General features: G+C 68.9%; 53 protein-coding genes (1 of these 53 running past the window's edge). 20 read left to right on the top strand and 33 right to left on the bottom strand.

Going from position 1 to position 56,657, the window contains the following annotated elements:
- From nirB to ABZW96_RS31945, 10 genes are all read left to right on the top strand, one after another.
- Positions 1–2,155, top strand: the 3' portion of a protein-coding gene (gene nirB / locus ABZW96_RS31990; RefSeq protein ID WP_355079809.1) for a nitrite reductase large subunit NirB. Its footprint begins 371 nt before the window's first position; only the last 2,155 of its 2,526 coding nucleotides appear in the window; the start codon falls outside the window, past its left edge; it ends in the stop codon at positions 2,153–2,155.
- Between the two features lie 64 nt (positions 2,156–2,219).
- Entirely contained in the window at positions 2,220–2,621 is a 402-nt protein-coding gene (gene nirD / locus ABZW96_RS31985; RefSeq protein WP_355079807.1) for a nitrite reductase small subunit NirD, read from the top strand.
- A gap of 5 nt (positions 2,622–2,626) precedes the next feature.
- Complete coding sequence (locus tag ABZW96_RS31980; RefSeq protein WP_355079805.1) at positions 2,627–3,868, top strand: uroporphyrinogen-III synthase; 1,242 nt, start codon at positions 2,627–2,629, stop codon at positions 3,866–3,868.
- Positions 3,865–4,614, top strand: coding sequence for a sirohydrochlorin chelatase (locus tag ABZW96_RS31975; protein WP_355079804.1), 750 nt, complete (start codon positions 3,865–3,867; stop codon positions 4,612–4,614). The genes ABZW96_RS31980 and ABZW96_RS31975 overlap by 4 nt, the downstream gene beginning before the upstream one ends.
- Before the next feature lie 673 nt (positions 4,615–5,287).
- Complete coding sequence (locus ABZW96_RS31970) at positions 5,288–5,785, top strand: pyridoxamine 5'-phosphate oxidase family protein (protein ID WP_355079802.1); 498 nt, start codon at positions 5,288–5,290, stop codon at positions 5,783–5,785.
- A gap of 45 nt (positions 5,786–5,830) precedes the next feature.
- Positions 5,831–6,238 (top strand): YciI family protein, encoded by a 408-nt coding sequence (locus ABZW96_RS31965; RefSeq protein ID WP_355079800.1) that lies wholly within the window; start codon positions 5,831–5,833, stop codon positions 6,236–6,238.
- Complete coding sequence (locus ABZW96_RS31960) at positions 6,235–7,380, top strand: DUF6596 domain-containing protein (protein ID WP_355079798.1); 1,146 nt, start codon at positions 6,235–6,237, stop codon at positions 7,378–7,380. The genes ABZW96_RS31965 and ABZW96_RS31960 overlap by 4 nt, the downstream gene beginning before the upstream one ends.
- Before the next feature lie 198 nt (positions 7,381–7,578).
- On the top strand, positions 7,579–9,771 hold the full coding sequence (locus ABZW96_RS31955) for an MMPL family transporter (RefSeq protein WP_355079847.1): 2,193 nt from the start codon (positions 7,579–7,581) through the stop codon (positions 9,769–9,771).
- Between the two features lie 16 nt (positions 9,772–9,787).
- Positions 9,788–10,057: a metal-sensitive transcriptional regulator gene (locus ABZW96_RS31950; RefSeq protein ID WP_355079796.1), complete on the top strand. Its 270-nt coding sequence runs from the start codon at positions 9,788–9,790 to the stop codon at positions 10,055–10,057.
- A gap of 42 nt (positions 10,058–10,099) precedes the next feature.
- Complete coding sequence (locus ABZW96_RS31945) at positions 10,100–10,336, top strand: DUF2892 domain-containing protein (RefSeq protein ID WP_355079795.1); 237 nt, start codon at positions 10,100–10,102, stop codon at positions 10,334–10,336.
- Between the two features lie 127 nt (positions 10,337–10,463).
- Here ABZW96_RS31945 and ABZW96_RS31940 read toward each other — a convergent pair whose 3' ends face one another.
- Positions 10,464–11,240, bottom strand: a complete 777-nt coding sequence (locus tag ABZW96_RS31940) for an SDR family oxidoreductase (RefSeq protein ID WP_355079793.1) — start codon at positions 11,238–11,240, stop codon at positions 10,464–10,466.
- A gap of 298 nt (positions 11,241–11,538) precedes the next feature.
- Here ABZW96_RS31940 and ABZW96_RS31935 point away from each other — a divergent pair, with 298 nt between their 5' ends.
- Positions 11,539–14,418, top strand: coding sequence for a hypothetical protein (locus ABZW96_RS31935; protein WP_355079791.1), 2,880 nt, complete (start codon positions 11,539–11,541; stop codon positions 14,416–14,418).
- Between the two features lie 50 nt (positions 14,419–14,468).
- Here the strand turns inward: ABZW96_RS31935 and ABZW96_RS31930 are convergent, their stop codons facing one another.
- Positions 14,469–15,470 carry a helix-turn-helix domain-containing protein gene (locus ABZW96_RS31930; RefSeq protein ID WP_355079790.1) on the bottom strand — a complete coding sequence of 334 codons (1,002 nt, stop codon included), beginning with the start codon at positions 15,468–15,470 and terminating at the stop codon, positions 14,469–14,471.
- Between the two features lie 141 nt (positions 15,471–15,611).
- Between ABZW96_RS31930 and ABZW96_RS31925 the strand changes: the two genes are divergently transcribed.
- On the top strand, positions 15,612–16,529 hold the full coding sequence (locus ABZW96_RS31925) for an NAD-dependent epimerase/dehydratase family protein (RefSeq protein WP_355079789.1): 918 nt from the start codon (positions 15,612–15,614) through the stop codon (positions 16,527–16,529).
- Positions 16,530–16,617: 88 nt separating this feature from the next.
- Here the strand turns inward: ABZW96_RS31925 and ABZW96_RS31920 are convergent, their stop codons facing one another.
- Both ABZW96_RS31920 and ABZW96_RS31915 read right to left on the bottom strand, forming a co-directional pair.
- Positions 16,618–17,235, bottom strand: coding sequence for a chloramphenicol phosphotransferase (locus ABZW96_RS31920; protein ID WP_355079787.1), 618 nt, complete (start codon positions 17,233–17,235; stop codon positions 16,618–16,620).
- A gap of 37 nt (positions 17,236–17,272) precedes the next feature.
- Positions 17,273–19,498 carry a hypothetical protein gene (locus ABZW96_RS31915; RefSeq protein WP_355079785.1) on the bottom strand — a complete coding sequence of 742 codons (2,226 nt, stop codon included), beginning with the start codon at positions 19,496–19,498 and terminating at the stop codon, positions 17,273–17,275.
- 456 nt (positions 19,499–19,954) lie between these two features.
- Between ABZW96_RS31915 and ABZW96_RS31910 the strand changes: the two genes are divergently transcribed.
- Entirely contained in the window at positions 19,955–20,287 is a 333-nt protein-coding gene (locus tag ABZW96_RS31910) for a TfoX/Sxy family protein (RefSeq protein WP_355079783.1), read from the top strand.
- A gap of 6 nt (positions 20,288–20,293) precedes the next feature.
- Here the strand turns inward: ABZW96_RS31910 and ABZW96_RS31905 are convergent, their stop codons facing one another.
- Both ABZW96_RS31905 and ABZW96_RS31900 read right to left on the bottom strand, forming a co-directional pair.
- A complete protein-coding gene (locus tag ABZW96_RS31905) occupies positions 20,294–21,997 on the bottom strand; it encodes a metallophosphoesterase (protein ID WP_355079781.1) in 1,704 nt (567 codons plus the stop codon).
- A 226-nt stretch (positions 21,998–22,223) separates the two neighbouring features.
- Positions 22,224–22,919, bottom strand: coding sequence for a TetR family transcriptional regulator (locus ABZW96_RS31900; protein ID WP_355079780.1), 696 nt, complete (start codon positions 22,917–22,919; stop codon positions 22,224–22,226).
- Between the two features lie 100 nt (positions 22,920–23,019).
- Here ABZW96_RS31900 and ABZW96_RS31895 point away from each other — a divergent pair, with 100 nt between their 5' ends.
- On the top strand, positions 23,020–23,466 hold the full coding sequence (locus tag ABZW96_RS31895) for a cupin domain-containing protein (protein WP_355079778.1): 447 nt from the start codon (positions 23,020–23,022) through the stop codon (positions 23,464–23,466).
- 139 nt (positions 23,467–23,605) lie between these two features.
- On the opposite strand, the gene ABZW96_RS31890 is transcribed toward ABZW96_RS31895, so the two are convergent.
- The 4 genes from ABZW96_RS31890 to ABZW96_RS31875 all read right to left on the bottom strand — a co-directional run bounded on the left by ABZW96_RS31890 (position 23,606) and on the right by ABZW96_RS31875 (position 25,872).
- Positions 23,606–24,004 (bottom strand): hypothetical protein, encoded by a 399-nt coding sequence (locus ABZW96_RS31890; protein ID WP_355079776.1) that lies wholly within the window; start codon positions 24,002–24,004, stop codon positions 23,606–23,608.
- A gap of 424 nt (positions 24,005–24,428) precedes the next feature.
- Positions 24,429–25,151 carry a TVP38/TMEM64 family protein gene (locus tag ABZW96_RS31885; protein ID WP_355079774.1) on the bottom strand — a complete coding sequence of 241 codons (723 nt, stop codon included), beginning with the start codon at positions 25,149–25,151 and terminating at the stop codon, positions 24,429–24,431.
- Between the two features lie 272 nt (positions 25,152–25,423).
- On the bottom strand, positions 25,424–25,633 hold the full coding sequence (locus tag ABZW96_RS31880) for a hypothetical protein (protein WP_355079772.1): 210 nt from the start codon (positions 25,631–25,633) through the stop codon (positions 25,424–25,426).
- Positions 25,630–25,872, bottom strand: a complete 243-nt coding sequence (locus ABZW96_RS31875; RefSeq protein ID WP_355079770.1) for a hypothetical protein — start codon at positions 25,870–25,872, stop codon at positions 25,630–25,632. Before ABZW96_RS31875 ends, ABZW96_RS31880 begins: the two co-directional genes overlap by 4 nt.
- Before the next feature lie 749 nt (positions 25,873–26,621).
- On the opposite strand from ABZW96_RS31875, the gene ABZW96_RS31870 reads away from it, so the two are divergent.
- From ABZW96_RS31870 to ABZW96_RS31860, 3 genes are all read left to right on the top strand, one after another.
- Positions 26,622–27,506: a helix-turn-helix transcriptional regulator gene (locus tag ABZW96_RS31870; RefSeq protein WP_355079768.1), complete on the top strand. Its 885-nt coding sequence runs from the start codon at positions 26,622–26,624 to the stop codon at positions 27,504–27,506.
- Positions 27,503–27,721 (top strand): DUF397 domain-containing protein, encoded by a 219-nt coding sequence (locus ABZW96_RS31865; RefSeq protein WP_355079766.1) that lies wholly within the window; start codon positions 27,503–27,505, stop codon positions 27,719–27,721. The genes ABZW96_RS31870 and ABZW96_RS31865 overlap by 4 nt, the downstream gene beginning before the upstream one ends.
- A gap of 63 nt (positions 27,722–27,784) precedes the next feature.
- On the top strand, positions 27,785–27,991 hold the full coding sequence (locus tag ABZW96_RS31860; protein ID WP_355079764.1) for a DUF397 domain-containing protein: 207 nt from the start codon (positions 27,785–27,787) through the stop codon (positions 27,989–27,991).
- A gap of 110 nt (positions 27,992–28,101) precedes the next feature.
- Here ABZW96_RS31860 and ABZW96_RS31855 read toward each other — a convergent pair whose 3' ends face one another.
- From ABZW96_RS31855 to ABZW96_RS31810, 10 genes are read right to left on the bottom strand one after another with little or no spacing between them, the layout of a single operon-like run.
- Entirely contained in the window at positions 28,102–28,401 is a 300-nt protein-coding gene (locus tag ABZW96_RS31855) for a gas vesicle protein K (protein WP_355079762.1), read from the bottom strand.
- On the bottom strand, positions 28,394–28,609 hold the full coding sequence (locus ABZW96_RS31850; RefSeq protein ID WP_355079760.1) for a gas vesicle protein: 216 nt from the start codon (positions 28,607–28,609) through the stop codon (positions 28,394–28,396). Before ABZW96_RS31850 ends, ABZW96_RS31855 begins: the two co-directional genes overlap by 8 nt.
- Positions 28,606–29,391 carry a GvpL/GvpF family gas vesicle protein gene (locus tag ABZW96_RS31845; RefSeq protein ID WP_355079758.1) on the bottom strand — a complete coding sequence of 262 codons (786 nt, stop codon included), beginning with the start codon at positions 29,389–29,391 and terminating at the stop codon, positions 28,606–28,608. Before ABZW96_RS31845 ends, ABZW96_RS31850 begins: the two co-directional genes overlap by 4 nt.
- Positions 29,388–29,774, bottom strand: a complete 387-nt coding sequence (gene gvpJ, locus ABZW96_RS31840) for a gas vesicle protein GvpJ (protein ID WP_355079756.1) — start codon at positions 29,772–29,774, stop codon at positions 29,388–29,390. The genes ABZW96_RS31845 and gvpJ (ABZW96_RS31840) overlap by 4 nt, the downstream gene beginning before the upstream one ends.
- The gene (gvpO, locus tag ABZW96_RS31835; protein ID WP_355079754.1) at positions 29,771–30,091 is read right to left on the bottom strand and encodes a gas vesicle protein GvpO; all 321 of its coding nucleotides are present in this window, start codon (positions 30,089–30,091) and stop codon (positions 29,771–29,773) included. Before gvpO ends, gvpJ (ABZW96_RS31840) begins: the two co-directional genes overlap by 4 nt.
- 20 nt (positions 30,092–30,111) lie before the next feature.
- Positions 30,112–30,345, bottom strand: a complete 234-nt coding sequence (locus tag ABZW96_RS31830; protein ID WP_355079752.1) for a gas vesicle protein GvpG — start codon at positions 30,343–30,345, stop codon at positions 30,112–30,114.
- Between the two features lie 3 nt (positions 30,346–30,348).
- Positions 30,349–31,110 carry a GvpL/GvpF family gas vesicle protein gene (locus ABZW96_RS31825; RefSeq protein ID WP_355079750.1) on the bottom strand — a complete coding sequence of 254 codons (762 nt, stop codon included), beginning with the start codon at positions 31,108–31,110 and terminating at the stop codon, positions 30,349–30,351.
- Positions 31,110–31,517, bottom strand: coding sequence for a gas vesicle protein GvpJ (gvpJ, locus tag ABZW96_RS31820; RefSeq protein ID WP_355079748.1), 408 nt, complete (start codon positions 31,515–31,517; stop codon positions 31,110–31,112). The genes ABZW96_RS31825 and gvpJ (ABZW96_RS31820) overlap by 1 nt, the downstream gene beginning before the upstream one ends.
- Positions 31,514–32,716: an SRPBCC family protein gene (locus ABZW96_RS31815; protein WP_355079744.1), complete on the bottom strand. Its 1,203-nt coding sequence runs from the start codon at positions 32,714–32,716 to the stop codon at positions 31,514–31,516. Before ABZW96_RS31815 ends, gvpJ (ABZW96_RS31820) begins: the two co-directional genes overlap by 4 nt.
- 6 nt (positions 32,717–32,722) lie before the next feature.
- Positions 32,723–33,490 carry a hypothetical protein gene (locus ABZW96_RS31810; RefSeq protein ID WP_355079743.1) on the bottom strand — a complete coding sequence of 256 codons (768 nt, stop codon included), beginning with the start codon at positions 33,488–33,490 and terminating at the stop codon, positions 32,723–32,725.
- A gap of 310 nt (positions 33,491–33,800) precedes the next feature.
- Between ABZW96_RS31810 and ABZW96_RS31805 the strand changes: the two genes are divergently transcribed.
- Positions 33,801–34,256: a VOC family protein gene (locus tag ABZW96_RS31805; protein ID WP_355079742.1), complete on the top strand. Its 456-nt coding sequence runs from the start codon at positions 33,801–33,803 to the stop codon at positions 34,254–34,256.
- Positions 34,257–34,327: 71 nt separating this feature from the next.
- On the opposite strand, the gene narI is transcribed toward ABZW96_RS31805, so the two are convergent.
- From narI to ABZW96_RS31740, 13 genes are all read right to left on the bottom strand, one after another.
- The gene (narI, locus tag ABZW96_RS31800; protein ID WP_355079740.1) at positions 34,328–35,086 is read right to left on the bottom strand and encodes a respiratory nitrate reductase subunit gamma; all 759 of its coding nucleotides are present in this window, start codon (positions 35,084–35,086) and stop codon (positions 34,328–34,330) included.
- Positions 35,083–35,763 carry a nitrate reductase molybdenum cofactor assembly chaperone gene (gene narJ, locus ABZW96_RS31795; RefSeq protein ID WP_355079738.1) on the bottom strand — a complete coding sequence of 227 codons (681 nt, stop codon included), beginning with the start codon at positions 35,761–35,763 and terminating at the stop codon, positions 35,083–35,085. Before narJ ends, narI begins: the two co-directional genes overlap by 4 nt.
- Positions 35,760–37,520, bottom strand: coding sequence for a nitrate reductase subunit beta (gene narH / locus ABZW96_RS31790; RefSeq protein WP_355079845.1), 1,761 nt, complete (start codon positions 37,518–37,520; stop codon positions 35,760–35,762). Before narH ends, narJ begins: the two co-directional genes overlap by 4 nt.
- 65 nt (positions 37,521–37,585) lie before the next feature.
- Positions 37,586–41,296, bottom strand: coding sequence for a nitrate reductase subunit alpha (locus ABZW96_RS31785; RefSeq protein ID WP_355079736.1), 3,711 nt, complete (start codon positions 41,294–41,296; stop codon positions 37,586–37,588).
- A gap of 684 nt (positions 41,297–41,980) precedes the next feature.
- The gene (gene mtnC / locus ABZW96_RS31780) at positions 41,981–42,673 is read right to left on the bottom strand and encodes an acireductone synthase (protein ID WP_355079734.1); all 693 of its coding nucleotides are present in this window, start codon (positions 42,671–42,673) and stop codon (positions 41,981–41,983) included.
- Entirely contained in the window at positions 42,670–43,245 is a 576-nt protein-coding gene (locus ABZW96_RS31775; RefSeq protein WP_355079732.1) for a cupin, read from the bottom strand. Before ABZW96_RS31775 ends, mtnC begins: the two co-directional genes overlap by 4 nt.
- Positions 43,242–44,888, bottom strand: a complete 1,647-nt coding sequence (gene mtnA / locus ABZW96_RS31770) for an S-methyl-5-thioribose-1-phosphate isomerase (RefSeq protein ID WP_355079730.1) — start codon at positions 44,886–44,888, stop codon at positions 43,242–43,244. Before mtnA ends, ABZW96_RS31775 begins: the two co-directional genes overlap by 4 nt.
- Before the next feature lie 76 nt (positions 44,889–44,964).
- The gene (locus ABZW96_RS31765) at positions 44,965–45,306 is read right to left on the bottom strand and encodes a DUF1330 domain-containing protein (RefSeq protein ID WP_355079728.1); all 342 of its coding nucleotides are present in this window, start codon (positions 45,304–45,306) and stop codon (positions 44,965–44,967) included.
- 168 nt (positions 45,307–45,474) lie between these two features.
- Positions 45,475–45,645, bottom strand: a complete 171-nt coding sequence (locus ABZW96_RS31760) for a hypothetical protein (protein WP_355079726.1) — start codon at positions 45,643–45,645, stop codon at positions 45,475–45,477.
- 473 nt (positions 45,646–46,118) lie between these two features.
- Complete coding sequence (locus ABZW96_RS31755) at positions 46,119–47,858, bottom strand: NTP transferase domain-containing protein (RefSeq protein ID WP_355079724.1); 1,740 nt, start codon at positions 47,856–47,858, stop codon at positions 46,119–46,121.
- An 82-nt stretch (positions 47,859–47,940) separates the two neighbouring features.
- A complete protein-coding gene (locus ABZW96_RS31750; RefSeq protein WP_355079722.1) occupies positions 47,941–48,696 on the bottom strand; it encodes a VOC family protein in 756 nt (251 codons plus the stop codon).
- Positions 48,697–48,750: 54 nt separating this feature from the next.
- On the bottom strand, positions 48,751–49,062 hold the full coding sequence (locus ABZW96_RS31745) for an MGMT family protein (protein WP_355079720.1): 312 nt from the start codon (positions 49,060–49,062) through the stop codon (positions 48,751–48,753).
- A 4-nt stretch (positions 49,063–49,066) separates the two neighbouring features.
- A complete protein-coding gene (locus tag ABZW96_RS31740; protein WP_355079718.1) occupies positions 49,067–49,843 on the bottom strand; it encodes an alpha/beta fold hydrolase in 777 nt (258 codons plus the stop codon).
- Here ABZW96_RS31740 and ABZW96_RS31735 point away from each other — a divergent pair.
- Both ABZW96_RS31735 and ABZW96_RS31730 read left to right on the top strand, forming a co-directional pair.
- A complete protein-coding gene (locus ABZW96_RS31735; RefSeq protein WP_355079716.1) occupies positions 49,733–53,347 on the top strand; it encodes an ATP-dependent DNA helicase in 3,615 nt (1,204 codons plus the stop codon). The genes ABZW96_RS31740 and ABZW96_RS31735 overlap by 111 nt on opposite strands.
- 43 nt (positions 53,348–53,390) lie before the next feature.
- Positions 53,391–56,657 (top strand): UvrD-helicase domain-containing protein (locus tag ABZW96_RS31730; RefSeq protein ID WP_355079714.1); only part of this gene is annotated, 3,267 nt, incomplete at its 3' end.

Here is a 56,657-nt window from a genome sequence, read left to right as displayed (position 1 = left end):
CCACGACAGCCCGGAATGCTTCGTCTATCGCACCCTCGACGACCTGGACGGTATCCGCGCGGCCGCCGAAGCCGCCGGTTCCGGCGCGGTGGGCGTGGTGGTCGGCGGCGGCTTGCTCGGTCTGGAGGCCGCGAACGCGCTGCGCCTGCTCGGGCTCACCCCGCACGTGGTGGAGTACAACACCCGGCTGATGCCCGCTCAGGTCGACGAGGGCGGCGGCGCCATCCTGGAGCGCCTGGTCACCGACCTCGGCTTGTACGTGCACACCGGTGTGGGCACCTCCTCGATCGAGGCGGCCGACAAGGGAGTGAAGGTCACCCTGTCCGACGAGACGGTGATCGATGCCGGGTTGGTCGTGTTCTCCGCCGGCGTCCGCCCGCGCGACCAGATCGCCCGGGACGCGGGCCTGGAGGTCGGTCCCCGCGGCGGCATCGTCACCGACCTGGGCCTGCAGACCTCCGACCCGAACATCTGGGCCATCGGCGAATGCGCCGCGGTGGAGGGCGTGTGCTACGGCCTCGTCGCGCCGGGGTACACCACCGCGGAGATCGTGGCCGACCGCCTGTTGGGCGGCGCGGGCGAGTTCCCCGGTGCGGACATGTCGACCAAGCTCAAGCTGCTCGGTGTCGACGTGGCCAGTTTCGGTGACGCGCACGGCGTCACCGAGGGCGCGCTGTCGGTGGTGCTGCACGACGCGGCCAAGGGCACCTACGCCAAGCTGGTCGTCTCCGATGACGCGAAGACCCTGCTCGGCGGCATCCTGGTCGGCGACGCCACCGCCTATTCGGCGCTGCGTCCGCTGGTCGGCCGCCCGCTGCCCGCCGAACCGGCCGCGCTGATCTCGCCCGCGGGCGCCGAACTCGGGGCCGACGCACTGCCCGACGACGCGCAGATCTGCTCCTGCAACAACGTGTCGAAGGGCGCGATCTGCGGGGCGATCGCGGAAGGCGCCTGCGACATCCCCGGGATCAAGAGCTGCACCAGCGCCGGAACCTCTTGCGGCGGTTGCGTTCCCATGCTCAAGAAGCTGCTCGAGCAGTCCGGCGTGGAGATGTCCAAGGCGCTGTGTGAGCACTTCGAGCAGTCGCGTGCGGAGTTGTTCCAGATCGTCCAGGTCACCGGCATCCGCACCTTCTCCGGCCTGATCACCAAGTACGGCAAGGGAACCGGCTGCGACATCTGCAAGCCGACCGTGGCGTCCATCCTCGCCTCCACCTCGAGCGACCACATCCTCGACGGCGAGCAGGCCGGGCTGCAGGACACCAACGACCACTTCCTGGCCAACCTGCAGAAGAACGGCACCTACTCGGTGGTGCCAAGGATGCCCGGCGGTGAGGTCACCGCCGAGCAGCTGATCACCATCGGCGAGGTGGCCAAGGAATTCGGCCTGTACGTGAAGGTCACCGGCGGTCAGCGCATCGACCTGTTCGGCGCGCGCGTCGAGCAGTTGCCGCTGATCTGGAAGCGGCTGGTGGACGCGGGCATGGAATCCGGTCACGCGTACGGCAAGTCGCTGCGCACGGTAAAGAGCTGCGTCGGCTCCACCTGGTGCCGCTACGGTCAGCAGGACTCGGTCGGCATGGCCGTGCTGCTGGAGAAGCGTTACCGCGGGCTGCGTTCGCCGCACAAGCTGAAGCTGGCGGTCTCCGGTTGCGCCCGCGAATGCGCCGAGGCGCGCGGCAAGGACGTCGGCGTGATCGCCACGGAGAACGGCTGGAACCTCTACGTCGGCGGCAACGGCGGTCTCACCCCGAAGCACGCCGTCCTGCTGGCCGGTGAACTCGACGACGAGACGCTGATCAAGTACATCGACCGGTACCTGATGTTCTACATCCGCACCGCTGATCGTTTGCAGCGCACCGCTCCGTGGCAGGAGGCGCTGGAAGGCGGCATCGATTACCTCAAGCAGGTCATCTGCGAGGACAGCCTCGGCATCGCCGAGGATTTGGAGGCGGCGATGGCTCAGCACGTCGCCGGCTACCGCGACGAATGGGCCGCGGTGTTGGAAGACGAAGAGAAGCTGTCTCGCTTCGTGTCGTTCGTCAACGCCCCGGAGGAAGCCGATCCGACGATTTCCTTCGACGAATCCGGGGAGCGGAAAGTTCCCGTCCTGCTCGGACTGCCGGAAGTTCCGGTCGCCACGCAGGGGAAATGACCGCTTAACCGCATGGAAACAGAACGTCGGTACCAATGAGTAAGGCGTTTGGAGGATGACACCGATGACCGTGATCGATACCCCCGGCATCGCCGCAGCTACCACCACTGGGTGGACGCAGGCCTGCCGTCTCGACTACCTGATTCCCGGCCGCGGCGTTGCGGTGTTGCTCAAAGGTGGCCGACAGGCCGCCCTTTTCCTGCTGGAGAACGGCATGCTGTATGCCGTCGGCAATATCGATCCGATCGGCCGGGCGGCGGTCATGTCGCGCGGGATCGTCGGCGACCGCGGCGGGGCGCCCGTCGTGGCCTCGCCGCTGCTGAAGCAGGCCTTCTCCCTGGTCGACGGGCGTTGCCTGGACGACGAATCGGCGATGCTGCCGGTGTACGCGGTGCGCGTGGACGACGGCATCGTCTCGATTTCCAACGAGCCGGTGGCCACCGCGCTCGCGTCCTCGGATGGATGAACCCAATGACAACAGTTGACGCGGGCGCGAGCCTGGCCGGATTCACGGTGGGCATCACGGCGGCCCGTCGGGCGGAGGAATTCGCCACACTGCTGGAACGCCGGGGCGCGAACATCGTTTCCGCACCGGCAATCCGCATCATCCCGCTCGCCGACGACAACGAGCTGGAGCGGGTGACCCGGCAGTTGGTCGCCGATCCACCGCAGATCACCGTGGCCACCACGGGAATCGGCTTCCGTGGGTGGATGGAGGCCGCCGAGGGTTGGGGTCTCGCCGAGGACCTGCGCGCGACGCTGGGGACCACTCGGATGCTCGCCCGCGGCCCGAAGGCCAAGGGCGCTATCCGCGCCGCGGAACTGCGCGAAGAGTGGTCGCCGGCCTCCGAGTCGTCCGCCGAAGTGCTCGATCACCTGCTCGCCGAGGGCGTGGAAGGTGTTCGGATCGCCGTGCAGTTGCACGGGGCCACCACCGAGTGGGAGCCGGTGCCCGACTTCTGCGAGGTATTGCGTTGCGCGGGAGCGGATGTCGTTCCGGTGCCGGTGTACCGCTGGGTGCCGCCGGACGATCAGGGGCCGATGGACCACCTGATCGAGGCCATCGTCACTTCGGGCATGGACTGCGTCACCTTCACCAGCGCCCCCGCCGTGGCGTCGATGTTGATGCGCGCCAAGGAGACCGGGCTGCTGGAAGGGCTGCTGTACGCGCTGCGCGGCCGGGTGCTGCCCGCCTGCGTCGGCCCCATCACGGCCGCGCCGCTGGAGGAACTCGGGGTGCCCACCTCGATGCCGGGCCGAGCCAGGCTGGGGGCGCTGGCCCGCCACGTCGCCGAGGAACTGCCCAGGCGGGCCAACCGGATTCACGCCGCAGGCCACATCATCAGCGTGCGCGGCGCGTGCGTAGTGGTCGACGGTGAGGTGCGTCAGCTGGCGCCCGCGCCGATGGCACTGATGCGCTCGCTGGCCCGCCAGCCCGGCCGGGTCGTCTCGCGCGAGGACCTGCTGGCCGCGCTGCCCGGCGGCGGGGACGACACGCACGCGGTGGAGACCGCTATCGCCCGGCTGCGCGCCGGACTCGGCACGCCGAAAGCGATCCAGACCGTGGTCAAACGTGGGTATCGGCTCGCGCTGGACCCGGCGGAATGTATCGACAACAACCCACGGCCCACCGCGACAGGAGGACCACAGGTGCCCGGTGTCGGAATTCCGACCCGGGCACCTCGGTACATCCAGACTGCGGGGAGCTGGTGACCGCGCCCGCCCTGGTGCTCGTGGCCCACGGGACCCGCAGCACCAAGGGCGTGCAGATGATCGCGGCGCTCGCCGAGGCCGTGACGAAGGAGCTCGGTGCCGGGATTTCGGGGCCCGGCACCGAGACGCCCTGGGTGCGTACGGCATTCGTGGACGTCCTCGGTCCTTCGCCTTCGGAAGTGCTGCGCGATCTGGTGACCCCGGCCGGGGAATCCGTACCCGCCGTGGTGGTTCCGGCGTTCCTGGCCTCGGGTTATCACGTCTACCAGGACGTGCCGCGCGAGGTCGCCGAGAGCGACCATCCCGCGGTGACGGTCACGCCCGCCATGGGACCGGATCCGGCGCTCGCGCGGATCATGGCGATGCGTCTGCGTGCCGCGGGTTGGCGTGAGGGTGACGCGGTGGTCTTCGCCGCCGCGGGCTCCTCGGACGCCCGGGCCCGCCAGGATGTCCGGCGCGCGGCCGCGCTGCTGGCCGAACACCTCGGCGTTCCGGTCCGTATCGGCTACGTCGCGACCGGTGCGCCGCGGGTGCCGGAGGTCGTCGCGGAACTGCGCGCGGCGGGGACGGACCGGGTGTTCGTCGCCTCCTATCTGCTCGCGCACGGCCTGTTCCAGCAGCGTCTGCAAGAGGCGGGCGCGGACGGCGTCGCGGAACCCATCGGCGTGCACCCGGCGGTGGTCCGCTTGATCGCCGAGCGCTATCGGGTCGCAGCCGGCGAGTTGGTGCGGGCGCGGGTTCGCTGAGCATCGGCCGTCCACCGCGGAATCGGTGGCGCGAGGACGCGAGCTGGCGCGATCTATGCCGTTCGATCGATTCGAGTACCGGTAGTTGCCGCGCCGAAAAAGCAATGTTCGGCCTATCTCCTGGTAGCGGGCGATTCGTTGGGTCGGGCCAGCTGGAGTTCGCGGAACTGGACGTTTCCTGCTGGCGCGGGCGGTTCGCCGACGTTTCTGTTCCGGCTGGCGTGTGAGTATCCGAGCGTGGCGCGGGTGATCCGGCCGAGACCGGAGACGGTGGTGCGCCAGGTCGCACACCCATGCCCAGGAGGAACCCGTGACCGTCGGCGCACAAGGTCACGCCGAAGCAATGCGGCGAGCTGAACGCGCTGCCAACCGTTCCTCGCCACGATGGGCCGCCGCGTGAACCGGCAGTTGCCGCTACTCTCCTCCACCGATCCGCAGATCCGGGACGAGTGGATCGGCAGCCTGTTCCGCGGCGAGCGCATAGGGTGGGCCGCGGCCGCGGGCGGCGATCGCGCAGGTCAAGCCTAGTTGCGCGGTGGCGTGGCCATCGAGCCCAGAAAATCTCGAGAAATTGGTCCGCCTCGGATGTCGAGAACGTCCGGTCGGCTCCGTCCCAGGGATACGAGCGGCTACGGACATGTCGCTCGACCACCCCGACGTAGGAGCGATCACCATGCGAGCGACCGAGATCACCGAGATCCTGAACCGTCCGATCAGCCAGGAGCTGCTGGCCCGCGACCTGACCCGGCTGGCCTATGTCGCCACGGATGGCACACCGCGCAGCATCCCGATCGGCTTCACCTGGAACGGCTCGGAGATCGTGCTGTGCACCACGAAGAACGCCCCCAAGTTGTTCGCACTGCGCAAGAACCCGATGGTTGCCCTGACCATCGACACCGAGGTCCACCCGCCCAAGCTGCTGCTCATCCGCGGGCGCGCTGAGCTCGACGTCGTCGACGGCATCCCGGACGAGTATCTCCAGATGAACGGCAGCTACGAGATGACACCCGAGCAGCGCGTCGAGTGGGAGGCCGAGGTCCGCTCGCTCTACGACGGCATGGTCCGGATCGTCGTCACCCCGACTTGGGCGAAACTCATCGACTTCGAAACAACCCTGCCCAGCCCGGTAGAGGAGTTGATTCGGCAACGGGCCGAACGTCAGCATGCCTGAGAGCGACGCGGCAAGAATGGGCCCTACCGATCCAAGGAGAAGATGATGGCCAAGTATCTGCTGCTCAAGCACTACCGAGGCGCACCGGCATCGGTCAACGACGTGCGGATGGACCAGTGGACCCCGGAAGAACTCGCGGCCCACGTCCAGTACATGCAGGACTTCGCCGCGCGGCTCGAGGCCACCGGCGAGTTCGTCGACAGTCAAGCGCTCTCCCCGCAGGGCACGTTCGTCCGCTCGGACGGCGAGGGCCGCCCGCCGGTCACCGATGGACCGTTCGCCGAGACGAAGGACCTGATCGCCGGCTGGATGGTGATCGACGTCGAGACCTACGAGCGCGCCATCGAGCTGGCCGCGGAGCTGTCCGCGGCACCCGGTGCGGGCGGGAAGCCGGTCCAGGAGTGGCTCGAGGTGCGGCCGTTCCTCACCGCGCTGCCCACGGTCACCGAGTGAACGAGTCGCTGCTGCGGGAACTCGTGCCCGCGGTGATCGGTGTCCTCGTCCGGCGCGGAGCCGACTTCGCGTCGGCCGAGGACGCCGTGCAGGAGGCGCTGATCCGCGCGCTGCGAAGCTGGCCCGACGATCCACCGCGCGATGCGAAAGCCTGGCTCGTCGCGGCCGCCTGGCACAAGTTCCTCGATGTCGCCCGGACCGAAACGTCGCGGCGCGGGCGGGAACTCGCCGTGGAGGTCGAGCCGCCGACCGGTCCGGTGCCGGGCACGGACGACTCACTGTGGCTCTACTTCCTGTGCGCGCACCCGTCGCTGTCGCCCGGCTCGGCCGTCGCGTTGACGCTGCGCGCGGTCGGCGGCCTGACGACGCGGCAGATCGCGACGGCCTACCTGGTGCCCGAAGCGACCATGGCACAACGGATCAGCCGGGCCAAGCGGCGTCTCGCTGGGCTGCCGCTCGATCGACCCGGCGACCTGGCGACGGTGCTGCGCGTCCTCTACCTCGTCTTCAACGAGGGTTACGGCGGGGACGTCGATCTGGCAGCCGAAGCGATCCGCCTCACCCGTCAGCTGGCAGGCTCCACCGACGAGCCCGAGGTCGCGGGCCTGTTGGCGCTCATGCTGCTGCACCATGCCCGCCGCGCGTCTCGCCTCGGCCCTGGCGGTCGCCTGGTGCCGCTCGGTGCACAGGACCGATCACGTTGGGACACCGGCCTGATCGCCGAAGGAGTGACGATTCTGCAAGCCGCGCTGGCTCGCGACCGCTTGGGCGAATACCAAGCGCAGGCCGCGATCGCCGCCCTGCACGCGGATGCGCCGAGCGCCGCCGAGACGGACTGGGTGCAGATCGTGGAGTGGTACGACGAACTACTGCACCTCACGGGTAGCCCGGTGGTGCGACTCAACCGCGCGGTCGCCGTCGGCGAGGCCGACGGACCGCAAGCCGGCTTGGCAGAGCTGAGCGAGGTGGATTCCGATCTGCCCCGGTACACCGCCGTTCGCGCCTATCTCCTCGAACGCGCCGGCGACCTCGAGCAGGCCGCCGAGCTGTACGCCGAGGCATCCCGAGCAGCCACCAGCGCGCCGGAACGCGACCACCTCACCCGTGAGGCGGCGCGGGTGAGGCAGTCACTGCGTTCGTGAGCACGGGTTGCTCACCCACACGGAGTCTGCTCCCCTCGCTGCTGTCATCGGGAGTCTCCGAACCTGTGGGGTATGCCACTACACCTCATATACCCCCATGGGTATAGTCGGTTATGCCCCCAGGGGTATGCCAGAGCAGGTTGAGTGCTGCGATTCGTACAGCAGGGAAAGGGAGCGCCGATGCGGCCGACGACATTCATGGGGCAGGACCGGGTCGACGCCGGCAAGTCGGTGCGGCCCGGCGGCCTGCTGGCGCGATGGGGCGCGATGATGGCAGGGCGGGCCCGGATCGTGTTCGCGGTGTGGCTGTTGTCGCTGGTGGCGCTCGGGGCGGCGGCGCCCGGCGTGTTCACCTCGTTGGCCGGAGCCGGATGGCAGGCCGATGGCTCGGAGTCGGTGCGGGTCCGTGAGCTGGCCCAGCAACACTTCGGCGGGAATTCGTCGGCGGCGGTGCAGGTAGTGGTGCATTCCGACACCGAGACCGTCGCCGATCCGACGATGCGGCAGACATTGGGCCGGATCTCGGCGATCTTCGCGGACGATTCCCGCTTCGGCGCCGTCGTCCCGCCGCAGCCGGGCATGACGATCAGCCCGGACGGCCACACCGGCATCCTGATCGCGGGTGCGAACGCCTCCACCGACGACATGGTCAAGGCCGTCGACGAGCACAAGGCGGCGCTGACCGCGCTGTCCGGGGACGGAGTCGAGGTCTATCCCACCGGTGCGTCGGCGTTGTGGAGCGATTTCAACAAGGCCAACCACGAGGCGATGCTCGAGGCCGAGCTGTTCTCCTGGCCGGTCACGCTGGCGATCATGGTGCTGGCCTTCGGCTCGCTGGTCGCTGCCGGGCTTCCGCTGCTGCTGACGGTGGCCGGGCTGGTCGCCTCGGCCGGTGGTCTGGTGCTGCTCAACCACCTCACGCCGATCTCGGTGTGGGCGATGAACTTCGCCATGATGTTCGCTCTCGCGTTGGGCATCGACTACGCGCTGTTCTTGGTCGCCCGCTTCCGTGACGCGCTCACCAAGTCCGCCGATTCCCGTTCGGCGGTGGCCGAGACCATGGCCACCGCGGGCAAGGCTGTCGTGCTCTCCGGGTTGACCGTGCTGGTCAGCCTGTCGGCGGTGCTGCTGGTTCCGGCGCCCGCGGTGCGCACCATGGCCGTGGGAATCATGCTCGCGGTGGTGTTCGTGCTCGCCGCCACGCTGACGTTGCTGCCTGCGGCGCTGGGCGCGCTGGGTGGCCGGATCAACGCCGCGGCACTGCCGTACGCGACCCGTCAGCAGCATCGCTCGCCGCGGTTCGCCCGCTGGGGGCAGCTGCTGCACGATCACCCGTGGCCGTTCGCGCTCGCGGGGCTCGGTGTGCTGGCGGCGCTGGCGTTGCCTGCCACCGGATTGCAGGTCGCGATGCCCTCGATCCAGGTCGTGCCCGCCGACGCGCCCGTGCGCCAGGGCTACGAACTGGTCCAGCGTCAACTCGGCGAGGGCGCGCCGGGCGCATTGCAGATCGTCGTCCCCGAGGCCGAAGCCGCCCGCACCGCCGAGTCGGCAGCCACGACCGACGGCATCGCTACAGTCACGCCGCCCGCGCCCGCCGCGGATGATTCCGGCCTGGTCATGATGCAGGCGCTGCCCGCCGTGGATCCTTCCGACGACCGGCTGGGCGGCATCCTCGACAACCTGCGTGAGCGACTGCCTGTCGATGCCCTCGTCGGCGGCGCACCGGCGGAAAACCTCGACTTGCAACAGGCGCTCGACGACAATCTGCCGATCGTCGTCGGGGTGATCCTCGTCCTGGGCTTCGTCCTGCTGTTGGTGGCGTTGCAAGCGCCGCTCATCGCCGCGCTGGGCACCTTGGTCAGCCTTTTGTCGACCGCGGCCGCGTTCGGTGTGGCGAAGCTGATCTTCCAGGACGGTCACGGCGCGGGTCTGCTCGGCTTCGGTCCGCAGGGATTCCTCGACGGTTGGGGACCGGTGTTCTTCTTCGCGATGATCTTCGCCATCGCCATGGACTACACCGTGTTCCTGTTGGCCACGGCCAAGGAGCACTACGAGCGCTCGCGAGATCCCCGGACGGCGGGCATCGACGGGCTGGCCCACTCCGGCCGGGTCATCTTCGCCGCAGCGGCGGTCATGGTCGCGGTGTTCTTCACCTTCGCGCTGGCCGATCCGCTTCCGCCGAAAGAGATGGGCATCATCCTCGGCGTCGCGGTGCTGCTGGACGCGGTGGTGGTGCGCTTGGTGTTGCTGCCGGTCGCGCTGCGCTTGACCGGTAGGGCCGCGTGGTGGTCCCCGGCTTGGCTGCGCCGGATTCTGCCCACCGTCAGTTTCGCCCACGAGCGGACGGGGCTGGCGGATGATACCCCAAGGGGTATTGTGAAGACTAAGTGAGAGAAGGAGAAACATCATGGTCGGCGACGAAGACGCCATCGCCTCGGTACTCAATCGGCTGCGCCGCGCGCACGGCCAGCTCGCCGGAGTGATCGCGATGATCGAGCAGGGCCGGGACTGCAAAGACGTGGTCACCCAGCTCGCCGCGGTCTCCAAGGCACTGGACCGAGCGGGTTTCAAGATCGTCGCCACCGGGCTGCGGGAATGCCTCGCGAACCCCGACGCCGAGACCGCCGATCCGATGACGGTGGATCAACTGGAGAAACTGTTCCTTGCCCTCGCGTGACGCACGCGTTCCGCGAGGGCGTGATCTGGAGAAGGATGACCGATGATCGAATCCAGCTGGCCAGGTGAATGGACCATCGCACGCCTGGTTCCGCTGCTGGCCGGAACGTTCGTGCTGCTCGGCACCGTACTCGCCGCGACGATCTCGGCGTGGTGGCTGCTGCTTCCCGCCCTGGTCGGGGCCAATCTGCTGCTCTACAGCGCCGTGGGCTGGTGCCCGGCCACCCTGCTCATGCGCCGCGCCGGCATTCCCGCGGGCGCCGGCCCGAATGCGCGCTGACCGACATTCCCGCGGGCGCCAGCCCGAATGCGCGCTGACCGACATTGACGCACTCGGCGCCCGCCGAATCGGCGGTGGCGGACCGAGCCTGCGTCGGCAATGAGTCGGTGCGGTCGAAAGTTCGCGGTCAGGAAGGCTTCTTCCGACCGGTGTAGGGATTCGCCGGATTCGACACGACGAACTGTGACCAGGTCTGCGTGCCGTCGGGATGATCCGGGCATGTGTTCAGCCCGGCCCGGAACGTGCTCCCGACTCGTCCCGGAACGGGGAGCGGGACGATACGCCGGGGCCGATGTCGGACACCCTGCCAAACCCGCGCCAACTGTGCCATCGTCAGCACCTCCGGACCGCCGAAGTCGGGTGCCCGGCCGAGCGGCTCGCCCACGGCCAACTCGGCCACCCGCCGCGCCACGTCGGCGGCGGCGACCGGCTGGAAACGAAAGGTCGTGGGCAACGGCGCCACCGGCCATTTCTCGACGGTCCGCAACAGCGCAGCGATCAGCTCGTGAAACTGCGTCGCCCGCAGGATCGTGTGCGGGACGCCGCTGTCGACGACGGCTTGCTCGCAGGCAAGCTTGTTGCGGTAGTACCGGAACTGGATCCGGTCGATTCCGACGATCGACACGTAGAGCAGGTGCCGAACCTCCCGTGCATGCCGCAGCAGGTTCTCGGTTTGCTCGAGGTCCGCGCCACCCGCGCGACGAAAATCCGAAGCCGCGTGCACGATCACTTCGGTTCCCGCCACCGCCTCCGCTACGCCGACACCGGTTCGCAGGTCGCCGACGTGCGTGCCCGCGCCAGGGCGACGGGACAGTACCCGTACGTCATGGCCCGCTTCCCGCAACCGATCGACCACTTGTCTGCCCAGCGCGCCGGTTCCGCCCGTGACGAGAATCTTGGTCATGGACCACTTCTACCGCCGAAGTCCGCGGGAACGTGCGAGGCCGTCGTCACACGGTGCGTCGCCCACGACATTCGCGGCATGACGTGGTGACCGAACGCCGAATCCGCCTGTCCTCGTCTCATATCGGCGAAAACGATTGCAGGACTGATCTTCTGGTATCGAGCTCCGAACGCTGACGCGGTGGTTGAATCGATGTCGAGGCGAGTGCAGGAGCCGCTACGATCGGGAGAGGGGACCTGATGCTGGTGGGAGGCATGGCTCGTGGTGGTGCGAACGCGGTAGGACGCGAGGAGCTGTTGTGCGTGCGGCGCTGAGGCGCCGCACCACACGTGCGGACACCGGATACGGCGCGTTCCTGTCCTACAGCGGCGAGCGGGACCGTGCGGTGCTTCCGCTGGTCCAGAACGCGATCGAGAAGCTGCCACGACCCTGGTACCGCTTCCCGCGAACGCGCATCTTCCTCGACTACAGCGGTGTCCCGATCGGTGCCGAACTGTGGGGCAAGATCGTCGCGGGCCTGTCGCGTTCCGAGTGGCTCGTCGTGGTGGCTTCACCCGAGGCTGCCGGCTCCAAATGGGTGGACCGCGAAATCGAGTGGTGGCTGGCGAATCGGTCTCCCGAGACGATATTGCTGGTCCTCAGTGCCGGGTCCCTGTTCTGGGACGAAGAAGCCGGGGATTGGGACCGGGCGCGCTCGACCGCCCTACCGCCACGCCTGTTCGGTGTTTTCGCGTCCGAACCCGTATACAAAACGCTCAAATGGCGTGCGGACGCGAACGGAGTCCCGCGTCCGGACATCGACGCCATCGCGGTCGGGATCGCCGCGGTCATTCGCGGCGTCTCCGAGGCCGACGTCAAATCCGAGGGTTACCAGCAGACCAAGCGGAACTTGCGCTGGGCGAGAACCGCCATCGGCGCGTTGGTCATCTTGCTCGTCGTGGCACTGATCGCGGCGGTCGTGGCTCGGGTGCAGAGCAATCGCGCCGAGGAGCAGGCCAAGATCGCCACGGCGCGGCTCATGGCCTCCGTCGCCGACACCAAGATGGCCACGGATGTCCGCGCGGCCCTGCTGCTGGCCGTGGCGGCGTACCGTCTCGACCCGAGTCCACGTCACCGAGCCGCCCTGCTGCGCGCGAATCTGGCCAGTCCGAAAGTCGCTCGTTACGTGGCGGCACCTGCGGAGGTCACGGCCTTGCAGAGCAGTGCCGACGGTCGAACCGTCGTTGCCGGGCTCGCCGATGGACAAGTCGTGACATGGGCGCCGGGAGGCTCGGTGACGACCTCGGTCGCGCGTTTGCCCGGCGAGATCCGCTCGCTGGCCGTCGCCGCGGACGGCCGGACGGTTCTCGCCACGGATGGCGCCTCGATCACACTGGGGGGCAGCAACTCCGGTCGGCCGGACTTCGGCGTGCCCGGCGCGAGCGAAGTCGATGTCGTCGCCGTATCCGCGTCCGGGAAGTTCGGTGCGGTCCATCGCAGGCAGACCAAGGCGGCGGAAGGCACCCCGGGGACGGTCGACATCATCGACAATGCCGCTGGACGGGTTCTCTCGTCACATCCGATCGACCGAGCGGTGACGAGCATGGTGTTCACCGACGACACGGCGTTGCGTCTGCTCGAAACCGGCGGCAAGGTGCGGCAGATCTCGCTTCGCGGCGGCGCCGACCGAGATCTTTCACCTCTCGACACCGACAACGCCTGCGGCGACGGCCAAGACGTCGGGGAATTGTCGCCCGACGGGTCCTCGTTCGCCTGCGCCGTCTTGCCCGGTATTCCGGCGCCGGTTTTCCGGCTGCGTCCGACGCCGAGCGCTGTGCGCCCAGAGCCCGGATATGTGGGCGTCGCGATGCCGAGGCGATCGGCTCCCGCCGTGCTCAGCCGCTCGGCGCGGATAGCGGCGGTGCCCAGTGCCGACGCCGGGTTCTATGTCGGGCCCGTCACCGGCGAGCCGAGGCCTCCGGAACCGCCACCGCTGATCACCGGTACCGCCGTCGATTTCGACCGGAAGCTACTGCGTTTCCTCGGGACCTCCGAAACGCAGCTGGTTTCGGCGTCCGGGCGACTGATCACCCTGTGGGATCTCGCGCAGCGCGACCGGCTGGCGAAATCTTCAGCGGTGCCGATCGTCAAAGGATGCAATTCTTGTGAACCAAGCTTGTCGCTGTCCCCGGACGGGCGCACCGCGGTGATCACCGGCCAGGACAAAGATCCGGGAGAATCGGCGCTCAACAGTGACGTGGTGATCATCCAACAGCTCGGGCCGAACCCCTCCCGGCAGCTCTCCATACCGGGACTATCCGGGAAACTCGCCTGGCGCGCGGATGGCACGATGCTGGCAATCGCCGCGAATCCGGCATCCGGCTACGAGCGACGTGTATTCCCGCCCAAACCCCACGTGGACACTCCGTTCGAGGTGACGGTCCTGTCCTCGCCACCACCGCAGATCAGCGTCGAGGCGGCCGGTGTGTCGTCCGTATCACCCACCGCTGTTTCTCTCGACAGCAGGGGGCGGGCGTATCTGCATGATCTGGCCACCGGCGGCATCAACTCGGAATTCATCCCGCTGGGCGGCGCGGTCGACACAGACCATGTCGTCGAAGCGGGAATCGACGCGGCCGGAGAGTTCCTGGTCATGCGCGATGCCGAGCACATATCGGTCTATGACTTGGCGCGAGAGCAAAACGCGCACGACATCGACGGCAAGGACGCGCAGTCGGTGTTGTTCGCCGGACGGCATCTGCTGATCCGCCGGAAAGACAGCATAGAGATCTGGGATCGGACCGGCTCGCATCGAGAGCGGACGATCCCCTTCCGCAGTACTCGGAACTCGGCCGCGCAGCTCGCCGCCGCTGCGGACGCGAACGTGGTCGTCGCGAAAGACGAGGCAGGCTATCTGACTGTCTTCGCCGCCGACGGCACGAATCTGGGGGAACTCGAGCCTGATTCCGTTTGGCACGTCCCATCCGCCGTCGCCTTGTCCGCTGATGGACGGTATCTCGTGACGGTGAATCCCGGTCCCGCGTTCTCCGGCGGCGTCGATGGGACGCTGATCGAACGGGACATCTCACCGGACGGCCTGATCCGGGCCGCTTGTGCGCATGCTGGTCCGGATCTCACCGGCGCCGAATGGAACGCCTTGATGGGAGTTGCGCGTCCCGCGCAAGCCCGCTGCCCGTAGGGCGTGTTCGACTGCCGCCGGCGTTTCGGTCAGTCGGCGTGACGGCTCCTTCATGGGCTGGTCGGTCTTCCGGCGCCGACCGCCCTGTCCGTGAAGTCCGGGTGTGCCGGCGACCGGGTGAACGACGCCCGATAGCTGCTCGGTGGCACTCCGACGTGCCGGATCATGTGCTGGCGCAGCGACTCCGCCGAGCCGATGCCGCTGTGCCTGGCCACCTGGTCCATGGGCAGCGTCGTGGATTCCAGTAGCTCCCTGGCGCGTTGCAGGCGCTGCTGCAGCAGCCATTTCTGCGGGCTGAGGCCGGTCTCGTCATGGAAGCGGCGGGTGAGCGTGCGCACGCTGGTGCGGGCGTGGGCGGCCAGGTCGTCCAGCGACAACGGTAGGTCCAGGCGTCGCAGCGCCCAGGCGCGGGTGTCGGCGAGCGTCACGCCGTTCTCGGCGGGCAAGGGCGCGTCCACGAACTGGGCTTGGCCGCCGGGCCGCACCGGGGTGACGACGGCCGTGCGCGCGGCCGCGTTCGCGACGGTCGCGCCGTAGTCGGCGCGAATCAGATGCAGGCACAGGTCGATTCCGGCCGCCGCGCCCGCGGCCGTGGTGATCGGGCCGTCTTCGATGAACAGCGCGTCACTGCGGACCGACACGTCCGGGTGGTTCGCCGCCAGTTCGTCGGCGAGAGCCCAGTGGGTGGTGGCGGTGCGGCCGGACAGCAGGCCGGCCTGCGCCAGCACGAAGGCGCCGCTGCAAATCGAGGTGACGCGCTTGCCCGCGGCCACCGCGCGACGCAGGGCGGTCAGCGTGGCGGCGTCCGCGTCGGCGCGGCTTCCGGTGCTCGGCACGATGACGATGTCCGCCTCCTCGATCGCCGCCAAGCCCCGGGAGACGACCACGTCGAATCCACCCAGCCCAGCGGGCAGCACGCCGGGCACGGCGGTGCACACCACGATGCGGTAGCCGGGCTCGCCGTCGACCATCGCCGCGCCCAGCACCGTTTCGGGCATGGCCAGGTCGAAAGCTTTCACCGGAGGAACCGCGACGACGGCGACAGTCTGCATGGCCTGATCCTTGGGATAGTTGGCAATCCAGCCAGTAGCTTACCCGTCGCCGCACCGGCAGGCTGAGTAGCGCACGACCGGCGAACGGCACCCCGAATGCCGCAGGTCGTGTGGAAACACTTGTCGCAGAGAGGAATACGCATGCATTCGCATGTCATCGTCGGACGTGGCGCCACCGCTTCGGCCACCGCGGCGCTACTGGCCGGGTCCGGCGACCGGGTACGCATGGTCAGCCGCAGCGGCGCGGGGCCCGAGCACCCGAACATCGAACGAATCGCCCTCGACGCCTCGGACGCGGACGCGCTGACCGCTGTTGCCGAAGGCGCCGAAACCCTGTTCAACATGGCCATGCCCGCGTATCACACCTGGCCGGAGACCATCCCGCCGCTGTTCGGGTCCATTCGCTCCGCCGCCGAGCGGTCCGGGGCGAATTACGTGATGCTCGGCAACCTGTACGGCTACGGGCCCGCCGACGGGCCGGTCACCGAGCAGTCACCGCTGGCGGCCACCGGGCCGAAAGGGCGGGTTCGCGCCCGCATGTGGCGGGAAGCGGAAGAGGCGCACCGGGCGGGCCGAGTGCGCGTCACCGAGGTCAGGGCATCACAATTCATCGGTCCCGGCGCGATCTCGGTGTTCTCGCTCCTCGCCCAGCCGAAGATCTCGGCGGGGCAGTTGGCGCTGCTGCCGCAGGAACTCGACCTTCCGCACGCCTACACCGCGGTCGGCGACGCGGCGGCGGCAGCGGTCGCCGTCGCCCGCGACGAGCGCGCTTGGGGCAGGCCGTGGCATGCGCCGAGCATCACCGCGACCGCGCGGGAGCTGGCCGGACGATTCGCCGCGGCGGCCGGGGCGCCCGAGCCGCGGCTGGCGGTCATGAGCGATCGCGAACTGACGCTGCTCGGCCTCACCGACCCGTTCTGGCCGGAGTTGTTCGAGACCTACCACATGTCGCACGCGGCCTTCACGGTCGACGACTCGGCCATTCGCGACACCTTCGGCCTGAAGGCATCCGACCCGGACGAGGTGTTCGCGCAGGTCGTGCACGCGGCTCGAGCGTGATGCGGACCGCACAGCGTGGCGGCGCGGTGAGGTCGAGATCTTCGCCGAAAGGTGAGCACCCGCTGGCGGACGCTCGCGCGGACATCGGTCAGGAAGACGTCGCCTTCCCCGCGAACTGCTGTCGTCGCAGGACAGTTCTGGCCAGTTCGGCGGGGGTGCCCGTGCTGGTGTCAACGGTCGTGTCGTAAGTGGCGCCGTGTTCGTGCACCAGGTGAAAATGGCCGCGCGCCAAGCCTTTTTTGACGTCGCGTCCGCGCGCCTGTTCACGCCGCTCCGCCACGGCCAGCGGGCAGGTGACGCGCACCAGCTGCACGTCCAGCCCGGCCAGCGCGGCCATCCAGATCGGCAGTAGATCCGCGCTCAGCAACATCTCGTCGATCACCAGGTGGTCCCCGCCGTGGGCGAAGGCGGCGGCCGCGGCGCAGGCGGAACGCAGCATCCGCCGCCCGACCTCGCCGTAGCGGATGACCACCATCGGGCTGCCGTCCGCGTCCCGGCCGCGGTCGTACCAGAATCCCTCTCGGCTGAGCGGACTGTCACGTCCTCCGCCCCAGTTCGGCGGTATGAGCTGGAACAACGTGTCGATGCCCCAGTAGACGAAGGGGATGTCGCTCTCGTCCTGGATGGCTCGCGCCAAGGTCGTCTTACCCGAGCTCGACGTTCCGTTGAGGAAGATGACGCGGCTGGTCGGTTCGACGCTGCGCATCCCGCCACGCTACCGGGTCATCGTCCAGCCCGGCTCGCTACGGATTCCAGGGGTCGAGGCCACCGTCGGGATCCAGGTGATCGAGGTTGGCGACGCGCCTGGCCGATCGCATCAGGGCTTCGCGGTTGATGTCGTTCGGGTTCGCGTAGTACTCCCTGGCCGCTTCCTGGTGCATGGTCGCGACTCGGTGGCCGATCGCCCAACGGGTGTCACGGCCCGCGCCGTCCCACTCGTCCGGGGTGATCGCCGCGCGCAGCGCCCGGTCCGAATGCCAATTCTGCTCGACCCGCTGCACGAACGCCTGATCGATGTTCGCGTTGGGGGCGGGCGCGTTGCTGTGCCGGACGAAGCTGTCCGCGGCGATCACCGCCTGGGCGGCGAAGGCATCGTGCGCTTCGTGGTCGACGTGGTTGTCCACCGCCCACGCCGCCGCGATCGCCTTCTGCAACGGCGCGAAGCTGTACGGGTTCTGCGATGCCGTCGACTCCTGGACGGAGTATGCCGTCAGCGCATTGGTGACCCGCTCGTGGCTCGCGCCGGAGGAGAGCAGGACAGCATGGATGCGCGAATCGGGAACCTTGTTGTCGCGCAATACTTTCAAGGCCCGCGACACGCCTATTTGGGTGTGTATGCCGCCGACCTGCTGGGCCGCGTCGACCGCCACACCACGCCAGTTGGTGCGGGACAGCTGATGCTCGACGTAGCCCGCTTCGCGGCTGGCCAGGATCCTTCTGGTGGAGCGTTCGATCGTCCGTCGGGTGCTGGAGAGCGGATTGAACGGATTGACCCGCCCGCCCGCCAGCCAGGCCGTCACCGGCGAGGAGTTGATGGTGTTGAGCGTGGAGAGTGGGGTCACCCATCCCATACCGGGCGCGGACTTCCCGCCGCCACCGCCGCCCATGCCGAGGGCGGTGCCGCCGCTGCTCCCGGACTTGCTCGTACTGCCTTGCATCGCGAGCGCGAATCGGTTGGCGATCCAGTCGTTGCCCCGGCTGAAACCGCTGCTGAGGCGTTTGAGCTGGAGGACTGCGACGATCTCGACGGTGCCCGCGATGATGATCACCGCCATGACCTGTCCGCGCGCCTGCGCGAACAGATTGCCCATGAACAAGACGTAGACCCCGAGGAATATGGTGTACGCCGTCATTCGTGCCGCCGCGACGAAACTGTCGACGACATTGCGCACCAGGAACGTCTGCGTCGGACCGTATACGAATCCGCCCGCCGCGAAGCCGAATATCGACATGAACCCGTGATAGATCGTGTCCAGCGCGGCCTTGATGACCTTCATGCCGAGGTACATCGCGAAGGCCAGCAGGATGCCGCCGCAGACCAGCAGCATCAGACCCGTGGCGACCTGCCCCATGGAGGGATTCTCGGCCTTCGCGCGCGCAGCGCTGTCTCCACAGGACTTCAGGCCGCTGATCACCCGGGAGTCGTCACCCGCCGCCACCCCCGACGACCACGCCGATCGGCAGGCGGGCCGCTGGTCCACCGTATGCCCGAAATTCCACACCTGTAGCGGCTTCCGGGCGAAATTATCGGCCAGGTCGCTCTGCATCGTCGCCACCAACTGGGTCGGATTCGGGTCGGCGTTCCCGTTCAGACCGGCGGCCACCGAGATCCCGAGATCGCGGCCCTGGGCCAGCAACCCGTGCGAGGACAGCACATCCGCGAGAGGCTCGGCGAGGAACAACGGGCCCAGCAGCGCGACGCCCACCATCGTCACCACCTGCATGGTGGCCTTCGCGTGGTAGCCGCGCGCGATGAACCACGCCACGCAGACCGCGCCGATGGTCGCCGCGGTGACCAGCATGATCGGGGTCGCGATCTGACCGGTGAGCGTGTCGGCCACGCCGTGCAACGCCGCACTGAACATGTCCAGCCACCGGAAGCTCAACGCGTAACCGATCAACCAGATCGCCGTCGTCACGATGGCGATGTAGCCGATGAACTCCAAGCCCAGCACGGCCCACAGAATGGTGGCGCGCGGCTTGAACAGGCTCTCGTCGCCGGTCGCGAATCGGTAGTCCGACAGCGGGATGCCCGACGAGTCGTGGATGTTCATCCAGCTGAGCCCGTCGATGCCGGAGGTTCCGGAAGTGCTGCCCGCCGCGTCTTGGGCGACGGCCAGCGCACCGAGGAAGCCCGGGAACACGAAGAGCGCGAAGAGAGTGAGGGTGGTCCAGATCGCCCGCCGCCGCCAAACGCCCGGCCGAGAACCCGGCCACCAGTTCGGCGCACCGGCGAGCAACGCGGTCACGGCTGTGGGAAACTCGCGGGGGACTCCGATCGAATGCCGCTCGGTCGAACTGAGGCGGACAGTGCGTGATCGCACCGCCTGGGGGCAGATGTGCACGAAAGAGTCCTTCGTCCCGTCTCTGGGGGCGCAGTCGACTGCGAATTCCGAAACGGGTTGCACGCGAACGTCAATGGCGTCTCGCCCCCGTCTCACGTCCTGTATTACAGACAGGGACGGAAACATCCGCCTGAACGTCCAATGACATCCAGGCGGCTCGGGAGTGTACGTACGCACCTCGGCCGTCTACTTGCGAAGTGCGTCAAATCAACTGGTGTACAGAGCGTTTCAGCGCAACCAGCCGCCTTCGACGCAGGCCACGTCATCGGTGTACGCGATATTCGCCCCGGACGGCGACCGGGGGAGGACACGCGGTCGTCGATCGCCCGACTTGTCGTACACCAGGTGAACAATGCCGTCATGGCATACGACGAGGAGCTGGCCGAGCGAATCCGGGAACTGATCGCACCCGGCCCCGAACTCACCGAGCGGAAGATGTTCGGCGGCCTGGCCTTCTTGATCGGCGGCAATATGGCGGTGGCCGCCAGCAGGCAGGGCGGTCTGCTGGTGCGGGTCGATCCCGACGAGGGCGAGCGGCTCCTCGGTGACACGGTGGAGCCAATGGTCATGGGCGGGCGCGAAATGGTCGGCTGGCTGCGGGTCACCGCCGTCGACGACGACGAAGTACTGCGGGAATGGGTCGAGCGCGGCGTCGCCTACGCCCGGACCCTCCCACCCAAAACGAAGAAGTAGCCCCGCTCAGGCCCTGACCTGCCGCCGGAACAGCACACGGTCGAATTCGCGTCCGTACTCGTCGACCGCGACCACGTCCATCTCGCTGGCGAACACGCCCGGCCGGACGTCGACGCGCAGGAACGAGTAATTCCGGAAGCGGACCCGCGACCACGGCGCGGCTTCGTCCTGCTTACCGCCGCCCGGGGTCCACACGTAACTGTTCGGCACCGAGGTGTCGGCCAGCTCGCTGCCGCGGAAGGTTTCCCGCGACCCGGGCTGGAATTCGTAGCGCGGGCGTCCGCCGCCGCCCACGGTGTAGTAGACGGTGCCGTCGGTCTCCGGGTAGACAATCGAGTTGTCGCCCGCGACCTTCGTCGCCTGCCCACCACGCAGCGGATCGGTGCGCTCGTAGACGTGATTGTGACCCTGCAATACCAGGTCGACCTGGTAGCGGTCGAAAAGCCCGACCCACGCGTCACGCACACCGCCGTCGCTGGCGTGCGATTCGGTGGTCGAATACGCGCAGTGGTGGAAGAAGCAGACGATGAAATCGATGTCGGGGTCGGCGCGGTGGGCGGCCAGGGTGCGTTCCACCCAACTCGTCTGTGCCCCGCCGGAGTAGCCGCTGTTCGCCCGGATCTCGTAGGAGACGTCGTTGGCGTCCAGCGAGAGCACCGCGACATTGCCGTAGGTGAACGTATACGCCGACGGGCAGCCCGCCGGACCGTTGCCGGGGAAGTCCAGGCGCGCCAGATGCCCGCCGTAGCCGTGGTCGCCGTAGGTCGCCTCCATGTCGTGGTTGCCGGTGGCGAACATCCACGGTGTCTGGGCGGCGCTGGGCTCGATGGCGTTGAAGTAGACGTCCCAGACGTAGGGGTTGTACTTGTCGAAACCGCTCGCCTGCTGCGCTCCGTGCGCCGCGAACTGCCCCGGCTTGCCCGCGCCGGACGGGTCGGCGTAGGCGATGTCGCCTGCGAGGATGTGGAAGTCCGGCCGGGCGGCGGCGATCTGGCGCAGCACGTTGCTCGCGTGCGGCGCGGCCGGATCGTTGTCGGCCTTGTAGTACTTGTCGTCGTAGTCGCCGGGAGCGACGCCCTCCGGCAGCGCGGGCGTTTCGTCGGTGCCCTGATCGCCCATCATGGTGAACCGGAACGGAAGGACCGCGGGGCGTGCGCTGGGCATCGCGGGTGCGGCGGCGCGGATGTCGCCGACGAATCCGTCGGAGGTCCGCCAGCGATAGAAGTGCGGCACCCGTCCGGGCAGGCCGTCCACCGGGGCGTGGACGTAGAACTGTTCGGCCGCGAGCACGCCGCCGTCGGCGGTGGGCAGCTGGGTGAGCAGGTTGCGCACCTCGGCTTGGACCGTCGCGCCCAGCGCCGGTGTCGGTCCGTGGTCGAGATACACCGTGGCGCCCGCCGGACGCCGCGAGAGTTGCGCCGCGAAACGCAACTGGCTGGCCGCGTCCGGCCCGAAGGCGACGCGCCGTCCACCCACCGCGAGCTGGGCCTCGTCGGCGTAGGCGCGCCTGCCGAACGGCGTCGTGCCGACGGCGGCCACCGCTGCCGCCGCGGCGGCGCCGCGCAGCACGTTGCGCCGCGACACAGGGCGACGGCGCAGGTAGGCGCGGTGCCATTCGTGCTGCTCGGGCATGGTCATGTGGGCAGCGAGATGGCCGGGAATTCCGGTGTCCGGAATGTCGCCTGCTGGATTCAGCGGTGTGGACGGCATACCGCAGATGCTGTACCGGCACGGCGCACGGAGCAACTCGACATCGCACCGCACGCGGGAATACCTCGTGAACAGTCGGTTTCGCCGTTCGGGTTTGTTCCATTTGTCGGAAATGTGTGAAATATGTAATGCCCGAACGTATTTCACCGGCGACCCGCCTGGGTTTCGAGTCGGATGGTCGACGGCCAACGGGCCGTGCTTCTCGGCAGGGTTGCGGCCGACGCGTCTACGCCGACGGCCGATCCGTCGCGTCCGACGACTGTTCTGTATCCGTGGAAGTGCCGGGGGAGAACGGGAAGACCAGCGAAGCGCTCCACGGGAACCCCGGCGCACCCGGCCGCGTGGACCCGGCGGCGGCCGCCAGCGGTTCGTTGTTGCCGGTCAGCCTGCGGACTGTGCGCTCCATCGCGGGCAGGATCTCGGCGATATCGAGATCGGCGTTCGCGAAACGGCCGATCAGCGCGTAGATCATGTTGGTCAGCACGAGCGCGATGTCGGCGGTGTAGTCGGGATCGACATCGGCCAGCAGGGCGCTCGCGGCGGGCAGCACGGCGTCGAAGCCTTGCGCGTCGAGTCGTCGGCCGCCGGGGCCGGACCGCGCGCGATAGTAGGCCTCGAGCATCCGGGGATTCCGTTCCCACGGCTCGAACACGTAACGCATCAACCGCACCAGGCCGTCGGCCAGCGTCTCGTCCTCGACGGACGGGGCAGGGGCGGCGTAGGTGTTGGTCGCCATCCATTGCTCGACGGCGGCGAGCATCAGATCGTCGCGGGTGGGGTACCGCTTGTAGACCGTGGCCAGCGAGACGTGCGCGTTGCGGGCGACCGCACGCAGTTGGACCGCGTCGTAGCCGTGCGATTCGAGCATCGACACGACGGCGTCGAGGATCTTCGCCGTCGAATCTTCGTCTGTCCGGGCCACGTTCGTACGGTAATCCAGGATCCGAGCGCGGGTGCTCGTCACCGCGGCGGCATTGAGCGAACGCGTGTTCCGATACCGCCGCCGTGGCTAAGCTGCCAGGATGACGCTCTTTCTCCGCGTCGCCGCAGTGCCGGTTGCGCTCGCCGGTGCGCTGGTGAGCGCGGCGCCCGCCGAGGCAACGCCCGGTAGCGACATCACCGCCGTCACCCTCGGCCAGGCGCAGATTCCCGCCGGGCTGGTGCCGTTCGTCGCGGGCACCGATCTGGTTGTTCGCGAGATCACCATCGGCCCCGGCGGCTCCACCGGTTGGCACTACCATCTCGGTCCGGTCTTCGGTTTCGTCCGCTCGGGCACGCTCACCCACCCCGGACCCGACTGCGACGCTCCGGTCTTCCGGACCGGCGAGTTCATCTACGAGCCCGCGGGTGAATGGAACGTGCACATCGGCCGGAACCTCGGCGCGGAGCCACTCGTCCTCGACGTCGTCTACGCCCCGCCCACGGGCGAACCGCTGTTCGTCGACGCACCCGCCCCGGCCTGCGCGTAGGGCCGTTCGGTCGCATGGGCGGTGGTTGCCGAGCCCGATGGCGTCCGGATGTCGGCGGTCGCGGTCGGGCGATCCGGCGGGGCGGGCACCGTAACGGTATCGGCATCATGCAGGAATTCGACCGATGTCGGTCCTAGGGTCACCGACCGGCGGCACGGGCCGGTGCCCCGAGTAGCCAGCGCCAACGTGGCAGTTCGGTGATTGCCGTGACGGCCGTCAACGTGGTGACGACGACGGCCGCCCAGTCCGGCCATGTGGCCCAGGACGCGAGTACGGCGGCGGCGAGTTGGAGGACGACGAGACCGATGGTGACTATGCCGGGGACCGGGATGAGGACCTGTCTTTTGTCGCCAGGGGTGGCGAAGAGGGTCGGCAGCCCGATGAGCAGGACCAATGTCGCGACCGCGAGCGCGACCGAGTGATCGGCCAGTGCCCATGGGGTGGCGATCCAGGCAATCAGTTCGGTGGTGAACCGCAGAATCGAGGCAATACGTCCCTGGCCGGTGAGGTTCGGCGAGGTGATGGGCCGAGTGGACATGACGGACAGCGTGTCATACCAGCTGGTCTGGAACGCTCGATGCTCCCAGTGGTGAGCAGGCGGCGGCGTCAGCTACGCCACACAGCAGTGAACTCATACCACGGGCCAGCGAGGTGAGTTGCGGTGAAGTCGTCGAATCCAACCGGTGTGCCATGAGGTGAGTACGCCCACCCACATGCGCAAGCCGCACCCCCGGATCGTCGGCCGGAACGAAACCTTCGCGACAAACGCTAGCAAGTACGCCAACCGCTTCGCAGTAGCACGCGCTTCGAGTCATCGGGGTCGCGAATCCGTAAGCGGCGCTTGCCGTCTCGCGTCAGTGACTAGGGCAGGCGGTGATGGGCGTAATCGCGGTGTCCGAGCCGGGTTCGACCGGTAGGGCCACATCTAGATCGCACAGTCGGCGCAGGTAGATCAACTTGTCCTAGTCCCCGCAGCGATCCGGCGCAGCTTCTGGCTCGCGGTTCGCGCCGCCACGCCAGCTGCGGTATCCGCGGTGCGCGGCGAAAGTTCCGATGATCGCGGTGGCGCACCAGACCGCGATGGCAGTGTAGGCCAGCGGGGCCGACAGGTCGCCGATCGATGCGCCGAGAGCGGTGTAGACGAATGCGCGTGGAGCCGAGCCGATGAATGCGCCCACGGCCATCTGCCACAACGGGACTCCGAACGCTCCGAATACGTACGACGCCAGTGCATCCGAGATGCCAGGGACGAAGCGCTGGCCGACGACGGCCCACAAGCCGCGCCGCGCGATCTGGGCGTCGATACGCTCGGCACGCTCCTGGCCGAGCAACCCGCGCGCGCTTTCGCGGCCCGCCCGCCGCCCGAGGAAACTGGTGATGGTCGCCGTGCCCACCGCCGAGCCCAGCGTCACGAACGTCCCGACCAGCGGCCCGAACAGCAGACCGCTCCCCGCGGCCAGCATCGGGCCGGGCACGAAGATCGCGCCGAGCACCGCCGAGGCCGCCAGATAGGCGAACGGGGCCGCGGGTCCGGTCGCGGCGATCGCGTCGCGCACGCGTTCGACGTCGATCACTCCCGCGACGGCGACCAGATAGAACATGCCGAACAGGAATACGACGAACAGCGCCAGCCGCGCGATGTGCCGCCGCCGTCCGGTGCGAAAGAAGCCGTCGTTGTCCGTCATGCTGACCGCAATCCTGCCTCGAGCTGGCCGGACGTTCACGTCGAGGGTGCAGAGTGCCCGCCGCCGGAGTGCGGGACACAATCACGAAGCGGGGCTCTACGGTTTGAGCTATAGGCGGCGGCCGACCGGGGTGTGAATCCCGAATCTCCGCGCTTCTGTGGAAACCGGGTCGCGAACCGGCGGGAACTGTACCCGGCTGCCTGCGCCTTGTCAGGGTGCGCACCGTTCAGCTGTTGGGCGTGTGACTGGTGATCGAGGGAGCCGCCGTCGATTCAGGGTTCCAGGTACAGGCGCTCGTTCGGTAGGCGGCGTAGGCCGCTGGTGTCGGTGATCGCTACGGTTACCGCATCGGTGTAGCGGCGGGTCTGGTGTTCGTGGACGAACAGCAGGGCGGCGGTGAGGCAAGCGACGAAGTCGAAACGCATGCCGTGCAGGAATATCGACAGGCGGACGTCGGGTTCATCGGGCCGTGGGGATGTCACGGCTGCTCCGGTTCGCGGTCGCGGAAGTAGCGGAAGTCGTCACGGCTCACGATCACGGCGGTGACGAAGGTCGAGCAGGTGAGGTAGTCGCAGTCGCGATGCAGGTCTAGGGCTCGAAGTGCGTTCTTGCGGCTGGATACCGGCCAGTGTGGGTTGTCGTGGGCGAATCGGGTCCGCAGTGAATGCGGTCGGCCGTTGGCGTCGCTGGGGAAGAGCCACACGAGACCGTCATCGGGCACGGGACACCACCCGGAATCCCCGTTGGCGGTTCGGCATCTGATCCGCCCACGCTCGAATGGCCTCCAGCACAACGCGCCCCGACGGCCGATATGGTCCGCGCGGCGGCACTATCCACTGGCGGATCGCGCCGGAAGAGGCGGTGGGCGAGGGGAGTGCGATCGTCGCTCCGGACCGAGCCACGCTCACGTCCAGCCGGAACAACTCCGCGAACAGCCGGTCGTCGTCCGGCAGATCCGCCACGATGAGGAACGTCCATCGGTCCGAACGTGGATGTGCGACAACGGGTCCGAGGAGTTCGCCCCGGCTCTGCATATGGGCTTTCGTTGCTTGCCCCAAACGCGTGGGCATCGTCACCCCGCACACGCACCCGGCACGCAGGATGATCCGTCCCAACTCGGGCGGGTCGATCACAGCGGGTAGATCGCACTCGCGCCGGTAGTAGTAGCACCTGGATCGCGGTGTGTCCCCGAACGATTGCATCACCGTCTGCGCTCCCCTCAGATCTGTTGCGGGTTGTTCGCCCCACACGTCGTTGATGAATCTGCGGCGCAAGTCGGGGAGTGTCAGCCGGTCGAAGGCCCTCCCCGCCGAGCGCGGCGGACACAGGAGACCAGGCCCGTGCGGGAATGTGTTGTCAAATTGGGTTTGTCAAATAGACTTCTTCAAATCGCCTGGGTGTTAGTCAGTTCGGCGTACAGGCTCGCGGCACGTTCAGCATGGGTAAGCACTCAAAACGGGGGTCGGCGGCATGTCAGAAATCGGTAGTACAGTTCCTCGGCGGCAGTTGGGCCGCTACCTGCGTGATCTCCGCACTCAGACCGGTATGACGATCCCGGAGGTTGCGAAGTTGATCCAGCGGAGTCCGAGCACGTTGCAGCGCATCGAGAAGGGGGAGCTTCCGCAGAAGGTCCGGACCGTCGACATCCGCGAACTCTGTAACGTACTGGGCGCTGACGAAACGATGACGGCGGCCATCACTGGACTTGCTGAGCAAGCCAACGTCAAGAGTTGGTGGCATGAGTACGGGACGCTCATCCCTAAGGACTTCGACGTGTACATGGGTCTGGAGTCCGCAGCGGAACAACTGACTTCGTACTCGCCCGATGCCGTTATAGGTCTCCTGCAACACCCCGACTATGCGAGGGTTCTTGTCCGTGGTGTCTATCCAGCCGGTACGCCCGACGAGATCGAGCAACGTGTGCATCTCAAACAGCGCAGACAGGCCCTGATCACACGCAAACGGCAGCCCGCGCGACTGAACATCGTCTTGGGCGAGGCGTCGTTGCGCCGGGTCGTAGGCAATCGGAAGATCATGTCTCGACAGGCCAGACATCTGGCGGACACCAGCACGTTGCCCAATGTCTCACTGCTGGTACTCCCGTTCGATGCCGGTATCCCGATGGGCGACCCGTTGGGCCTATTTACCATCCTGAATTTCGGGCTCAGCAGTAGAGGCGAGGCTGTGGAGCCTCCGGTGGTCTATTTGGAGAACTTCACCGGCGACATGTACCTGGAGAAACAGACTGATGTCGACCGCTACCATGAGGCGCATCAAGCTATCCGCCGCGCGGCGTTGGACGAGAAGATGAGCAGAGACCTGTTCCGGCAGGTGGCAAGGGAGTTCTCGGCGTGACCGACAAGTACGACGTTGACCTATCCGGAGCGAGTTGGTTCACCAGCACTCGCACATCTGGCGGTAAGGACTGCGTAGAGGTCGCCCATCTGGCAGGCGGAATGGTCGGCGTCCGAGACTCCAAAAACCCGACCGGCCCAGCGGTGGTGTTCACACCCGCCGCCTGGGACGCCTTCACCGCTGGCGTCATGGGCGGCGAGTTCGACCGCTCGTAGACAATGCGTGGGCGGGAGTGCCCCTCCACGCACCATCATCCAGTACCAACAGGGGGTACGAACGTGCACGTCAACCGGTCGAACGCGAATTGGTTCAAGAGCACGCACAGCGGTGGAGGCCAGGAGTGCGTGGAGGTCGCCCATCTGGCAGGCGGAATGGTCGGCGTCCGAGACTCCAAGAACCCGACCGGCCCGGCGTTGGTCTTCACGCCCGGCGAATGGGACGCCTTCACCGCTGGCGTCGTGGGCGGCACCTTCACCCACCCATAGGCCCGAGAAGTCGCGCGGCATCATTCCGGTGTCATCGGACAAGATCAACGGCACATGGCTGTGGCGTTTGCCGAGAAGACCTCTCGCTCATGTGCCGTTGATCTTGATGTTCAGGGTGGGTCGCGGGGGAGGAGGGTGCCGAGGGGGCCCAGGTCGATGTTGAGGTCTTCGGGGGTGAGGCCGAAGTGGTCGCGGAGTTCTTCCATGCGTTGTTCGAGGAGCATGAGGGTGGTGCCGATGCGTTCTATCTGGGTGTCGGTGAGGTCGCCCGCGTCTACGCGGCGGAGTGCTTGGCGTTCCATGAGCTGGCGGAGGAGCTCGACCAAAGTGAGGACGAGGCTGACCAGGCCGCGCTCGACGGATTCCGGGTCGGTGTCGATACGCGGTGGGATGCCGCCGAATTCAGTCATCGCCGGGTGCCTCCAGCGCGTGCAGCGGTCCGGAGAGGGTGCTGATCGAGGAGATCAGCGCCCGCAGCGAGATCTGGACCAGGTCGACGTCCGCGATGGCGAGCTTGATGTCGCCGGAGATCACCACGCCGCCGGCCAGCACCCGATCCAGCAGATCGACCAACGAGACCCGGCGCTCGTCGTCGACCTCACGTGTGGCGCGGCTCATGCCGGTTCTCGTTCCACGCCCGCGAACGAATACGGCGGCCACGGGCCGGTGAGTTCGAGGCGGATGCCAGGGAATTCGTCGCCGAGCGCCGTGACGATGGTGGCGAAGTCGTCGGTGCGGTCGTCGTCCACGAGGTAGGTCCCGTTGAGCACCAACCAATCACGACGGCCACTAAGTGCCGGGTCGGTCAGCGCCTGACGTCGCCCCGCCGCCGCGTGCTGGAGCAGGCGGCTGTGGATCTCCTCGGCGCGCTGGGCCGCGTCGCGTTCGATGGTTTCCTGCGCGGACAGTTGCGCCCGGCGCCGGGCCAGATACGCGGCTCCCGCGCCCTTGCCTTCGCTCGCGGTGCGGGACTCGGCCACGGCGGCGGTCAGGGCGGCGCGGTCGCCGTAGGCCTTCACGCCCCACTCGGTGCGGCCGCTCACCAGCTCCAGCGCGGCGGCGAAATCCGCTCGCCGCTCGGTCAGCAGGTCGCGCACCCGGTCGTCGTCGAGGAAGACGGTGGCCAGCCGCAGCGGGACGGTCGGGCCTCGTCGCACCAGGGTCGATACGACGGCGTCGTGCGCACGGGCCGTCCCTTCCAGCCAATCGAGGTCCTCCAGATGCGCCCGCAGCGGCTGCTCCCCGAACACCTCGAGCGGCACCGAGCCGACGATCGCCGTCAGCCCGTCCACGACCACCGTTCGCACCGGCTCGCCCGCGACTCCGGTCAGCTCGCCCAGCTCCTCGCCGCCGCAGCCGGGCGTCACCGCGTACAGCCAGACCCCGAGGCCCTCCGTCACGACCGCTCTTCCCTCGGTTGGCGGCGACGCTCGATGCGTTGCGGTTGTTCCTTCGCGCTCTCCAGTTCCGCGATCCGGTCGCGCAGCTTCTGATTCTCGAGTTCGAGATCGTGATCCTGCCGCTCCAGCGTGCGGGCCTTGCTGTTGAGCCACGGATCGGTCTCCCACCAATCGATGCCCACCGACTTGGCCGTCTCCAAGGACGCGATCACCAACCGCAGCTTGATCGTGAGCAGTTCGATGTCGAGCAGGTTCACCTGGATGTCGCCGGCGATGACCAAGCCTTTGTCGAGCACTCGCTCGAGGATGTCGGCGAGGTTGGTCGACGAATGCCCGCCTCCGTACGGCTGCGGCGCGGACGATCCGCCGGGCACCACCGTCATGACCGAGCCCTTCCGATGTCGGTGCTGCCGCGGGCGTAGCGTCTGGTTCTGCGATAGGCCAGCAGGTTCCCGTCGAGATCGATCTCGACTTCGTAGAGCGCGAGAATGTCCGCCGAGGACGGGATGCGGCGGTCCTCGAGCACCTCGATCTCCACCTGCCAGCCGTCCTCCGTCGGTTCCATCGAAGTGACCCCCTGCACCTCTTTCGACGTCAGTTCCACCAGGTTCTCCACAGCCATGGCGGCGGCCTGCGCCGGGCTGGGAGGGGGTTCGTCGGAAGCCGAGTCGACGTCTTCGGAGGTGGTCTTGCGTGCCACGCGCGGTCACTCCTTCCGGATCACGCGCGGCGACCGGTCATGCGGTCCAGGACCGCCTGCTGCGCTTGTCTGCGCTCCTCTTCGGACAGCTGACCGGCTGCCGCGGCCGCATCGATCTCCTCGAGTTCCCGCCGCATGACGGCGGGATCCCGCATCTTCTGATCCACCTGGTCCTGGATCAATTCGCCCAGCCAGATCACGCCGCGGACCGGGGCGACGGGCAGCGTCAAAATCGATGTGAGCACACCGAACATGCCTTACCCCTCCGGTGCGCGCTTCATGACGAAGTCGTAGGCCGCCATCGGTCCGAGCAGGTTCAACTCCACGCGGCCGTCCCAGTCCTCACCGAGCCTGCGCAGCGTGTCCTCCAGGTCTTTCTGCCGGTCCAGTTCGACCAGCACCGCGATGTGGACGGCCTCCTCCTCATGCGTGGGCTCGCGCTGGTTGACGAGCGGTTCGAACTCCTCGAGCTCGGCGACCACCTTGCGAGTGTCCTCGGCCCGCTTGGACTCGATGGCCTGATTGATCATCTCGCCGAGCGCGATTCGCTCGTTACGGGTGGCGTCCTCCGGTTTGTCGCGGATCTCCCCGGCCAGCCGGGCGGCCTCGGCGTTCTCGTCGAGCAGCTCCCGGAGGATGGTGTTCTCGACGTAACGGCCGCGGATCACGAACTGCGCACGGCCCTCGAGTTGCTCCAGCGCGGAGCGGAATTCGTCCTCGTTCGCTCCGAGTAGTTCGTTCTCCACCGCCTCGGTGTCGGTCATGACCGCGCCGAAGCGCAGCGGCAGCACCGGAGCGACGGCGGCCGATCCGTCCAGCAGTTCGGCGTGCGCGGTGAGGTCGTCGGGCGTGCCCAGCGGCCGATCCGACTCGAGCATGCTGACCAGCGCGGCGATCTCGCCGTGCCGTATCACCGACACCTCACCCGGTGGGTCGCCGACGCCGCTGGCGTGCGGCTCGGGCTCCACGTCGGCGGGCACGATGCCGTAGACGTAGACAGATGTCGCAGCGGTAGTCATCAGCCCTCCTTACGTTTGGGCCTGTTCGCCGTCTGGCGCTTGTCCTGCACGTCGCCGATGAAGTCCATGACCTTCTCGCCCGCCGCCTCGAGAGCGCCCTGCGTCTTGTGCTTCGCCAGGCCCTGGGTGCCCTCGCCGACGAGGTCGGTCAGTCCCTTCGGCTGGGTGGAGATCTCCAGCCGGTTGACGGCCTCGGCGAAACGCAGATAGGTGTCCACACTGGCCACCACGACGCGGGCGTCGATGGTCACCAGCTCGATGCCGACCAGCGACACGCGCGCGAACGCGTCGATGACCAGGCCTTTGTCCAAAATCGTATCGATCACGTCGGCCAGGCTGGAGGAGTTCGGGCGCGCCATCGTGCCCGCTCCGCCACCCCCGCCGCCGCCTGCGGGTTCGATGGTCATGCGTTTGCTCCTCGCTTCTCACGCGACCGGCGAGGCGCCGCGCTGCGGCGGCGGGCGGCGGGTCGACGGCGAGGACGCCGATCTTCGTCTTGCTCGTCCTCGTCTCGCTCGTCCGTCTCTTGTTCGTCGGTCTCTTGTTCTTCCTCGTCCGGCTCCTGCTCGTCCGGCTCTCGTTCCGTTTCCTCTTCTCCCTGATCTTCTTCGGACTTCTCCTCTTCCTCGCGGCGCGCGGTCTCGTCGTCCTTGACGACCTTGCTGTCGTGGATTTCGCCGTGCCAGCCGACGATGTCGTCGGGATGCAGTACGGACTCGGTCATCACGTGCCGCTCGAAGTGCTTCAGTTCCAGGCGGCAGCGGCGGCCGGCCGCGCGCCAGATGTTGGCGGTCTTCTCGAAGACTCCCTTGGGGTGGTACTCCAGCACCACGAGGATGCGGGTGTACTGCGGCGTTATCTCGTGGAAGGTGACCGCGCCGTCGATGTAGCCCTTGTGCCCCTTGGAACGCCAGACGATCCGCTCGAACGGCACCTGCTCGAGAATCGTGGATTCCCAGGTACGCCGCGACCAGAACACTTTGCCGGTCCAGCTGAGCTTCTCGTCGGAGACCTGTTCCACTTGCTCGAGCTTCTTGGTGTACTTCGGGAAATCCGCGAACTGGGTCCACTGGTCGTAGGCCAGGTGGATCGGGACGCCGACGTCGATGTGCTCGACGATGTTCGTCAGCTTGATCTTCTTGCTGCCGCCCTTGCCCTTGCCGCCGGTGAGCGATTCCTTCACGTTCTCGAACTGCTCGCGCAGTGAGTGACCGAGCTTGGTTTTGCCCATGCTCATGGCCGTGCTCAACGGCGAAGAGCCACCGGCGAGCTTCTGCACGCCGGTCAGCGCCGCCAGCAGGTTCCCCCCGCCGCCGCCCTCGGCGTACTCGTTCAATCGGCCCGCGGTCTTCGACACCTGGTTCGTGAGCCCGGTCACCGCGCGTTCGGTCAGCGCTCCGGTGAGGTTCTGCAACGACTGCTGCAAAATGCCGGTCGGCGTGGGCGGCGGCGCGTTCTTCTTGGCGGAAGATCCGGCCTTCTTGGCGGAGGCTCCCGCCTTCTTCGCGGATGATCCCGCCCCGGTCGCGGCTTTGGCAGCCCGGCCCGCCGTATCGGCGGCTACCTTGCCGACTCCTTCCGTCGCGTCACGCAAAATCTTCGCCATCGCCGGTCACCTCCTCGTGCGGCGCACGGGGGCCTGGCCGGCCTCGGCGCGAGTACGGCGGCGGCCGGAAGTCCCGGACGGCTTACGATCCGCGGAGTCGGACGAACGGTCGGCGGTCCGCGAACTCGCTCCGCGCTTGGCGGTGGTGCTCGACCGGCGAGTGCGCGTCCGCGCGGCAGGCCGCTCGGTGTCGTCCTCTTCCTCGCCCCGCTCGGAATCGTCCTCGTCCTCGGGCTCTTGTTCTTCCTCTTCGTGCTCGTCCTCGGGCGTTCGATCTTCGTCCTCGTCCTCGTCCTCGTCCTGGTCCTCGTACTCGTCCTCGGGCTCTTGCTCTTGGTCCTCGTCCTCGGGCTCTTGCTCCTGGTCCTCGTACTCGCCCTCTTGCTCTTCGTCCTCGTACTCGTCCTCAGGCTGTTGCTCTTGCTCTTCGTCCTCCTCATCCGCCGCCTGTGAGCCGCGTTGTTCTTCGCCCGCCAGGAGCGTTGTCCCCTGCTGTAACCGGTTGCTGAGCGCGTCCATGCGGTTGCTCGCCGCGGTGACCGCGGCCGAACGCACCGCGCCGAGCAACTCGTCGCGCACGGTGTCGGTGATCTTGGTCAGCTCCGGCGTCGATTTGAGCAGCTCCGTGCCGCGCTCGAGCAGTTCGGCGGGTGTTCCCGCGGATCGTCTCGCCATCGCGGCTCCCGCCAGCGTCATCGCGAAGCGCATTTTCTTCGTGCGGCCGAGCAGGTACCCGAGGCCCACCCCTAACGCGATTCTTGCTCCACCTTTCATTGCTCACTCCTTGCTCGTCTCCGCCGCCACGGCTTTGCTGAGCCGGGCGGCGAGACTTTGACGTCCCCAGAAGTGGGATAGACCACATGGCAGCGGCCAAACTTCAGCGTATGCCTGGTTACCCGATGGGTCGATGGGTTCTGCCTGCGGAAAGCCGGGAACTCGCAGGCTGGCGAACCTGTTTCAGCGATCACTCGGCGGTAGAGGTCGAAAAAAAAATTTCGAGAAACTTCGCGAACTGTGTCGAAGGCGAGCGAGCGGCTCCGACCAGTGGGTGACAGCAAGTCACGCCACAACACAGGAGCACATCATGTCCGTCAACACGTTCCTCTGGTTCGACAACGCCGCCGAGGAAGCCGCCGCCCTGTACGCCGCGGTGATCCCGAACTCGCGCGTGGTCGAGGTCTCCCGCAACTCCGACGGCTCGGCGTTCATCGTCTCGCTGGACCTGGACGGTCAGGCGGTCACGCTGATGAACGGCGGACCGGACCACCCGCACACCGATGCCGCATCGCTGCAAGTGGTCGTGGACACCCAGGACGAGGTCGACCGTCTGTGGGACGCGCTCACCGCGGACGGCGGCGAGCCCGGCCCGTGCGGCTGGCTGAAGGACCGCTACGGCCTGTCCTGGCAGGTGGTGCCCTCGGCGCTGCCGAAATTGATGAGCGGTGACGATCCCGCGAAGACCATCGCCGTCGGCACCGCCTTGCGGTCGATGTCCAAGCTCGATGTCGAGGCTCTCCAGAACGCCTACGACAACGCCTGATCAGGCGCCGCGAACGCCGAAGACCCCGCCGGGACGCCGTTGTCCGGGCGGGGTCTCGCGCGACGGCGTCGTCAGCGCCAGCGTTCGGGGGTCACGGGCGCGTCCCACGCGCGGGCGTAGCGGCGCTTGTCGGGGGCGTCGTATTCCTTGCTGCGGTAGACCACGTACGGCCGCACCAGGTAGCCGACCGGCGCACTGAACATGTGCACGAGCCGGGTGTAGGGCCACAGCCCGATCAGGGCGAGCACGACCAGCCCGTGCAATTGGAAGGTCCACGGGGTGTCCACCATGAGCTCGGGTTGCGGGGTGAGCGTGAACAGGCTGCGGAACCAGGGCGAGACAGTCTCGCGATAGTTGTAGGTGCCCCACAGCAGGTTGCTGCCCCAGGTGTTGAGCAGGCCGGTGACCAGTGCGGCGGTCAGCAGCCCGTACATCAGCTTGTCGTTGCCCGTGGTCGCCTTGCGGACGGCGGGAACGGTGAATCGCCGGTAGAGCAGGATGCCGACACCGGCCAGCACGGCCAGCCCGGCCAGCGACCCCGCCGCGACGGCGACCACGTGATAGACGTGCTCGGAGATCCCGACCGCCGAGGTCCACGATTCCGGGATGAGCACGCCGAGCACGTGCCCGCCGAACACCCCGAGCATGCCGAAGTGGAACAGCGGACTGCCCAGCCGCAGCAGGCGGCTCTCGTAGATCTGCGAGGAACGGGTGGTCCAGCCGAACTGGTCGTTGCGGTAGCGCCACAGGTGCCCGAGCACGAAGGAGGTGAACGCGACGTACGGCAGGATCAACCACAGCGCGACCGGCAGATGCGGGGATGCGTTCATCGTCGGCCTTCCGATCCGTCGAACAGGGAGGGGTCCATCGCGAAGGGCTCCAGCCCGACTTCCTCCTCGGGCGGGCCCTGGGCGGCGAGTTCGGCGATGCGCCTGCGGTCGGCGGTGGTGGGCGGCGGCAGCGTCGCCCCGATCGCCGCGAGCACTCCCGCGTAGGGGGAGTTGTTGTCCGACAGCGAAAGTCGCAGCAGCTCCAGCACCGGAACGTGCTCGCCGAGCAGCCGTTCGCCGCCGATCGGGTCGACGGTGGCGGCGAACTCCAGCAGCACCGGCAGATGGTCGGGCAGTTCCTCGTCCCCGAGTTCGACACCCGCGTGCCGGTAGGCGTGCTTGAAACGCAGCAACGCCATTCCGCGCTTGCGCGTGTCGCCGTAGGCGTAGAAGGTCAGGTGCAGGCTGGCGCGGCGGCGCATGTCGAAGGTCGCGACGTAGGCGGCCGCGAGTTCCAGCGGCGGGGTGGTCCGCAGGTAGTCGAGGCATCCGCTCAGGTGTGTGCGCACCTCGTCGGGTAGATCGGCTGCGGCGCTGGTCAATTGGTCGATCATGGCCAGTGTCTGCTCGGTGGGGTAGTCCAGCAGCAATGCGGCGATTCGCCACACCAGCTGGCGGTCGCGCTGGGCGAGTTCGACCACCGCTTCCGGGCGGCGGCGCAACTTCAGCAGGCTCATCGCCCCGCTCCGCTCGGCGCGGAGGCCGGATCACCCGCGACGCTGCCCGAGCCGTCGCCGTTGCCCGCGCCGTGCCCGTTGCCTGCGAGCCCGTCGCCTGCGCCGTTCGCGTGGCCGTTACCCGAGTGCCCGTTGCTCGTGCCGTCGGCGTGCCCGTTGCCGTTCGCGGCGCCATCGCTCGGTACCAGGCCCTCGGTGCTCTTGCCATCCCAGTTCAGCAGGTTGATCCGGGACGACTTCTGCTCCGGCGCGGCGTCGTTGGCGTCGGTGAGATGGAACTTCTCCACCATCTGATCGAACGCCGTCATGCCCGGACCGCCGTCGGTGTCCAGGCTGCACCCGGTGGCGAGCGAATCCAGTTCGTGCGCACGGGCTCCCGCGCCGCTCGGGATGACATAGCGGTGCTCGTACTTGGCGATGGCCAGCAGCCGGTACATCGCCTCGATCTCCTCGGGCTCCAGCCGCACCGACGGCGCGATCGAGGGATCGGGCTCCTCACCGAGGTTCACCGACCGCATGAACGAGCGCATCGCCGCGAGGCGCTGCAACGAAGCGCGCACCGGCCCGACCTCGCCCGCGGTGAACAGCTCGGCCAGGTACTCCACCGGAATGCGCAGCGCATCGATCGCGCCGAACAGGTTGGACACGTTCTCGCCGTCGTGGCCGGTCTCGCTGAGCACGTCGACCACGGGCGACAGCGGCGGCACGTACCAGACCATCGGCATGGTGCGGTACTCCGGATGCAGCGGCAGCGCGATCTGATAGTCCACGATCAGCTTGTAGACCGGCGAATCCTGGGCGGCCTGAATCCATTCCGGCGAGATCCCGGCCCGCTCCGCCTCCGCGATCACCCGCGGGTCATGGGGATTGAGGAACACCCCGAGCTGCGACGGGTAGAGATCCTTGTCGTCGGTTACCGACGCGGCCTCGAGCACCGCGTCTGCGTCGTAGAGCATGACGCCGATGTAGCGCAGCCGCCCGACGCAGGTCTCCGAGCACACCGTCGGAATACCGACCTCCACGCGCGGGTAGCAGAAGGTGCACTTCTCCGCCTTGCCCGTCTTGTGGTTGAAGTAGATCTTCTTGTACGGGCAGCCCGACACGCACTGCCGCCAGCCGCGGCACTTGTCCTGATCCACCAGCACGATGCCGTCCTCCGCGCGCTTGTAGATCGCGCCGGAGGGGCAGGACGCCGCGCAGGAGGGGTTCAGGCAGTGCTCGCAGATGCGCGGCAGGTAGAACATGAAGGTCTCTTCGAACTCCAGTTTCACCTGCTCCGACAGCTTCGCCAGCAGCGGGTCCTTGCCGACCTGCTCGGGGCCGGAGCCGAGGTCGTCGTCCCAGTTGGCGCCCCAGGTGACCTGCGTGTCCTGGCCGGTGATCAGCGATTTGGGCCGCGCGACCGGCGTCGTGTCGACCGGCGGGGAGGACAGCAGATTGTCGTAGTCGTAGCTCCACGGCTCGTAGTAGTCCTCGACCGTGGGCAGATCCGGGTTGGCGAAGATGTTCAGCAGCCGCTTCAGCCGGGAGCCGGACTTCAGGGTGAGCTTGCCGCGCTTGTTCAGCGTCCAGCCGCCCTTCCACTTCTCCTGATCCTGGTACTGCCTCGGATAACCCTGTCCGGGGCGGGTTTCCACGTTGTTGAACCAGACGTACTCGGTGCCGCCGCGGTTGGTCCACGCCTGCTTGCAGGTGACCGAGCAGGTGTGGCAGCCGATGCATTTGTCCAGGTTCATCACCATGGCCAGCTGTGCCATGACGCGCATGTCAGTACCGCTTTCTCGCGTCGGTGGATGGTGCCCGCGTGCCGCGATCGCCCATGTCAGTACTCCACTTCCTGCGAGCGCCTGCGAATCGTGGTCACCTCGTCGCGTTGATTTCCGGTGGGGCCGTGGTAGTTCAGCGCGAAGGACTGCTGCGCGTAGCCGCCGATGAGATGCGAGGGCTTGATCATGATGCGGGTGAGCGCGTTGTGGATGCCGCCGCGCTTGCCCCGGCCCTTGGTGTCCTCGCCGATGCCCTCGATACGCGGCACGTCCACCGCGCGATCCTGGGCGTGGTACATGAACACCGTGCCCTCCGGCATCCGGTGGCTGACGATGGCGCGAGCCACCACGATGCCGTTGCGGTTGATCGCCTCGATCCAGTCGTTGTCGGCCACGCCGATCTTCGCCGCGTCGCGATCGGACATCCAGATCGTCTGACCGCCGCGCGAGAGCGTGAGCATGTGCAGGTTGTCCTGGTAGGCGGAGTGGATCGACCATTTCGAGTGCGGCGTCAGGTAACGCACCGTGACGCCCCGCTCGCCGACCTCGCCGATCGAGGGCTCGCGGAACAGCGCGGTCATGTCCAGCGGCGGACGGAAGATCGGCAGCTGCTCGCCGAGCTCGATCATCCAGTCGTGGTCGAGGTAGAAGTGCTGCCGCCCGGTGAGCGTGTGCCAGGGCTTGAGCCGCTCGGTGTTGATGGTGAACGGCGAGTACCGGCGTCCGCCGGTCTCGCTGCCCGACCACTCCGGCGAGGTGATCACCGGCACCGGGCGCGCCTGGGTGTCGGCGAAGGTGATCCGCTTGCCCTCGTGCTCGGCGGCCAGGTCGGCCAGTTTCGTTCCGGTGCGGCGTTCCAGCGCGTGGAAACCCTCCACCGCGAGCCTGCCGTTGGTGGTGCCCGACAGCGCGAGGATCGCCTCGGCCGCGTGCGTGTCCTTGGCCAGCGACGGGCGGCCCTGCGCGACACCGGACACGACCGTGCCGTTCACCCCGGCCAGGTACTCCACCTCCTGGTCGGGATAGGTGGTGACGCCCTTGGTGGTGACGCCGAGCGTGTCGACCAGCGGCCCGAGCGCGGCCATCTTCTCCGCGATCTTCGGGTAATCGCGTTCGACCACGACCAGCTTCGGCATGGTCTTGCCCGGAATCGGCTCGCACTCACCGGCTTTCCAGTCCAGCACGCGGCCGCCCGCCTGCGCCGTCGCGTCCGGCGAGTCGTGCTGCAACGGAACGGCGACGATGTCCTTGCGCTTGCCCAAGTGCTTCTCGGCCATCCAGGAGAAGCCGCGCGCGATCCGGTGGAAGGCGTCGAAGTCGGTCTTGGCCTCCCAGGGCGGCGAGATGGCCGGGGAGAACGCGTGCACGAACGGGTGCATGTCGGTGGAGGACAGGTCGTGCTTCTCGTACCAGGTGGCGGCGGGCAGCACGATGTCGGAGAACAGCGTGGTGCTGGTCATCCGGAAGTCCAGCGACAGCAGCAGGTCCAGCTTGCCGGTGGCGGCGGTCTCCCGCCAGTTCAGCTCCTGCGGCCGCACGCCGGTGGCTTCGGCGCCCTGCAGGTTGGAGTCGGCGCCGAGCAGGTGGCGCTGGAAGTACTCGTTGCCCTTGCCGGAGGAACCGAGCAGGTTCGCCCGCCACACGGTCAGGCAGCGTGGGAAGTTCTCCGGCGCGTCCGGGTCCTCGCAGGCGAATTTCAGATCGCCGGACTTCAACCCGTCCACCACGTGCTCCGGCGCGGTCTTGCCCGCGGCCTCGGCCTCGTCGACCAGGTCGAGCGGGTTGCGGTCGAAGGTGGGGTAGCTCGGCATCCAGCCCAGCCGGCTGGCCAGCGCGATGTTGTCGGCGGCCGTGCGCCCGGCGAACTTGCCCGTGCCGAGCGGCGAGGCGAACGACTCGGCGGTGAACGGGTCGTAGCGCCACTGGTCGTTGGTCAGGTACCAGAACACGGTGCCCTGCATCTGCCGCGGCGGGCGCTGCCAGTCCAGGCCGAAGGCCAGGGTGGACCAGCCGGTGACCGGGCGGCACTTCTCCTGCCCGACGTAATGCGCCCAGCCGCCGCCGTTCACGCCCTGGCAGCCGGTCAGCAGGGTAAGGGTGAAGAACGCGCGGTAGATCTGATCGGAGTGGAACCAATGGTTGGTGCCCGCGCCCATCAGGATCATCGAGCGGCCGCCGGACCGGTCGGCGTTGTCGGCGAACTCCCGCGCGATGCGCTGGGCCTGCACGGCGGGCACGCCGGTGATGGCTTCCTGCCAGGCCGGGGTGTAGGGCTCGGTCGCGTCGTCGTAGCCGCTCGGCCACGTGCCGGGCAGTCCGTCGCGGCCGACGCCGTACTGGGCGAGCAGCAGATCGAAGACCGTGGTGACACGTTTGCCCGCGACGGTCGTGGTCGGCACGCCGCGCACGAGCACGCCGGGAACGTCGCTGTCGAAGCGGGGAATCTGTACAGCCGCAGCATCGTCGGTGCGGCCGTACAGACTCAGAAGGGGATCGACGTCCCCGAGATCGAGGTTCCAGCGGCCGGTTCCCGCTTCGCCGAACCGATGACCGAGCGACCCGTTCGGCACCACCGGCTGCGCCTGCGCGTCCAGCAGCACCGTCTGGAACTCGACGCCCTCGCCGGTGCGGCCCAGATCGGCCGCGGTGAGGAACTTGCCGGGCAGGTAGGCCCCGTCGCGCTCGTCCAGCGTGATCAGGTACGGCAGATCGGTGTAGCGCTTGATGTAGTCGAGGAATCGCGGCGTCGACTTCTCGACGAAGAACTCCTTCAGCACCACGTGGCCCATCGCCATGGCCAGCGCGGCGTCGGTGCCGGGACGCGCGGGCACCCACTCGTCGGCGAACTTGGTGTTGTCGGCGTAGTCGGGGGAGACCACGACCACCTTCTGGCCCCGGTAGCGGGCCTCGGTCATGTAGTGCGCGTCCGGCGTCCGGGTGACCGGCACGTTCGAGCCCCACATGATGAGATAGCCCGCGTCGAACCAGTCCGCGGACTCCGGCACGTCGGTCTGGTCGCCGAACACCTGCGGCGATGCCACCGGCAAGTCGGCGTACCAGTCGTAGAACGACAGCATGGAGCCGCCGAGCAGCGAGATGAAGCGGGCGCCGACGGCGTGGCTGACCATCGACATGGCGGGGATCGGCGAGAACCCGGCCACCCGGTCCGGGCCGTACTGCTTGATCGTGTAAACGTGTGCGGCAGCGGCGATCTCGGCCGCCTCCCACCACTCGGCGCGGACGAATCCGCCCTTGCCCCTCGCGGCCTTGTAGCTGCGCGCCTTCTCGGGGTCTTCGACGATCTCGCCCCAGGCCAGCACCGGATCCTTGAGCCGGGACTTGGCTTCCCGGTACAGCTCCAGCAACGTGCCGCGCACGTACGGGTAGCGCACCCGGGCGGGCGAATAGGTGTACCAGGAGAACGACGCGCCGCGCGGGCAGCCGCGCGGCTCGTACTCCGGCTTGTCCGAGCCCACGGAGGGGTAGTCGGTCTGCTGTGACTCCCAGGTGATCACACCGTCTTTGACGTAGATCTTCCACGAACAGGACCCGGTGCAGTTCACGCCGTGCGTGGAGCGCACCACCTTGTCGTGCGACCAGCGATCCCGGTAGAACTCGTCGGCGCTGCGACCGCCGACCTTGTGCAGCGTCCGCTGATCGGACGATATCTCGCCCCGGTGGAAATATTTCCCCAGCCGCAGGAGCGCGTCCCCGGCGTCGGTGGCCGGGGCGGAGGGTGTATGACCCTGGGTACGCGAATTAACCACGACGTCCCCTTCGAGCTGTGCGATCGGGTTGATGTTCCGACTGTAAAGAGGCGCGCACGGCTGACCAAACGCCTTTCTCACAGCCCATTCGGAAGCGTGGTGAGTTGTGAGATCGGCGCAACGTCACGGTCACGGTAGCGCCGTGCTATCGGGCGGCATCCGGTGGCCCGACCAGGGGCAAACGGCTCTGAACTGGACAAAATCGGATCCGAGGAGGCCGTCCGCACGCATGTCGGTGATGCTTTGGAAACGGCGGGTTCTCCAGTGCTTTACATTTGTTAACACATTGGATCGATCTTCAGTGGGGCATTTTTCCAGTGTCCCGGCGAGTTTCGCTCGCGGCTCGGTGGCAACGTATTGTAAGCGTAATCACAATTCGCTGTGCATTCGCCCGACGTCGATCAATTGCACTGTGCTCCAGGCTCCGCCCGATCCGCCGTCGCTTCGATCGGGTCCGGGTGGCGTCGCCAGTCTGGCTACCACCCGCCGGATGACACTGTCGCTCAACCGGCGGTGGACGACGGAGGGGCCGTGCGGTGGTGGAACGGCTGCCGACTCGCGGTACGCCGTCCTCGCGCAACACGGCCCCACGGTGGACGGAAACGACATCGGCATACGGACCGACGCGCGGCTCGGTCGATCCGGCCGAAAGTGATCGCGGTTCCGAGGAGGTTATCTGCGCGATCAGACCTGGTCGGCGGGGTTGATGTCGGCGAACGTGTCGACCCAGTGGTGTGGCGGCCGAGGTGGATTGGGTTCGCCGGGTCGGGCCAGCCCGACCACTCGCCACCCAGCGGCGACGGCGGCGTCGAGTTCGTCCGGGTGGTCGGACAGGAACAAGATGCGTTCGGCAGGGGCGCCGATGGCGCCCGCGATCTTGTCGTAGGAGGACGCCTCGCGTTTTCCGCCCGCCGTCGACAGATCGAAGTACCCGCTGATCAGGCCGGACAGGCTGCCTCCGCGCGCGAAGGCGAACCAATCCTGCTGATTGCGAATCGATCCCGAGGAGTAGACGTACAGCGCGAGACCCGCGGCGTGCCACGCGGCCAGGGCCGGTGGCACGTCGGGGAAGAATTCGCCGTGCAGTGCGCCGCTGCGGAAACCCTCCGCGCAGATCACACCCTGCGCGGTCTTCAAAGGCTCGGCCTTGACGTCGGTGTCGAGCCACCCGCGCAGGATCGCGGCGACTTCGGCCGGATCCGCGTCCGGCCGCCCGGCCAGCTGCCTGGTCGCGGCCAGCACGGGCGCCGCGGCCGCGGAGCTGTTCTCGGCCAGCCACTCCGGAAGCCGTTCGCGGGTGTAGCCGTACAGGTCTTCGCGAACCGCGGCGGTGGGGCTGGTGGTGCCCTCGATGTCGACGACGACGGCGTCGATCACGGCGCGGTGAGCAGCTCGTCGAGGCTGGGGAAGCCCGCGCTGATCTTGTCGCCGGTGAAGTCGCCGACCCAGCCGTCCTCCTCCTCGAAGAAGCGGATGGCGATGAAGTCGGGGCGTTCGCCCATGTCGAACCAGTGCAGCGTGCCCGCCGGAACCGAGAGCAGATCGCCGCCCTCGCAGACCACCGCGAGAACTTCCTCGCCCAGGTGCAGGTAGAAGCAACCGCGCCCGGCGGCGAAGAAGCGCACCTCGTCTTCGGCGTGGCGGTGCTCGTCGAGGAACTTCCCTCGGGCGCCCTTGGCGATCTCCGGCCACTGCGGGTCGGCGTCGTCGGGGTGGATGCGGGCGATGTCGATGTGCTTGTAGCGCCCGGTCTCGTTCAGTTCGGCGACGTTCGTCTCGTAGTGCGCGAGCAACTCCTCCGACGGCACCGACGCGGCGTTCTCCACCACCGGCCAGCGGCCGAACGTGATGCCGTGCTTCGCCAGCTCGGTGCCGATCGTCTCGTCGTCGCTGGTGCGTACGCGCACGTCGGCCGCGTTGTCGGCGGCCATCACCTGCAGCAGGGTCATGTCAGTCCAATCTCGAGAAAATCGTCGCGCGGGCCGAACGCCGCCGGACTACCGGTGCGGGTCACCAGCTCACACAATGCTTCCAGGCATTCGGCGCGATCGCGCGCCTGGGCGAGATCATCGCCCCACGCGGTGATCCCGTGCCCGGCGATGATCAGGACCGGAAGCGCGTCGGGGTGGTCGAGGAGATAGCGCTCGATGTCGGCCCCGATGCGCGGCACCTCGGGCCAGTTCGGGAAGACCGGGATGTCCGCGACGGCCGGATCGCCGCCACCGAGTCCCTTGATCAACTCGTAGTCGGTGATCCGCAGCGTGCCGAGCGTTCCCGGCGTCGCCGAGCGGGTGGCCAGTGCCGTGGCGAACGGCGGATGGATGTGCACGACCGCTTGCGCCGGACGGGCCCGGTAGACGGCGGTGTGGATCGTCGTCTCCGCGGAGGGTTTGCGCCCCTGATCGGACACGGGCGCGGAGTCCGCGACGCGCACGGTGACCATGTCGCGCTCGGTGAGTTCCCCTTTGGACAGCCCGCTCCCGGTGACCACGGCGGTCGCGCCGGTGCGCACGGAGATATTGCCCGCCGTACCCGGCATCCAGCCGCGCCGGTACAGCTCGCGGGCGAGGTCCGCGATTTCCGCGCCGGGCGACCGATCGGACCGGTGCACCACACCCTCTTCGGTGACCACCGCGGTCACCAAATCGGCGGGCGTGACGTCGAAGGCCGGGTTGAAGACCTCGGTGTGCGCGGGAGCCGTTGCCACACCGCCGAATCCGGTCACCTCGGCCGCCGCGCGTTCCTCCACGACGATCTCCCGGCCGGTGGCCATCGAGAGGTCGCGGGTCGACTCCGGGGCCACCACGACGAACGGGATGCCGTGGTGGCGGGCGGCGAGCGCGAGACCGTAGGTGCCGATCTTGTTGGCGACGTCGCCGTTGGCGGTGACCCGGTCGGCGCCGACCAGCACGCAGTCGACCTGTCCGGTCGCCATCGCCCAGGCGGCGGCGGAATCGATGGTCAGCCGGTGCGGGATGCCCGCCTCGGCCAGTTCCCACGTGGTCAGGCGGGCGCCTTGCAGCAGCGGGCGGGTCTCGTCCACCAGCACCTGCTCGATGGCGCCGCGCTCGGACAACACCCGCAGCGTGCCGATGGCGGTGCCGAACGCGCTGGTCGCGAGCCGTCCGGTGTTGCAATGGGTGAGCACGCGCAGCGGCCGGTCCGGACACAGGCGCTGCACCAGGTCGGCGGCGTTGGTGGCGGCGGCCCGGTTGACCCGGCCGTCTTCGGCCAGCATGTCGAGGGTCTCGGCGAGGACCGCATCGGCGCCCCGGCCCACCTTCGCCCGGACCCGCCGCACCGCCCAGGCCAGATTGACCGCCGTCGGCCGGGCCGCCGCGATCCGGTCCGCTTCGGCCTGCGCCGCGGTCTCGTCCACCACGCCGCCTACGGTGTGCGCGGCGGTGGCGATGACGACGCCGAACGCGCCCGCGATGCCGATGGCGGGCGCGCCGCGAACGGCCAGCGTCTCGATCGCGTCGATGACCTGGTCGACGGTGCTCAGCCGCAGCTCACGCACCTCATGCGGCAGTCCGCGCTGGTCGATGGTGACGAGCGTGCCGTCGTCCCAGACCAGTGAGCTGTCGTCCATCAGGCGCATCCTTCGCGTCGAACCGGGTCGTGCCTGGTCAACGGTATCGGACGCCGGACGGCGAGCCGAAATCGCGTCAGGCCGCCCCGGCGCGCAGTTCGGCGGCGCGTTCGCGCGGGTCGTAGTCGGGGCCGACGCCCTCGATGAGCAGCAGGTCGCCGTCGATGTGATCGGCGCGCAGCGGCAGGATCTCCTGATAAGCGGGCGAGTGATACCACTCCCGCGCCTCGGTCATCCCGGGGAACTCGATCAGCACCATGCTGCCGGGCCAGTCGCCTTCCACGACCTCGGCAGGGGAGCCGTGGATGACGAAGCGGCCGCCGAACGGGTCCAAGGTGGCCTGGATGCGCTCCAGGTATTCGAGGATGTCGGGATGCGGCCTGCGACTGCGGAGATGGGCGAAGCCATAGGCGGACATGGCGTGTGGTTCCTTCGTTCGACGACGCCGGAGATGGCGTCGAACCGACGGTAGGTCCGCCTCGTGCGGGGTGGCAATTACCTCCGGGGTAAGCACAGGGCCTGAAACCGACCGCAGCCGCCGGTCCCGGGAGGAGGTGGGGCCGGCGGCGCGGGGGGCGCAGATCAGCTAGCGGCGGCGCTCCTGCTCGCCGCGCCGGTCGGGCATCTCGGAACGGTTGCCCCGACGGCCTTCCATGTCAGCGCCTTCACGGATGTCCTGCTCTTGGCGCTGTTGCTGCTGCTGCCTCGGCATCTGCTTCGGCATTTTCTTAGGCGTTTTCTTCGACTTTTCAGCCATCTCCACTCGGTCCTTTCCGGGGGATTGATATTCGCCTAACGAACACACGATAGCGAGCGGGAATGGCCTGTGGAAGAGGAAATGAAAAATATGGCTCCGAGCGGCTCGGTTGTTGTGTTTCCGCTGGTAGGAGCGCTATTGATCTCTGTATTCAGTAATGAATCCAGTTCAGTTCGACTTTTTCTTCCGGCCGGGTCGAGGCGAGGTGGGCCGTATGAAAACGGCGGTCAGGCATTCGTTTTATTTTCCTCGTGGATCGCTCTGCCGACGTATATCGCATTCGACTCCGCTGCCGCAAAGGAGTGTGCGTGCACGTTCCCGTGGCAACGAAACCCGCTGCACCGCAGAGACTTCGGATCGACGTCGGCCGAGCATTGGCGCACCGTCGTATTCCGCGCTCACTCGATCTCGCTGAGGCCAAGGCCCGCAACCGATTTCGTTCGGTCCACGACGCGCCCCGCGGGCCGAAGGGTTCAGCGCAGCGGCAGGAATTCGACGATCGCGCCGTCCTCGGCATCGGACGGGACGACCACCAGGCCGTCGCGGTCGATCAGGCCGCCCAGATGTGCCGTCCGGACGACCGGGTCGCCGATCCATCCGCCTTCCTCGGCGGCGCGAGCCGGAACGATGCGCGTCACCTGTCCGGCGATCTCGGCGGCGTTGTGCAGCGGCCCGCGCAGCGGGCGGGCGGGGAGCGCGCCGGTGCGGCCCTCGACGATCGCGGGTGCCAGCGCCATGAGCGTCGCGACGGCGGCGAACGGGTTGCCCGGCAGGCCGAGCACCGTGGTGCCGGAGGTGAGCCGGGCGACGACGGTGGAACCGCCCGGCCGCAGCCGCAGCCGCGGCACCACGATCTCGGCTCCGGCGCGGGTCAGGGCGGCACGGAGCTGGTCGGCCGCCCCGCCGCCGGTCGCGCCGACGATCACCAGCAGGTCGCAATCCGGCGCGACGGTCAGGACCTCGTCGAATCCGTGCGGAGTGTCGCGCAGGTGCACCCGATCGGTGGTGCGAATGCCGTACCTGGCCAGCAGTTCCGGCAGGATCGGGCCGATCGAATCGCGCGTCTGCCCCGCCTGTAGCGGACCTTCGCTGCGGATCTCGTCACCGGTCATGACGACGTGCGCGCGGACCGGGCCGCGCACCGGCGCGGCGGTGACCTCGACGCTCGCGGCCGCGGAGACCAGCGCCGCGGTGACCGGCGCCCCCTCCGGCGCGACCGGATCACCGGCCGCCCGGTCCTCGCCGCGGCGGCGGATGTCGTCGCGCGGCGGGGTGTCCGGCAGGCGGTACAGCGTTTCGTCGGCGACGTGCGCGAACTCGTCGCGCAGCACGCCCGTGGTGCCATCGGGGACGTGCGCGCCCGTGGCGATGCGCACCGCCTCGCCCGGCAGCAGCCCCACCGGACGCCGTCCGCCCGCGAAGCCGACGTCGCGGCGCAGGCGCCACGGCCCGTCGCCCGCCACCGCGTAACCGTCCATCGCCGAGACGTCGAAGCGAGGCAGCGGCCCGGCGGCCGTCAGCGGGCCCGCGAGCGCGGCCCCGATCACCGAACACAGGTCGGCTTCGTACGCGGTAAGCCGGGAAAGTCTGGTGCGCAGCAGGTTTCGCGCGTCGCCGAGCTCGAGCGGCGGTTGCTGTCGTGGCGCGTCCACCGCCGCTCTGGCCTGTCGCACCTCCTCTTCGGTGTCGCAGTCGCCGACGCCGGAGAGCGGGATGATCCCGGCGGCTGCGGGCACCAGCGCCTTCATCGGCTGATTGATCAGCGCGTCGAGCTCGTCCAGTGCGGCCGCCAGCGCGGAACGCCGCCACACCCCGATCAGGTATTGCGGCCGACCCGACTCGTCGGCCGCGAACACCGCGTCCGCTCCCGATTCGGTGGCGTGCCGGATGAGTTCGGCGATCGCCGACGGCGACAGGAACGGAAGGTCGGCGGCAAGCACCACGACCAGCGGGGCGGCGGAGCCGAGGGCCCGCAGCCCCGTGTCGATCGCCGCCACCGGACCCGATCCGGGCGGCACCTCGCGAACCTGCGTGATCTCCGGCGCCAACTCGGGGCGGTGCGGTCCGACCACCACCGTCCGCGCGCACGAGGCGACGGCGGCGAGCGCCACTTCGAGCATGGAACGGCCGCCGATGACGATGGCCGGTTTGTCCACGCCGCCCATCCGGCTGGCCCGGCCGCCCGCGAGCACGATCGCGTCGACGGCCGTCACACGCCACGACCCGGACTCAGGTACACCATGGCCGCCATGCTAATTCGTCAGCGCGGGGAAGCCGGGGAGCGGACGGCGTCGATCAGGCGTTCGACCAGAAGCGGGCCGGTGGCAGCAGCCGGAACTCGTTGAGCTCCGGGTCGGCGAGCACGAGGTCGGTATCGCGGTCGGGAGCCGGGGCGCCGCGGTCGATGGAGGTGGCGCCCGCCGCGTGCAGCCGGGCCACCTCGGCGGCCCGGTCGTCGGCCGGGAACGAGGTGAGATCCAGGCGCAGTCTGGTCCGGCCCGACCCCGCGTCGGGCGTGCGCACGAACTCCAGCCAGGAGCCCAGTCCGGTCGGTGCGCGCAATCCGGCCAGCCGCTCGCCGCGCCGCATGGACGGCCAGCCGGTGGCGGTCGACCAGAATTCGGCCAAGCGCTGCGGATCGCGCGTGTCGACCACGACCGCCGCGACGGCTCCGGTGTCCACGTACTCCTCCCTCGGTTCGAGCACGCAGAACTCGTTGCCCTCCGGATCGGCGAGCACCGCCCACGGCACCGCGCCCTGCCCGATGTTGATCGAGCGCGCACCCAAGGCCAGCGCCCGGTCCACCTGGGTGCGCTGGTGGTCCAGCGAGCGGGTGGCCAGATCGAGGTGCAGGCGATTCTTGCCGACCTTGGCCCGCATCGCGGGCAGGAAGGTGAGCGCCAAGTCGCCGCCGTCGGCGTCGGGAGCCGCCACGTTCACCTCGTCGCGGCGGTCGAGGGTGACACTCCAGCCCAGCAGTTCGGCCCAGAAATCCGCGACCGAGCGGGGCCGGTCGGCGTCGAACACGACACATGCCAGGCGGGTGGGCATGGATCAACGGTACTGGCCGCCATTCCGGCACGGAGGAATTTCGGAAAGCGGCGCTCAGTCGCCGGGGAGATCGGGCAGCGGGAAGCGTGCGGCGCGCAGGTCGACGCGTCCGTCCCGGATCGGCACGCCCTCTTCGGCCAGCAGGCGCAGCTGGCGATGAGCCAGGTGGGCGGCGGGACGGCCGCTCGCGCCGAGCACCCGATGCCAGGGCAGATCGGCCGAGTCGGTGCGCATGATCCAGCCCACCGTGCGCGGCGTGGACAAACCGGCGGCCGCCGCGATGTCGCCGTAGGTGACCACCCGGCCGGGCGGAACCGCCGCCACCAGCGCGCGCACCTGCTCGATCTGGGCGTCGGTGGTCGGCATCGGCTCAGAGCACCGAGCGCACGAGTTCGCCGGTCTGGGCCGGATACGCCTGGGCGACCATGTGATCGCAGTTCCATTCGAGCACGGTCAGGCCCGCGCCCATGTGCTCGGTGAGCGCCGCGCGGAATTCCGGCGTGACGAACGGCGGGTGCACCTTCATCGCCTGCACCAGCACGGTCGGCAGGTCGGCGGGCGGAAGCACCCAGTGGCGGGCCAGCTGGCCCCAGTAGGAGTTGATCGCTGGCAGGCTCATCCGCCAGCCGAAGCGCCCGTCGGCGGTGGGCATCAGGTGTTCGTCGAGTTCGGCTTCCAGCAATCGCGGCTCCACATCGCCCCAGCCGGTGTCGAGTTTGTCCTGGCGCGCGTGGTCGACGCTGTCGTAGTCGGCCGAGACCAGGGTGGACAGCGCGATCTCGTTGAGCCATTCCGGCTCCAGCGCGATCGCCGGATCGAGCAGCACCAGTTTGCGCACCAGTTCGGGATGCCGATGGGCCAGGTGCAGCGCGCACGCGCCGCCGAAGGAGTGCGCGACAACCACCACCGGGCCGTCCGCCTCGGCGGTGACCAATTCGACCAGGTCCTCGACGATGGTCTCGAAGTTCCACGGCGGCAGCGAGGTCGAGCGGCCGTGCCCGCGCAGATCCGGTGCGAGCACCCGTACGTCGGGCAGATGCCGGGTCGCCAGGTCTTCCCAGCGTTTGCCGTGACCGGTCACACCGTGCAGGGCGAGCACCACCGGTCCCGTCGTCGGACCGAACCGGTGGACATTCAGAACAGACACCGGTCCATTCTGACCTGCGTCGTGATCGGCCGCAGCGCCGGTCGGGCGGAGGCGTGTACCGGCGTGTCGGTCGTGTCTGTTGCAATAGCCCGCGTGGTGCGATCGGATGGCGCGGTGCGACTGGTTCGCCGGAACGTGGTGGCGCCCCGGCCGCGAGACTGGGGCGCCGACGTCCGCGCGCTGCTGGACGCCGCGGCCGAGGCCGGTCCCGCGCGCCCGGGATGGCGGCCCTGGCAGGTGCTCGGCGGCCCGGGCACGGGTAAGACCGCCCTGCTGGTCGACATCGCCGCCGGGCGCATCGCGGCCGGAGCCGACCCGGAATCGGTGCTGGTACTGACCCATTCGAAACAGGCCGCGGGCGCTGTACGAGACGCCATCACCACGCGGCTGAGCGGCCCGGGCCCCGGCGCGGAGGGCGGTGTGCCCGGCGCCACACGAGAACCCTTGGTGCGCACCCTGCACTCGTACGCCTTCTCCGTGCTGCGCAGGCACGCGATGGCGCACGGCAACCCGCCGCCGCGTCTGCTGACCGGAGCCGAACAGGACGCCGTGGTGCGCGAGATGCTGCGCGGCGATCTGGCGGACATGGCCGAGGGCGCGCACGGATTGTGGCCGGAGCGCCTGCGGCCCGCGCTCGCGCTCGGCGGGTTCGCCGAACAGTTGCGCGATCTGATGCTCCGGGCCACCGAACGCGGCATCGGGCCGGAGGACCTGGTGCGCCTCGGCCGCGAGCACGCCAAGCCCGAATGGGTGGCGGCGGGCAGGTTCGCCCTCCGCTACGAGCAGACGATGCTGCTGCGCTGGTCGGTGGGTGTCGATGCGCCGGAGGCGACCGCGCCCGCGCTGGACGCCGCCGAACTCGTCGGCGCGGCGCTGGACGCCCTGGCCGCCGACCCGAATCTGCTTGCCGCCGAACGCGCCAGGATCCGATACCTGCTGGTCGACGACGCGCAGCACCTGGACCCGCAGGCGGCGATCCTGGTGCGAGCGATCGGGCACAGCGCCAGGACCACGGTGGTCGCGGGCGATCCCGACCAAGCCGTGTTCGCCTTCCGCGGCGCCGACGCGCGATTCGTCGCGGAACTCGACGTGCCACCCGAGCGGCGAGTCGTGTTGCGCGACAACCATCGGTTCAGCGGTCAGGTGGAGCTGGCGGTCGCCCGGATCGCGGCACGCCTGCCGGGTAGTGCGCCGCAGCGCATCCCCGTGCCGGAAGACACCGGCCCGCGGGAGGACGGCACCGAGGTGCGCGTGCGCGTGCTGGCCACGCCGGCGAAAGAGGCCGCGCTCATCGCCGACCACTTGCGCCGCGCGCATCTCACCGGCGGGGTGCCATGGTCGCGGATGGCGGTGATCGTCCGTTCGGTACCGCTGTCGCTGGCGCCGCTGCGCCGCGCCCTCCTCGCCGCGGGCGTGCCGGTGCGGCAGCCCGCGCTGGACACGCCGCTGGCGCGCAGGCGCGGCGCGGCTTGGATGCTGCTCTCGCTGCGCGCGGTCCTGGCGGGGGAGCAGGCGCAACGGGGCGCGGAACCGGCGTTCGAGCCGGAGGACGCCCTCGATCTGCTGTCCGGGCCGCTGGGCGGCGCGGACCAGATCGCTTTGCGCCGGTTGCGCCGCGGCATCCGGCGCGCGGTGCTGGAATCGGTGCGCGCCGGGGCGAAAACATCGGACGCGGGCGACGATTCGCCGCCCGACCGCGACTCGGACATCGACCGCCCCTCCGCACTGATGTTGCGCGATCTGCTGATCGGGACCGGCGATCCGGCCATCATGGACCGGCTCACCGAGGTCGAGGCCGCGCCGCTGCGCCGGGTGCTGGACGCGCTGCGCCGGGCGCGCAAGGTGCGCGGGCGCGGCGCGGGCCTGGAGGACGTGCTGTGGGCGCTGTGGACCGGTTCTCGGCTGGAACGGCGCTGGGTGGCGCAGTCCGAGCGCGGCGGCGCGGTCGGCATGCAGGCCGATCGCGATCTGGACGCCGCGGTCGCGTTGTTCGACGCGGCCGCCGCCTATGTCGACCGGTTGCCGCGCGCGAGCATCGAAGGGTTCGTCGAATACCTGACGCAGCAGGAGATTCCGCAGGACGCGGCGCCTCGTACACTGCCGGGCGAAGCGGTGGCGCTGCTGAGCGCGCACGCCGCCGCGGGGCGGGAATGGGATGTGGTCGCCGTCGCCGCCGTCCAGGAAGGGATCTGGCCCGATCCGCGCACCCGCGGCACCCTCTTGCACACCGAAGATCTGGTCGATCTCACCGCCGGGGTGTCCGATGCCGGGGAGCGGGTGAGCCGTGCGGCGCCGATCCTCGCCGAGGAGCGCAGGTTGCTGCTCGTCGCGTGCAGCCGGGCCCGGCGGTCGCTGCTGGTCACCGCCGTGGAATCGGTCGCGGGCGAACGCGATCTGGTGCCGTCGCGCTTTCTCGCCGAACTGCTCGGACACGACGACGACGGCGAGCCCGGTGCGCTCCCGGTGGCCGACCCCGGCCGCGCCCTGGTGATGCACTCGCTGGTCGCCGAATTGCGCGGCGTGGTCTGCGATCCGGAGGCCGACCCGGAACGCAGGCGCCGCGCCGCGCACCAGCTCGCGCGGCTGGCCGACGCGGGCGTCCGGGGTACCGACCCCGACGACTGGTACGGCACCACCGAACTCAGCTCGCGGCGACCGCTGTGGACCGAGGACGACGGCGCGGTCGCGCTGTCGCCCTCCACCGTCGAATTGCTGCGCACCTGCCCGCTGCGCTGGGCGCTGGAACGCAACGGCGGTACCGACGGCGACAACCCGCACGCCGTCAAGGGCAATCTGGTGCACACGCTCGTGCAGGCGCTGGCGGGCAAAGTGCCAGAGGAACAGGTGCGCGCCGCGTTGGATCGCGCCTGGCGGGCGGTGGATCCGGGGACCGGCTGGCATTCCCGGCAGGAATTGCGCCGCACCGAGGCGATGCTGGAGACCTTCTCGGCCTGGGTGCGCAACACGCGCGGCGAACTCACCCAGGCCGGAGTCGAGGTGCCGGTGGACTGCGTGCTGCCCGCGCGCACGGAAGACGAACGCGCCGTACGGATCCGGGGCCGCGTCGACCGGCTGGAGCGAGACGCGCAAGGCCGTTTCGTCATCGTCGACGTGAAGACCGGCAAGTCGCCGGTCACCAAGCAGGCCGCCGTCGATCACGCGCAGCTGGCGACTTACCAGGTAGCGGCCGCCGCAGGCGCTCTCGACGCACCGGAGGTATCCGGTTCGGCCGAGCCGGAACCCGCGATCGGCTCGGCGGGCGAACCCGGCGGGGCGCGATTGGTGTACGTCGCCAAGCCGAGCAAGGCGGAGGGCGCCACTCAGCGCATGCAGCCTCCGCTGGACGCCGAGGCGCTCGAGCACTGGCGCGACACGATCCACCAGGCCGCGTCGTCCACTCAGGGCCCCAGCTACCTCGCCATGCGCAACGACGGATGCCGCCATTGCGCGGTCGCGGGCAGCTGCCCCGTGCAGGACAGCGGGAGGCAGGTGACCGACGAGTGAGCGCGCTCTCGGTCCCGCCGCGGCCGGTCGCCGGGGCGCCGCCGTGACGGGCGGGGTGACGCCGCACCAGCTGGCGCAGGCGCTCGGCCTGCCGCCGCCGACCGACGAACAGGCCGCCGTGATCGCGGCGCCGCCGGGCCCCACCCTCGTGGTCGCCGGCGCGGGCGCGGGCAAGACCGAGACGATGGCCGCCCGGGTGGTGTGGATGGTCGCCAACGGGCTCGTGCTGCCGGACGAAGTGCTCGGGCTGACCTTCACACGCAAAGCCGCCCAACAGCTGACCGCCAGGATCCGGACCAGGCTGGCCCGGCTCGCGGGTGCGCCGCTGCTGCGCGAACTGGACCCGAGCGGCCGCCTGCGCGCCCAGCTGACCGGCGCGGAACCGGAGATCAGCACCTACCACTCGTACGCGGGCAGGTTGCTCACCGAACACGGCCTGCTGCTGCCGGTGGAACCGTCGGCGACCCTGCTGACCGCGACCCAGCTCTGGCAGCTCGCCCACCAGGTGGTGCACACCTGGGACGGCGATCTGGAGACCGATCGCACCCCGGTGTCGGTCACCGAGGCGGTGCTCGCGCTGTCCGGGCAGCTGGCCGAGCACCTGGTCGAGCCGGAGGAACTGGCCGAGGCGCACACCGAACTGGCGAAGCTGGTATACACGCTGCCCCCGGGCCCGCGGCAGCGGGGCGGCCCGAGCCAGACCCTGCTGAACATCGTGCAAGTGCAGCGGGAACGGGTAGCGCTGCTACCGCTGGTGCACGAGCTCGCCGAGGCATTGCGCCGACGGGGCGCACTGGACTTCGGCGCGCAGATGTCCCTCGCCGCACGGTTGGCGGCCGAGCACCCCGAGGTCGCCGCCGCCGAACGCGCCCGTTTCCGCTTGGTCCTGCTCGACGAGTACCAGGACACCGGCCACGCCCAGCGGGTCCTGCTCGCCGCCTTGTTCGGCGGCGCGCCGGAGGAGCGGACACCGCAGCCAGCGACTCCGCCCGACATTCCTCCGGGCGATCGTCGCGGCGACGATGCTTCGTCACCCGCGGGCGTTCACACAGTTGCGCAGAGGGCGGCGCTGCCCGGTGTGCGGGAGAGCGTCGTGGCAAGTTCGGACACACTGCCGGAAACCGGGTCCGGGTCGTCATCGACCACCGACGCGCTTCCTGCTCACCCCGCGCAGAGCACGCGGTCGCCGGGCGTCGACGCGAACGACGTCGAAGGACAACCGCGGTTCGCCGGCGCACACGACCCGCGCGCCGTGGCCAGGCTTGCGGACCAACCTTCGCGCCGGCACGAAACGCAGCGACTAGCCGTGACCGCCGTCGGCGACCCGATGCAATCCATCTACGGCTGGCGTGGCGCTTCAGCGGCGAACCTGCCCCGGTTCGCCACCGACTTCCCCAGCGCGCCGGGCGTGCCCGCCCCGACGCTGTCCTTGCTGACCAGCTGGCGCAATCCGCCGGAAGCGCTGGCACTGGCGAATCTGGTCGCGGAACCGTTGCGGCGCAAGGCGTCCGAGAGCGGCGGGGTGACGGTCGATGCCTTGCGCGCCAAGCCCGACGCCGGGCCGGGTGTGGTGGCGCTGGCGCTGACCGACACCGTCGCCGACGAACGGGAGTGGGTGGCCGGGCGAATCGCCGCGGAGTGGGCTGCCCGGCACGCGGCCCAACAGCAGCCGCCCACGTCCGCCGTACTGGTGCGCCGCAATGCCGATGCCGCGCCGCTCGCGGAAGCGCTTCGCGCACAAGGTCTTCCCGTGGAGATCGTCGGACTCGGCGGCTTGCTCGCCACACCGGAGGTCGCCGACGTCGTCGCCACCCTGCGGCTGATCGCCGAACCGGGTGCGGGCAGCGCCGCCATGCGTGTGCTGACCGGCGCGCGCTGGCGCGTCGGGGTCGCCGACATCGCCGCGCTCGCCCGCCGCGCCAGGGACCTGTCCATCCGGCGTCCCGGATCGGAGGGACATACCGAGATCGCCGACGGCGCCGCGCTGGACGAGGCGCTGCGCGAAGTGGCGCCGGAACCCGCCGAACAGGCCGGGCTGGCCGACGCGATCGCCGATCCCGGTCCGCCCGAGCGGTATTCACCCGCCGGGTTCGCCCGCATCGAGGCGCTGGGACGGGAACTGGCCGCGTTGCGCGAACGCAGCGGTCAGCCGTTGGCGGAACTGGTCGCCGATGTCGAGCGCACCATCGGCGTCGGCGTGGAGACCCAGACCCGGCGAGCCATGGCGGGCACCGGGGCCGGACGCGAGCATCTGGACGCGTTCGCCGAGGTGGTGGCCGGGTACGCCGCGGACACCGGCGCCTCGCTCGGCGGACTGCTCGCGTTCCTCGCCGCCGCGGAAGAGGTCGAGAACGGGCTGGAGCCGGGCGAGGTCGAGGTCGCCAAGGACCGGGTGCAGGTGCTGACCGTGCACGCGGCGAAAGGCCTGGAATGGGAGATCGTCGCGGTCCCGCACGTGGTGGAGGGCGTGTTCCCGTCCAAAGTCGGTAGCGGCACATGGCTGGGCGCGCTCGCCGAGCTGCCCACGTCGCTGCGGGGTGACCGCAGGCAGGACGACGCGGCCGAGGGCGTGCCGGTGCTCGAGCTCACCGACTTGTACGACCGCGCGGACCTCGACGGCGCGATCAAGGCGCACAAGGAGGCGCTGGAGCGCCGCCGGATCGATGAGGAACGGCGCCTGTTCTACGTCGCGCTCACCAGAACCGGACGGGTGCTGCTGGTTTCGGCCCACTACTGGGCGGAGACCGGCAGCACTCCGAAAGGCCCCTCGGATTTCCTGCTGGAGTTGAAGCGCGCGCACCAGGACCCCGGCAGCCCGGCGTGCGACGTCTTGGCGATCGACCGCTGGGACGACCCGCCCGCCGCCGACGCCGTCAACCCGTTCACCGACAACCCCGCGGCCGCCGAGTGGCCGCGCGACCCCCTCGGCGCCCGCCGCGAGCCCATCGAACAAGGCGCGGCACTGGTCCGCGCTGCCCTGGCGAATTTGCGCGCCCGTCCCGCCGCCGCCGGGCACCACGGCTCGAAGCCGCACGGCGCTACTGGTTCGATCCGCAGAACCAGGTCTGCCCGTGCCGAGATGCCGTCCGCGCCGGACGTCGACGAGCCGGGTTTCGCGGACCGACCGGGCGACTACGGGCCGGGTGATGAGCCGAGTCTCACCGGCGATTCGGCTTCTGGCCTGCCCGGCGCTGAGCCGGAGTTCGAGCATGAGCCGGGCGACTACGGGCCGGGTGATGAGCCGAGTCTCACCGGCGATTCGGCTTCTGGCCTGCCCGGCGCTGAGCCGGAGTTCGAGCATGAGCCGGGC

This window comes from Nocardia sp. NPDC004168, assembly GCF_040610355.1.
GTDB classification, from domain to species: Bacteria; Actinomycetota; Actinomycetes; order Mycobacteriales; family Mycobacteriaceae; genus Nocardia; species Nocardia sichangensis.
This window is presented reverse-complemented; position numbering and strand designations above follow the sequence as displayed.

What these genes read in the sequence shown, in the direction of transcription:
- nirD (WP_355079807.1), top strand. Translation starts at nt 2,220, where the DNA reads ATGACCGTGATCGATACCCCCGGCATCGCCGCAGCTACCACCACTGGG.
- ABZW96_RS31980 (WP_355079805.1), top strand. Translation starts at nt 2,627, where the DNA reads ATGACAACAGTTGACGCGGGCGCGAGCCTGGCCGGATTCACGGTGGGC.
- ABZW96_RS31970 (WP_355079802.1), top strand. Translation starts at nt 5,288, where the DNA reads ATGCGAGCGACCGAGATCACCGAGATCCTGAACCGTCCGATCAGCCAG.
- ABZW96_RS31965 (WP_355079800.1), top strand. Translation starts at nt 5,831, where the DNA reads ATGGCCAAGTATCTGCTGCTCAAGCACTACCGAGGCGCACCGGCATCG.
- ABZW96_RS31955 (WP_355079847.1), top strand. Translation starts at nt 7,579, where the DNA reads ATGGGGCAGGACCGGGTCGACGCCGGCAAGTCGGTGCGGCCCGGCGGC.
- ABZW96_RS31950 (WP_355079796.1), top strand. Translation starts at nt 9,788, where the DNA reads ATGGTCGGCGACGAAGACGCCATCGCCTCGGTACTCAATCGGCTGCGC.
- ABZW96_RS31945 (WP_355079795.1), top strand. Translation starts at nt 10,100, where the DNA reads ATGATCGAATCCAGCTGGCCAGGTGAATGGACCATCGCACGCCTGGTT.
- ABZW96_RS31940 (WP_355079793.1), bottom strand. Translation starts at nt 11,240, where the DNA reads ATGACCAAGATTCTCGTCACGGGCGGAACCGGCGCGCTGGGCAGACAA.
- ABZW96_RS31930 (WP_355079790.1), bottom strand. Translation starts at nt 15,470, where the DNA reads ATGCAGACTGTCGCCGTCGTCGCGGTTCCTCCGGTGAAAGCTTTCGAC.
- ABZW96_RS31925 (WP_355079789.1), top strand. Translation starts at nt 15,612, where the DNA reads ATGCATTCGCATGTCATCGTCGGACGTGGCGCCACCGCTTCGGCCACC.
- ABZW96_RS31920 (WP_355079787.1), bottom strand. Translation starts at nt 17,235, where the DNA reads ATGCGCAGCGTCGAACCGACCAGCCGCGTCATCTTCCTCAACGGAACG.
- ABZW96_RS31910 (WP_355079783.1), top strand. Translation starts at nt 19,955, where the DNA reads ATGGCATACGACGAGGAGCTGGCCGAGCGAATCCGGGAACTGATCGCA.
- ABZW96_RS31905 (WP_355079781.1), bottom strand. Translation starts at nt 21,997, where the DNA reads ATGCCGTCCACACCGCTGAATCCAGCAGGCGACATTCCGGACACCGGA.
- ABZW96_RS31895 (WP_355079778.1), top strand. Translation starts at nt 23,020, where the DNA reads ATGACGCTCTTTCTCCGCGTCGCCGCAGTGCCGGTTGCGCTCGCCGGT.
- ABZW96_RS31890 (WP_355079776.1), bottom strand. Translation starts at nt 24,004, where the DNA reads ATGTCCACTCGGCCCATCACCTCGCCGAACCTCACCGGCCAGGGACGT.
- ABZW96_RS31885 (WP_355079774.1), bottom strand. Translation starts at nt 25,151, where the DNA reads ATGACGGACAACGACGGCTTCTTTCGCACCGGACGGCGGCGGCACATC.
- ABZW96_RS31870 (WP_355079768.1), top strand. Translation starts at nt 26,622, where the DNA reads ATGTCAGAAATCGGTAGTACAGTTCCTCGGCGGCAGTTGGGCCGCTAC.
- ABZW96_RS31855 (WP_355079762.1), bottom strand. Translation starts at nt 28,401, where the DNA reads ATGACTGAATTCGGCGGCATCCCACCGCGTATCGACACCGACCCGGAA.
- ABZW96_RS31850 (WP_355079760.1), bottom strand. Translation starts at nt 28,609, where the DNA reads ATGAGCCGCGCCACACGTGAGGTCGACGACGAGCGCCGGGTCTCGTTG.
- gvpJ (WP_355079756.1), bottom strand. Translation starts at nt 29,774, where the DNA reads ATGACGGTGGTGCCCGGCGGATCGTCCGCGCCGCAGCCGTACGGAGGC.
- ABZW96_RS31830 (WP_355079752.1), bottom strand. Translation starts at nt 30,345, where the DNA reads ATGTTCGGTGTGCTCACATCGATTTTGACGCTGCCCGTCGCCCCGGTC.
- ABZW96_RS31825 (WP_355079750.1), bottom strand. Translation starts at nt 31,110, where the DNA reads ATGACTACCGCTGCGACATCTGTCTACGTCTACGGCATCGTGCCCGCC.
- gvpJ (WP_355079748.1), bottom strand. Translation starts at nt 31,517, where the DNA reads ATGACCATCGAACCCGCAGGCGGCGGCGGGGGTGGCGGAGCGGGCACG.
- ABZW96_RS31815 (WP_355079744.1), bottom strand. Translation starts at nt 32,716, where the DNA reads ATGGCGAAGATTTTGCGTGACGCGACGGAAGGAGTCGGCAAGGTAGCC.
- ABZW96_RS31810 (WP_355079743.1), bottom strand. Translation starts at nt 33,490, where the DNA reads ATGAAAGGTGGAGCAAGAATCGCGTTAGGGGTGGGCCTCGGGTACCTG.
- ABZW96_RS31805 (WP_355079742.1), top strand. Translation starts at nt 33,801, where the DNA reads ATGTCCGTCAACACGTTCCTCTGGTTCGACAACGCCGCCGAGGAAGCC.
- narI (WP_355079740.1), bottom strand. Translation starts at nt 35,086, where the DNA reads ATGAACGCATCCCCGCATCTGCCGGTCGCGCTGTGGTTGATCCTGCCG.
- narJ (WP_355079738.1), bottom strand. Translation starts at nt 35,763, where the DNA reads ATGAGCCTGCTGAAGTTGCGCCGCCGCCCGGAAGCGGTGGTCGAACTC.
- narH (WP_355079845.1), bottom strand. Translation starts at nt 37,520, where the DNA reads ATGGCACAGCTGGCCATGGTGATGAACCTGGACAAATGCATCGGCTGC.
- ABZW96_RS31775 (WP_355079732.1), bottom strand. Translation starts at nt 43,245, where the DNA reads ATGACCCTGCTGCAGGTGATGGCCGCCGACAACGCGGCCGACGTGCGC.
- mtnA (WP_355079730.1), bottom strand. Translation starts at nt 44,888, where the DNA reads ATGGACGACAGCTCACTGGTCTGGGACGACGGCACGCTCGTCACCATC.
- ABZW96_RS31765 (WP_355079728.1), bottom strand. Translation starts at nt 45,306, where the DNA reads ATGTCCGCCTATGGCTTCGCCCATCTCCGCAGTCGCAGGCCGCATCCC.
- ABZW96_RS31760 (WP_355079726.1), bottom strand. Translation starts at nt 45,645, where the DNA reads ATGGCTGAAAAGTCGAAGAAAACGCCTAAGAAAATGCCGAAGCAGATG.
- ABZW96_RS31750 (WP_355079722.1), bottom strand. Translation starts at nt 48,696, where the DNA reads ATGCCCACCCGCCTGGCATGTGTCGTGTTCGACGCCGACCGGCCCCGC.
- ABZW96_RS31745 (WP_355079720.1), bottom strand. Translation starts at nt 49,062, where the DNA reads ATGCCGACCACCGACGCCCAGATCGAGCAGGTGCGCGCGCTGGTGGCG.
- ABZW96_RS31735 (WP_355079716.1), top strand. Translation starts at nt 49,733, where the DNA reads ATGCCGGGTCGCCAGGTCTTCCCAGCGTTTGCCGTGACCGGTCACACC.